The sequence below is a fragment of the Rhizobium cerradonense genome, from assembly GCF_030182455.1.
Taxonomy (GTDB): Bacteria; Pseudomonadota; Alphaproteobacteria; order Rhizobiales; family Rhizobiaceae; genus Rhizobium.
The window spans coordinates 1-57,671 of the sequence record NZ_JAQJCK010000016.1 but is presented as its reverse complement, the minus strand read 5'-3'; the positions used below and the strand labels follow the sequence as shown (position 1 = coordinate 57,671).

General features: G+C 59.0%; 46 protein-coding genes and 3 pseudogenes (1 of these 49 running past the window's edge). 24 read left to right on the top strand and 25 right to left on the bottom strand.

Annotation, left to right across the window (positions count from 1 at the left end; genetic code table 11):
* The 4 genes from PH547_RS26680 to PH547_RS26665 all read left to right on the top strand — a co-directional run.
* Positions 1 to 554 carry the 3' portion of an electron transfer flavoprotein subunit alpha/FixB family protein gene (locus PH547_RS26680; protein ID WP_285169880.1) on the top strand. Its footprint begins 382 nt before the window's first position, so only the last 554 of its 936 coding nucleotides appear in the window; the start codon falls outside the window, past its left edge; its stop codon occupies positions 552 to 554.
* The gene (locus tag PH547_RS26675; protein WP_104827665.1) at positions 551 to 1,405 is read left to right on the top strand and encodes a 3-hydroxybutyryl-CoA dehydrogenase; all 855 of its coding nucleotides are present in this window, start codon (positions 551 to 553) and stop codon (positions 1,403 to 1,405) included. Before PH547_RS26680 ends, PH547_RS26675 begins: the two co-directional genes overlap by 4 nt.
* A 305-nt stretch (positions 1,406 to 1,710) precedes the next feature.
* Positions 1,711 to 2,673 carry a C-terminal binding protein gene (locus tag PH547_RS26670; protein ID WP_285169879.1) on the top strand — a complete coding sequence of 321 codons (963 nt, stop codon included), beginning with the start codon at positions 1,711 to 1,713 and terminating at the stop codon, positions 2,671 to 2,673.
* Positions 2,674 to 2,694: 21 nt separating this feature from the next.
* A complete protein-coding gene (locus PH547_RS26665) occupies positions 2,695 to 3,690 on the top strand; it encodes a phosphotransferase family protein (RefSeq protein ID WP_285169878.1) in 996 nt (331 codons plus the stop codon).
* A gap of 222 nt (positions 3,691 to 3,912) precedes the next feature.
* Here PH547_RS26665 and PH547_RS26660 read toward each other — a convergent pair whose 3' ends face one another.
* From PH547_RS26660 to PH547_RS26620, 9 genes are all read right to left on the bottom strand, one after another.
* A complete protein-coding gene (locus PH547_RS26660; RefSeq protein ID WP_104827668.1) occupies positions 3,913 to 4,467 on the bottom strand; it encodes an NADPH-dependent FMN reductase in 555 nt (184 codons plus the stop codon).
* A 53-nt stretch (positions 4,468 to 4,520) separates the two neighbouring features.
* Entirely contained in the window at positions 4,521 to 5,639 is a 1,119-nt protein-coding gene (locus PH547_RS26655) for an alcohol dehydrogenase catalytic domain-containing protein (RefSeq protein WP_285169936.1), read from the bottom strand.
* Between the two features lie 105 nt (positions 5,640 to 5,744).
* Positions 5,745 to 6,959, bottom strand: coding sequence for an amino acid ABC transporter substrate-binding protein (locus PH547_RS26650; protein WP_199773633.1), 1,215 nt, complete (start codon positions 6,957 to 6,959; stop codon positions 5,745 to 5,747).
* A gap of 82 nt (positions 6,960 to 7,041) precedes the next feature.
* Entirely contained in the window at positions 7,042 to 8,043 is a 1,002-nt protein-coding gene (locus PH547_RS26645; RefSeq protein ID WP_285169877.1) for a VOC family protein, read from the bottom strand.
* A 96-nt stretch (positions 8,044 to 8,139) separates the two neighbouring features.
* The gene (gene eno, locus PH547_RS26640) at positions 8,140 to 9,456 is read right to left on the bottom strand and encodes a phosphopyruvate hydratase (RefSeq protein WP_285169876.1); all 1,317 of its coding nucleotides are present in this window, start codon (positions 9,454 to 9,456) and stop codon (positions 8,140 to 8,142) included.
* A gap of 46 nt (positions 9,457 to 9,502) precedes the next feature.
* Entirely contained in the window at positions 9,503 to 10,096 is a 594-nt protein-coding gene (locus PH547_RS26635) for a cupin domain-containing protein (protein ID WP_285169875.1), read from the bottom strand.
* On the bottom strand, positions 10,086 to 10,793 hold the full coding sequence (locus PH547_RS26630) for an ABC transporter ATP-binding protein (RefSeq protein WP_285169874.1): 708 nt from the start codon (positions 10,791 to 10,793) through the stop codon (positions 10,086 to 10,088). Before PH547_RS26630 ends, PH547_RS26635 begins: the two co-directional genes overlap by 11 nt.
* Complete coding sequence (locus tag PH547_RS26625) at positions 10,783 to 12,525, bottom strand: branched-chain amino acid ABC transporter ATP-binding protein/permease (protein ID WP_285169873.1); 1,743 nt, start codon at positions 12,523 to 12,525, stop codon at positions 10,783 to 10,785. The genes PH547_RS26630 and PH547_RS26625 overlap by 11 nt, the downstream gene beginning before the upstream one ends.
* Positions 12,526 to 12,527: 2 nt before the next feature.
* The gene (locus tag PH547_RS26620; RefSeq protein ID WP_199773634.1) at positions 12,528 to 13,373 is read right to left on the bottom strand and encodes a branched-chain amino acid ABC transporter permease; all 846 of its coding nucleotides are present in this window, start codon (positions 13,371 to 13,373) and stop codon (positions 12,528 to 12,530) included.
* A gap of 379 nt (positions 13,374 to 13,752) precedes the next feature.
* Here PH547_RS26620 and PH547_RS26615 point away from each other — a divergent pair, with 379 nt between their 5' ends.
* The gene (locus PH547_RS26615) at positions 13,753 to 14,763 is read left to right on the top strand and encodes a LacI family DNA-binding transcriptional regulator (protein ID WP_285169872.1); all 1,011 of its coding nucleotides are present in this window, start codon (positions 13,753 to 13,755) and stop codon (positions 14,761 to 14,763) included.
* Between the two features lie 164 nt (positions 14,764 to 14,927).
* Here PH547_RS26615 and PH547_RS26610 read toward each other — a convergent pair whose 3' ends face one another.
* The 3 genes and pseudogenes from PH547_RS26610 to PH547_RS26600 form a co-directional block, all read right to left on the bottom strand.
* Positions 14,928 to 15,380: a carboxymuconolactone decarboxylase family protein gene (locus tag PH547_RS26610; protein WP_285169871.1), complete on the bottom strand. Its 453-nt coding sequence runs from the start codon at positions 15,378 to 15,380 to the stop codon at positions 14,928 to 14,930.
* Between the two features lie 348 nt (positions 15,381 to 15,728).
* Positions 15,729 to 16,517, bottom strand: a complete 789-nt coding sequence (locus PH547_RS26605; RefSeq protein ID WP_285169870.1) for a fumarylacetoacetate hydrolase family protein — start codon at positions 16,515 to 16,517, stop codon at positions 15,729 to 15,731.
* A gap of 66 nt (positions 16,518 to 16,583) precedes the next feature.
* Positions 16,584 to 16,820 (bottom strand): annotated as a pseudogene (locus PH547_RS26600) (transposase); the annotation flags it as partial.
* A 273-nt stretch (positions 16,821 to 17,093) separates the two neighbouring features.
* On the opposite strand from PH547_RS26600, the gene PH547_RS26595 reads away from it, so the two are divergent.
* Complete coding sequence (locus PH547_RS26595) at positions 17,094 to 18,578, top strand: DUF1254 domain-containing protein (protein WP_285169869.1); 1,485 nt, start codon at positions 17,094 to 17,096, stop codon at positions 18,576 to 18,578.
* Positions 18,579 to 18,925: 347 nt separating this feature from the next.
* Here the strand turns inward: PH547_RS26595 and PH547_RS26590 are convergent, their stop codons facing one another.
* Positions 18,926 to 19,717, bottom strand: a complete 792-nt coding sequence (locus tag PH547_RS26590) for a hypothetical protein (protein WP_104827679.1) — start codon at positions 19,715 to 19,717, stop codon at positions 18,926 to 18,928.
* A gap of 658 nt (positions 19,718 to 20,375) precedes the next feature.
* Between PH547_RS26590 and PH547_RS26585 the strand changes: the two are divergent.
* From PH547_RS26585 to PH547_RS26560, 6 genes and pseudogenes are all read left to right on the top strand, one after another.
* Positions 20,376 to 20,512 (top strand): annotated as a pseudogene (locus tag PH547_RS26585) (IS3 family transposase); the annotation flags it as partial.
* A gap of 163 nt (positions 20,513 to 20,675) precedes the next feature.
* Positions 20,676 to 21,686 (top strand): sugar ABC transporter substrate-binding protein, encoded by a 1,011-nt coding sequence (locus PH547_RS26580; RefSeq protein WP_285169868.1) that lies wholly within the window; start codon positions 20,676 to 20,678, stop codon positions 21,684 to 21,686.
* 69 nt (positions 21,687 to 21,755) lie between these two features.
* The gene (locus tag PH547_RS26575) at positions 21,756 to 23,306 is read left to right on the top strand and encodes a sugar ABC transporter ATP-binding protein (RefSeq protein ID WP_285169867.1); all 1,551 of its coding nucleotides are present in this window, start codon (positions 21,756 to 21,758) and stop codon (positions 23,304 to 23,306) included.
* Entirely contained in the window at positions 23,296 to 24,318 is a 1,023-nt protein-coding gene (locus PH547_RS26570) for an ABC transporter permease (RefSeq protein ID WP_285169866.1), read from the top strand. The genes PH547_RS26575 and PH547_RS26570 overlap by 11 nt, the downstream gene beginning before the upstream one ends.
* Before the next feature lie 2 nt (positions 24,319 to 24,320).
* A complete protein-coding gene (locus tag PH547_RS26565; RefSeq protein ID WP_283052659.1) occupies positions 24,321 to 25,322 on the top strand; it encodes an ABC transporter permease in 1,002 nt (333 codons plus the stop codon).
* A gap of 42 nt (positions 25,323 to 25,364) precedes the next feature.
* On the top strand, positions 25,365 to 26,456 hold the full coding sequence (locus PH547_RS26560) for an LLM class flavin-dependent oxidoreductase (RefSeq protein WP_285169865.1): 1,092 nt from the start codon (positions 25,365 to 25,367) through the stop codon (positions 26,454 to 26,456).
* On the opposite strand, the pseudogene PH547_RS26555 reads toward PH547_RS26560, so the two are convergent.
* Positions 26,424 to 26,528, bottom strand: a pseudogene (locus tag PH547_RS26555) (gamma-glutamylcyclotransferase); the annotation flags it as partial. The gene PH547_RS26560 and the pseudogene PH547_RS26555 overlap by 33 nt on opposite strands.
* Before the next feature lie 204 nt (positions 26,529 to 26,732).
* Here PH547_RS26555 and PH547_RS26550 point away from each other — a divergent pair.
* Positions 26,733 to 29,081, top strand: coding sequence for a PBP1A family penicillin-binding protein (locus PH547_RS26550; protein WP_285169864.1), 2,349 nt, complete (start codon positions 26,733 to 26,735; stop codon positions 29,079 to 29,081).
* A 450-nt stretch (positions 29,082 to 29,531) separates the two neighbouring features.
* On the opposite strand, the gene PH547_RS26545 is transcribed toward PH547_RS26550, so the two are convergent.
* From PH547_RS26545 to PH547_RS26520, 6 genes are all read right to left on the bottom strand, one after another.
* Positions 29,532 to 29,825 carry a type II toxin-antitoxin system RelE/ParE family toxin gene (locus PH547_RS26545; RefSeq protein ID WP_285169863.1) on the bottom strand — a complete coding sequence of 98 codons (294 nt, stop codon included), beginning with the start codon at positions 29,823 to 29,825 and terminating at the stop codon, positions 29,532 to 29,534.
* Positions 29,825 to 30,079, bottom strand: coding sequence for a type II toxin-antitoxin system ParD family antitoxin (locus tag PH547_RS26540; protein WP_285169862.1), 255 nt, complete (start codon positions 30,077 to 30,079; stop codon positions 29,825 to 29,827). Before PH547_RS26540 ends, PH547_RS26545 begins: the two co-directional genes overlap by 1 nt.
* Before the next feature lie 380 nt (positions 30,080 to 30,459).
* Positions 30,460 to 30,996 (bottom strand): invasion associated locus B family protein, encoded by a 537-nt coding sequence (locus PH547_RS26535; RefSeq protein ID WP_260304518.1) that lies wholly within the window; start codon positions 30,994 to 30,996, stop codon positions 30,460 to 30,462.
* A gap of 95 nt (positions 30,997 to 31,091) precedes the next feature.
* Entirely contained in the window at positions 31,092 to 38,456 is a 7,365-nt protein-coding gene (locus tag PH547_RS26530; protein WP_285169861.1) for an MBG domain-containing protein, read from the bottom strand.
* Between the two features lie 10 nt (positions 38,457 to 38,466).
* Complete coding sequence (locus PH547_RS26525) at positions 38,467 to 40,278, bottom strand: ShlB/FhaC/HecB family hemolysin secretion/activation protein (RefSeq protein ID WP_285169860.1); 1,812 nt, start codon at positions 40,276 to 40,278, stop codon at positions 38,467 to 38,469.
* A 303-nt stretch (positions 40,279 to 40,581) separates the two neighbouring features.
* The gene (locus PH547_RS26520) at positions 40,582 to 42,207 is read right to left on the bottom strand and encodes a winged helix-turn-helix domain-containing protein (RefSeq protein WP_285169859.1); all 1,626 of its coding nucleotides are present in this window, start codon (positions 42,205 to 42,207) and stop codon (positions 40,582 to 40,584) included.
* Between the two features lie 363 nt (positions 42,208 to 42,570).
* Between PH547_RS26520 and PH547_RS26515 the strand changes: the two genes are divergently transcribed.
* Complete coding sequence (locus PH547_RS26515) at positions 42,571 to 43,434, top strand: hypothetical protein (protein WP_285169858.1); 864 nt, start codon at positions 42,571 to 42,573, stop codon at positions 43,432 to 43,434.
* A gap of 128 nt (positions 43,435 to 43,562) precedes the next feature.
* On the opposite strand, the gene PH547_RS26510 is transcribed toward PH547_RS26515, so the two are convergent.
* Positions 43,563 to 43,706 carry a hypothetical protein gene (locus PH547_RS26510; RefSeq protein WP_285169857.1) on the bottom strand — a complete coding sequence of 48 codons (144 nt, stop codon included), beginning with the start codon at positions 43,704 to 43,706 and terminating at the stop codon, positions 43,563 to 43,565.
* Between the two features lie 375 nt (positions 43,707 to 44,081).
* Between PH547_RS26510 and PH547_RS26505 the strand changes: the two genes are divergently transcribed.
* Both PH547_RS26505 and PH547_RS26500 read left to right on the top strand, forming a co-directional pair.
* The gene (locus tag PH547_RS26505; RefSeq protein WP_285169856.1) at positions 44,082 to 44,567 is read left to right on the top strand and encodes a hypothetical protein; all 486 of its coding nucleotides are present in this window, start codon (positions 44,082 to 44,084) and stop codon (positions 44,565 to 44,567) included.
* Between the two features lie 228 nt (positions 44,568 to 44,795).
* Positions 44,796 to 45,920, top strand: coding sequence for an alcohol dehydrogenase catalytic domain-containing protein (locus tag PH547_RS26500; RefSeq protein WP_285169855.1), 1,125 nt, complete (start codon positions 44,796 to 44,798; stop codon positions 45,918 to 45,920).
* Between the two features lie 200 nt (positions 45,921 to 46,120).
* Here the strand turns inward: PH547_RS26500 and PH547_RS26495 are convergent, their stop codons facing one another.
* The gene (locus tag PH547_RS26495) at positions 46,121 to 46,927 is read right to left on the bottom strand and encodes a polysaccharide deacetylase family protein (RefSeq protein ID WP_285169854.1); all 807 of its coding nucleotides are present in this window, start codon (positions 46,925 to 46,927) and stop codon (positions 46,121 to 46,123) included.
* 425 nt (positions 46,928 to 47,352) lie between these two features.
* Here PH547_RS26495 and PH547_RS26490 point away from each other — a divergent pair, with 425 nt between their 5' ends.
* From PH547_RS26490 to PH547_RS26470, 5 genes are all read left to right on the top strand, one after another.
* On the top strand, positions 47,353 to 47,508 hold the full coding sequence (locus PH547_RS26490) for a hypothetical protein (protein ID WP_285169853.1): 156 nt from the start codon (positions 47,353 to 47,355) through the stop codon (positions 47,506 to 47,508).
* Positions 47,505 to 48,500: a VOC family protein gene (locus PH547_RS26485; RefSeq protein WP_285169852.1), complete on the top strand. Its 996-nt coding sequence runs from the start codon at positions 47,505 to 47,507 to the stop codon at positions 48,498 to 48,500. The genes PH547_RS26490 and PH547_RS26485 overlap by 4 nt, the downstream gene beginning before the upstream one ends.
* Positions 48,501 to 48,719: 219 nt before the next feature.
* Positions 48,720 to 49,265: a hypothetical protein gene (locus PH547_RS26480; RefSeq protein ID WP_285169851.1), complete on the top strand. Its 546-nt coding sequence runs from the start codon at positions 48,720 to 48,722 to the stop codon at positions 49,263 to 49,265.
* Positions 49,266 to 49,643: 378 nt separating this feature from the next.
* Positions 49,644 to 51,416: an adenylate/guanylate cyclase domain-containing protein gene (locus PH547_RS26475; protein ID WP_285169850.1), complete on the top strand. Its 1,773-nt coding sequence runs from the start codon at positions 49,644 to 49,646 to the stop codon at positions 51,414 to 51,416.
* Between the two features lie 701 nt (positions 51,417 to 52,117).
* The gene (locus tag PH547_RS26470) at positions 52,118 to 52,738 is read left to right on the top strand and encodes a diguanylate cyclase domain-containing protein (protein ID WP_245464130.1); all 621 of its coding nucleotides are present in this window, start codon (positions 52,118 to 52,120) and stop codon (positions 52,736 to 52,738) included.
* Between the two features lie 328 nt (positions 52,739 to 53,066).
* Here the strand turns inward: PH547_RS26470 and PH547_RS26465 are convergent, their stop codons facing one another.
* Complete coding sequence (locus PH547_RS26465; RefSeq protein ID WP_285169849.1) at positions 53,067 to 53,315, bottom strand: thiamine pyrophosphate-binding protein; 249 nt, start codon at positions 53,313 to 53,315, stop codon at positions 53,067 to 53,069.
* 632 nt (positions 53,316 to 53,947) lie between these two features.
* On the opposite strand from PH547_RS26465, the gene PH547_RS26460 reads away from it, so the two are divergent.
* The 3 genes from PH547_RS26460 (at position 53,948) to PH547_RS26450 (ending at position 55,437) form a co-directional block, all read left to right on the top strand.
* Positions 53,948 to 54,385, top strand: a complete 438-nt coding sequence (locus PH547_RS26460) for a curlin (protein WP_283052916.1) — start codon at positions 53,948 to 53,950, stop codon at positions 54,383 to 54,385.
* Positions 54,386 to 54,450: 65 nt separating this feature from the next.
* Positions 54,451 to 54,849 carry a curli-like amyloid fiber formation chaperone CsgH gene (csgH, locus tag PH547_RS26455; RefSeq protein WP_285169848.1) on the top strand — a complete coding sequence of 133 codons (399 nt, stop codon included), beginning with the start codon at positions 54,451 to 54,453 and terminating at the stop codon, positions 54,847 to 54,849.
* Positions 54,850 to 55,023: 174 nt separating this feature from the next.
* On the top strand, positions 55,024 to 55,437 hold the full coding sequence (locus tag PH547_RS26450) for a curlin (protein ID WP_283052920.1): 414 nt from the start codon (positions 55,024 to 55,026) through the stop codon (positions 55,435 to 55,437).
* A 496-nt stretch (positions 55,438 to 55,933) separates the two neighbouring features.
* Here the strand turns inward: PH547_RS26450 and PH547_RS26445 are convergent, their stop codons facing one another.
* Positions 55,934 to 57,280 (bottom strand): NAD(P)/FAD-dependent oxidoreductase, encoded by a 1,347-nt coding sequence (locus PH547_RS26445; protein ID WP_285169847.1) that lies wholly within the window; start codon positions 57,278 to 57,280, stop codon positions 55,934 to 55,936.
* Positions 57,277 to 57,671: aldehyde dehydrogenase family protein (locus PH547_RS26440; RefSeq protein ID WP_285168724.1), on the bottom strand; the 395-nt coding region annotated here is incomplete at its 5' end. The genes PH547_RS26445 and PH547_RS26440, both read right to left, overlap by 4 nt.

Here is a 57,671-nt window from a genome sequence, read left to right as displayed (position 1 = left end):
ATGCCGGCAACGCCATCCAGACGGTGCAGTCGACTGATGCCAAGAGGGTGATCACCATTCGTACCTCTTCTTTCGCCGCCTCAGGCGAAGAGGGATCGGCCGTTATTGTGAAAAGCGACTCGGTTACGGCCGGTCCCAATCTTTCCAGCTTCGTTGCCGATGCGCTGTCGACCTCGGATCGTCCGGAACTGACGTCTGCAAAGATCATCATCTCCGGTGGCCGGGCGCTCGGTTCGGCAGAAAAGTTCAAGGAAGTCATCCTTCCCGTTGCCGACAAGCTCGGGGCGGCCGTCGGCGCCAGTCGCGCGGCCGTCGATGCCGGCTATGCCCCGAACGACTGGCAGGTCGGCCAGACCGGCAAGGTGGTGGCACCACAGCTCTATATCGCCTGCGGCATTTCCGGGGCCATCCAGCATCTCGCCGGCATGAAGGACTCGAAAGTCATCGTCGCCATCAACAAGGACGAAGAGGCCCCGATCTTCCAGATCGCCGACTACGGCCTCGTCGCCGATCTCTTCGAAATCCTACCACAGTTTGAGCAAGCAATATCATGAACGATCAAGGTCCAATTCCAATCCGGTCGGTCGGCATCATCGGCGCCGGACAGATGGGGCTCGGCATTGCCCAAGTCTCCCTCCAAGCTGGGCTTAGCGTACGGCTTTACGATGTCTCGAACGAGCGCGTCTGCGAGGGTATAGAGAAAGTTCGCCATTCGCTGAGTCGAAAGGTTGGTGAAGATCGGCGTCTGGAGGGAACGTTCAGCGGTTCGGACTCCATCGGTGACTTGGGCAACTGTGATCTCGTGGTAGAGGCAGCGACAGAAAACGAGAATATTAAGAAAAATATTTTTGAAGGGCTATGTCCGATCCTGAAGCCCGAGGCGATCCTCGCCACCAATACCTCATCTCTTTCGATCACTCGTCTTGCAAAATCGACGGACCGGCCAGACCGTTTCATGGGCATTCACTTTATGAACCCGGTTCCGGTGATGAAGCTCGTTGAGCTGGTAAGAGGAATGGCCACGTCGCAACAAACATACGAGGCGGCCAAAAGCTTCGCCGCTCAGCTCGGCAAACAGGTAACGACCTCAGAAGATTCCCCCGCGTTTATTGTGAATCGAATAATCTTGCCGATGATCAACGAGGCCATTTTTGCGCTTTACGAAGGTGTCGGAAGCATTGAAGCCATTGATACAGGGGTAAGACTTGGCGCTAACCACCCCATGGGACCGTTGCAATTGGCCGATTTCATAGGTCTCGATACGTGCCTTGCGATCATGCGAGTGCTGCACGAAGGTTTGGCAGACCCGAAGTACCGGCCTTGTCCTCTCCTCGTGAGATATGTTGAAGCCGGCTGGCTTGGACGTAAGGCAGGTCGGGGATTTTATGACTATCGTGGTAAATAGATTGTTCGGACAGATCAGGTCGATCCTGTCAATTGACCCTTAAAGTTTGCATAACACATAAAGGATCGTGCGTTCCGCAATTTATGCTAACGTTAGCATAAATTTAATGATCGCAGCGTCGAGCTACCGATGCGGCGACGCTGGGCGCATCAGGCCATCGCGTCGGAGTGCAGGCAGAAGCGCCGCATCACCGCAAATACTGCCGCGCCCCGAAACAGTGGGTTTCAGGCCCCGATTGATCACCAATTTTCCTTGACTCAGATAAAAGGTTTGCGCTAACGTTCGCACAAACAGGAGGATCTTTCATGACGCGCACCGTGTTGCTGACCGACTACGCATGGCCGGATGACAATGTGGAACGGGAGGTCATTGAGCGAGCCGGATTTACCCTGGTGAGCGGACCCGCAAAACCATCCTCGGCCGCCGAAATTGATGCGTTGGCGGTCCAGCATCTGCCGGATGCCATTTTGACCTGCTGGGCCCAGGTCAGCGAAACCGCGATCGCGGCATCTCCAAATCTCAAGATTGTTGCTCGTCTGGGCGTTGGACTGGATAACATCGCTGTCGACGCAGCCTCGGAGCGCGGCGTCTGGGTGACGAACGTTCCGGACTATTGTGTTGCGGAGGTTTCGGATCATGCGGTCGGCTTTGCCATCGCTTGGGCCCGTGGCCTGATCCATTTCGATCGTGAGGTTCGTAGCGGTCATTGGGACCCCGCCTCCGCCAACCTCCGTCGACTGTCAGAACTAACCTGCGGCATCGTCGGATTTGGCCGGATTGGCCGAGCAACCGCAGCGAAGATGCAGGCTCTAGGCTGCAAAGTATTGGCGCACGATCCCTTTGCATCCAATCTCCCCGAAAATATCGAGCTGGTCGATTTTGAAGCCCTTCTTGGCAACAGCGACATCGTCGTGGTTCATGCGCCGCTTTCTTCATCGACCCACCACCTGATCGATCGGGACGCAGTTTCGAAAATGCGTCGAGGCAGCTTGTTGATCAACGTCAGCCGAGGCGGGGTTGTCGACACTGCGGCCGTGATCCATGGTCTGGAATCCGGCATCCTGAGCGGCGTCGGCCTTGACGTTTTGGAAGATGAGCCGCGCGTTCCGCAAGAATTGATCAATCACCCTGGGGCGATGATCACCCCGCACGTGGCTTTTTCTTCCGACGCATCGCTCATCGAGTTACGCCGCCGCGCCGCGGAAGAAGTCGTCAGGGTTCTCTCTGGAGAAATGCCTGAACAGCCCCGTAACACGCTCCGCCGCTAAATCGCACAGGACACTCAATTCATGTCTGTATCTGAGATGACCATTTTCGATGTGTTTTTGCAGAAGAGCGGGCTAAAAGAACCTTCAGAAGAAGCAATATACAAGCCACTGACGGGCGGTGTCTCTTCTGATATCTATCGAGTTGAGCTGCCCGGGCGGGCCCTCTGCGTAAAACGGGCCCTTCCCAAGCTAAAAGTCGCTACCGACTGGCAAGCCCCGGTATCGAGAAATGAGTACGAATGGAATTGGATCTCCTTCGTCGCCCAACATTTCCCATCCGCTGTTCCCAAGCCGCTCGCCCACGACCCATCGTCGGGCGTGTTTGCGATGGAATTTCTTCCTGGCGACGAATATCCGCTATGGAAAGCAGAGCTTCTTCGGGGGCGCGTTGATCTGAAGGCCGCGGAAATTATCGGTCGACGGATCGGGCAGATTCATTCGGTGAGTGCGCGTATGCCCGGGCTACCCGAACAGTTCGATTCGACTCGCAACTTTTACGCTCTGCGGCTTGAGCCTTATCTGGTCGCTACCGCGGCCAAACACCCATTCATCTCCGATCGTCTATCAGAATTGGTCGACCGTACCGCTAATACAAGGCACGCACTCGTTCATGGGGATGTAAGCCCCAAAAACATTCTCTTGAGCAAGATCGGCCCCGTCTTCCTGGATGCAGAATGCGCGTGGTTCGGCGATCCGGCCTTCGATTTGGCTTTCTGCCTGAATCACTTACTGTTGAAGAAGCTCATTGTAGAGAATGCAGCACCTGAGCTTGCGGCGTCCTTCGAGGCGCTGACTTCTGCGTACCTCAATGAGGTAGATTGGGAAGATCGGGAAGCTGTCGAAGCCCGGACATCGAGCCTTTTACCTGCCCTCTTTCTCGCTCGTGTCGATGGCAAATCGCCGGTCGAATACGTGACAGAGGAAAGCCAACGAATGCTCGTGCGCAAAGTCGCCGTCCCGTTGATCGCTTCGCCGCGCAGAAAACTGGCTGAAATCGCGCAAGCTTGGTTTTCCTAACGCCAGATAATGCACTATCTGGCTGGCGCAGCTTGCGTCAACGCGACGAACGCCTGCCATCGTGACAGCGAAATTTTCTTCCAAGATTTGTTGGATTTCGGACCTGCATCGCGGCGGAAGCGGTCAGTTCTGTAACTGGCTGTTAAAGAAAAGCCATCGCCCCTTTTTGGGAGCGATGGCAGGCGGGGAACGAATATTTGCTTGATGTGCGGGCGCCTCTGCTTACATGAACCGAGCGACCCATACCTCGAACGCATCGAGAAAACTTTCGATGAACTTCTGAGTTCCTTCGTTTAAGAATTCGCCGCTATCCCCCACCAGCTTGTCTGCGGTGCTAAGATAAACTTCCGGCTGCGGCAGCGTAGGAACGTTGATGTTGGTGAGAATCACGCGGAGTTGAAGCGCCGCTGCCGCGCCTCCTATGAGACCTGGGGAGGCCCCGGTCACCGCACCGGGCTTGTGATCCCACACGCTCTTCCCGAACGGCCGAGAACCGACTTCGATCGCATTCTTCAATACCGCTGGTACGGATCGATTGTACTCGGGCGTTACGAAGATTGCGCCATCGCAAGCCTTGATGCGTTCGCGGAAGGACGTCCACTCCGCCGGCGGCGTCTCCGTCTCCAAGTCTTGATTGTAGAGCGGAAGATCGCCGATCGGTACGATTTCCAGGTTCAGCCCGCCGGGCGCCACTTTCTGCATTGCACGGGCGAACTTCAGGTTGATCGAAGCCTGACGAAGGCTTCCGACCAAGACCGCGATATCTTTCTTGGACATGTTCTCTCTTTTCGCGTGAGGGAGGCGTCGGCGATAGCCGGCGCCGGTGATTGTTATTGATAAGCGGCAGGGACCGGAGGAACGACCACGTAGTTGCTGAAGCCGCCATCGCGTTCGCCGATGCCGGAGATGGCTTCGTTCACCCGCTCGAGCGGATAGATCTTGTGCTCGAGATACGAGAGGTCGAGCGCACCGGTGCGGACCATGTCGGCCATTTCCTGCCCCTGGGCAGCGCTGAACCAGTTGGAGCCGATGAGCTGAACCTGCTCGTCCATCAGCCACTTCACGTCGACGGGAACATCTTCCGCGACGCCGCCAACGACAACCACACGACCGCCCCGGCGAACCCCGCGCATGGAGTCGACCACGGTCGCGGCGGGGGCTCTCGCACCCAGCGCACTGATAACGAAGTCCACTCCCTCGCCGCCAGTTTGAGCCTTTGCCCATTCTCCAGTCGAGCCTTCGCCGAGCATGATTGTGTCGATGCGGTCGGGAGCGATGGCCTTTATGCGGTCCATCAATTCTCTGTTTCTGCCGGTGCCCAGAATTTTGGAGAGGCCCATTGCAAGGCCGAGCTTGGTGGCCGCGACGCCGAGTGTACCGGTAATCCCATCGATGAGGCAAACCTGGCCGGGTCCGGCCTGTGCGTTCTTCAGGGCGCCGTATGATGTACCGAGGTAGCCAAAGCGACCGGCCTGTTCGAAGCTGAGATTATCCGGCAGGCATACGAGGGAATATTCCGGGGCAGTCATGTACTGGCTGAAGCCGCCGTACGGATAAAGATCAAAGATTCTTTGGCCATCGCGGCTGGTGCTGAAGTACCCATTCAAGGTGTAATAGCGGCATTGGCTGCGATTGCCTGACCGGCACGCCTTGCAAGAACCACAGGATCTGAGGGGGCTGACATAGACACGATCGCCAATTTTGACATTGGTGACCGCCTCGCCGACTTCGGCGACGACCCCGGCTGGGTCCAAGCCAAACACCGCCGGAAACTTCGGTAGTGGCTGGTGGGGAAACCAGGTTGGCCAATTATTGATGACGTTGGCCATGTTGGGCACGATGCCGCAAGCCCTGACCTGCACCAGGACGTCGTTGGGCCGGGGCGTGGGAACCGGAATCTCATCCAGCGACATCGGCTGATGCAGAGCATGCAGCCGAGCGGCGATCATAGTTTTAACCATTAACTCCTCCATAGGGACATCGGTCGGACCGTGCCCGACCGAATGCATTTTTTCAGTTTCAGACAGGTGGGCGGGAGTGCCGGGCGGCATTCGTCAGGGGGTCAGGAACTCCTTCCCAGCCGGTCGGAAGTCCGCAGGCCAGACAGTCACCCAATCCTTTCCTTGAATTTGCTTGAGCTTCGTCGATGGCTTTCCGGCATTGAACTTGCCGTCGAAAGTCCTGGGCCCGACGACCGTCTTGACGGTATTCGAGCGCAACCACGCAGCCATCGCGGCGTCGTCCAACTTCCCTGCACCTTCTGCTGCCGCTGCAAGGATTTGCCACGCAGCATATTCCACGGCGGCCTGATACTCGGTGCGCGGATACGGGAAACCCGCCGCCTTCGCCTTGCTGTCATATGCGCTTACGAAATCCTGAGCGCCGTCATACTTGAGGAACGGCTCGTGCTCTTCAAACCAGGTCAGCGAGGTCAAGCCATTCGCTTTAGGGTGAGCTGCGGTCGGGCCGGGTGCCGGGAACAGGTAGAACTGGTTCTTTGGCTGGTAATCGATCCGGCTCATTGCATCGAGAAGCTGCACGGCCTCCATTCCGATCGCACCGGACCACAGCAGGTCCGGATCAGCCGCCTTGATGCGGTTGGCGATTGCGCCGAAGTCCTTCGTGCCGAACTCGTATTCAAGATCCAGCACGTTCTTGATGCCACGCTTCTCAGCGACTTGCTGGCCGCCCTTGGCAATCGTCAGAGCCGACGGAAATTTGCTGGTGACAAACGCGATCGTCTTGGGAGGGGTCGGCAGGCTCGCATAGGCATCGAGAACGACCTCGGTGTCCGTCAGTTGCGGTTCGGCCCCGATCGGAAGAGACGGGAACTGCAGCGGATACGGTGCGAGACTCGGGTCGCCAAGGCTGCTCTGAACAAGCATCTTCTTGAATCGAGCGGCAACGCCCATTGCTGCGATAATCGAGGACGTGCCATAGGGGCCCATCAGGAGGTCGACCTTGTCGGCCGTCACAAGGCGCTCATAGAGCGTTCGAGCATTGGCGGGAACCGATTGGTCGTCGAGAAGGACAAACTCCACCTTTCGTCCCAGAATACCGCCTTTGGCGTTGGTCTGTTCAACGAAAACCTCTGCCGCGAGTTTATGGATTGCGCCTACGCCCGCAAGCGGACCCGTCAACGGCAGCGTTCCGCCAACGCGGATCGGCCCCTCTTGGGCAAAAGCCCTCGGCATCGCGCTGAAGGCAGCCACGGCGGCGGCAGACCCGAGAAATGCTCGTCTGTTCAGTATAGTGGAATTCGCACTCATCTTTTCCTCCCAAGTGCCTCCAGCATGTCATCGCGCTCATGACTCTCGCAGCGCGTCAGTCTCCCGCCGCTGGCGGCAGGTCTCACCTCTTCGCCAGCTCTCCTGCGTAGCGTTCCAGCGTCATGGGGTTCGGCATTTTCTCGGGGTGCTCTAACGGTACTCCCGTAAATTCGCTGGCCTCGAAGAACCACTTCGAGACGGCCGGCATTCCCCAATGCACATTGGTGCTAAGGGACGCCGCGTCCCAACGAATGGGCTCCAATTCCGCGTCTATCGTGGTGTAGTGATTGTTGAAGAACTCCACCCGATGTCCATCGGGATCGCGCAGATAGACGAACAGGACTCCCGAAGGACCATGGCGCCCGGGCCCGCGCTCAACGCTGTCTCCATATCCATAACGGCTGGCAAAGTCGCACACGGCGAAGATGTCGCTGCTTTCCGGAACCGTATAAGCAAAATGATGCAGTTGCGGGCCGATGCCAGGCACCAACGCCAGGTCGAGGCAGACACCTTTGCGATACAGGAAGTTCGCAATGAGAGTGTCGCCTGCCGCAATATATTCCGAAGTCCGGAAACCGAGTTCGCCGTAGAATGCACTTAGACCCAGCGGATCGGCAACCATGACCTGGCAATGGTCGAGGCCCTGGGCTCGCGCGCCACGATGCTCATGCACCTCGAGAAACTTGCGGGGATGGACGCTCATGCTGGAGCAAAGCTCGATGCGGGCGCCCGACGGATCGCTGACAAGCAGGGTCCGTCCTTGATTTCGAACTTCGACCCATTCCGTCGGAAGCCCCTTCTCTTCAAAAAAGACCTTGGCCTTGTCGAGATCCTCCTCCAGGAACACCCGGTAACCGATCCGCCTGCACGCCGGCTTCCTGCCGGTAGGTGCCAGAACAAGACTGTGATGGCAGGCCTCGGACAATCCGCGAAGGTAGGAAACACCGTCCGCGAATTCTGTTTCGACCAGGCCGCCGACATTGACATAGAAATCTCGGCTGCGCTCCACATCATTGACCTCAAGCACGACATGGCTGAAGCGCGTGATGTTGAAGGGAGGTTTCAAATTAACAGCCGGAAGCATCTCATCCTCATTCATTTGCTAACGTTAGCATAAAAGGGCCGGATCTTTTGTCAACGCCTGTTTTTGAGCGAGACCCGCAGCCGGCCCATCGAAATTCTAACCTACAGCGGCAACCGCGGCTGGCTTTTCAGCCAAGTCCAGCGCCGACCATCCGGCGAACGAAGCCTCTTTTCCAAGGGCCTCCTCGATCCGGAGAACCTCGTTCCACTTGGCCATCCGTTCGGAACGGGAGAACGATCCGACCTTGAGCTGCTTGGCATCCCACCCGACCGACAGATGGGCGATCGTTACATCTTCCGTCTCACCGGATCTGGCCGAAACGATCGTCCGAAAACCCGCCTTCTTGGCGACGGAGAGCGCATCGAACGTCTCTGTGATCGTGCCCGCCTGGTTCGGCTTGATCAGAACCGCATTGGCGCTTTTATCCTTGATCGCTTCGGTTACCCGCGCCGCGTTCGTCACGAAAAAGTCGTCGCCGATGATCTGGCATCTGGAGCCGTAGCGGGCGGTAAATTCCTTGAACCCATCCGGATCGTCCTCGGCGAGCGGATCCTCGATGGAGACGATTGGATAGGCCTTCAACCAGTCGCCAAGCATGTCGATCATCTCGGCCGTATCGAGCTGCCGATCTTCCAGTGCCAGCGAATACTTGCCGCCGCGACCGAATTCGGAGGCCGCAATGTCCAGAGATATCGCAACTTGGCCGCCTGGCTTCAGACCGGCAGCCTCGATCGAACGCACCAAGGCATCAAGAGCCTCTTCATTGCTGGTAAAGGCAGGCCAGTAGCCTCCCTCGTCCGCCACGCCCTGGAGCTTGCCGGTGCGTTTCATGATGTCGCCTGCCGCGCGGTAAACTTCAGCAGTCCACTCCAAAGCCTCCGAGAAAGTCGAGGCAGCAGGGCACATGATCATGAAATCCTGGACGTCTACCCGGCGCGCTGCGTGCGCTCCGCCGCCGAAAATCTGGATTTCCGGGAGCGGCATGGTAATTCCCGTGTCGGAGCCCGCGAGATACCGCCAGATCGGTTGATCGGCCGCGGCCGCTGCCGCGTGAAGCAGCGCCATCGACGTTGCTACCGACGCATTTCCACCCAATCTGCTCCGGTTTGGGGTGCCATCCAGCTCGATGATTGCACGATCCAGCTCGACTTGATCTTTGGCATCTCGGCCAACCAGCAACTTGGCGATTTCACCGTTGACGGCGCCCAAGGCCTTATTGATGCCCAAGCCAGCAAGGGCGCTGCCGCCGTCACGAAGGTCTAGAGCTTCGCCGGTGCCGGTCGATGCGCCGGCAGGTGCGATGGCCCTGCCGATCGCGCCAGACGCCAGCTCGATCTCTACCTCAACGGTGGGCCTGCCACGGGAATCCCAGACGCGACGGCCCTGCACTTTTCTGATTTCGGTGTTGGTCATGTTCAGTTGTCCACAAAGTCAGATTGAGATTTTGGATCATTGAGGCTCACAGGCCGTCATCGTAATCCGTTGTTTCGGGGGTTCTTGCGCCAACCAGCACCACGGCGATGCTTGCCGGTTTGTCGCTTTTATTTCGCCAGGCGTGACGCGTTCCGTTCTGCACGAAGGCGTCGAACTGACCCAAGCGGGTCTCATTGCCATCGTCGAGTTCCATCCAGATTTCTCCGTCGAGAACGATGCCATAATCGACGGTGGGAGTTTGATGTTTGCCATCCGGCTGGAAGCGTTCGGCCAAACCTGGGCTGACCGCCAGATTCTCCGCCCTGGCCGCCGGGCCATCGAAATCCGGCGACATAAAAACAGCATCTGGCGGGAACGTTAGCACTAAAAAACGCGTTTCGCCGGGCTCAGGAACGAAGCTTGTCACCAGCCGAGTTGGATCGTGTCCGTTAAATGGGACGGCCGTGGAAGTCGATGTCGACCAGACCATCCGCGACACCAATCCAGGGATCGTTCTGAATATGTCCGTACGCGGAACGGCGCCGTCTTGGGCGAACCTGGCAACGCCCTGACTGCAATGCTCCGTCACGACGCGTCGAACATGCACGGGAACTCCCCCGCTCGAATTTTCAGATACCAAGATACGCCTCCCTGATGCTTGAATCATTGATGAGAATCTCAGGCGCTCCGGATGCCGTCACGCGGCCCTGCTCGATCACGTAGGCCTGATGGGCAATTTCAAGCGCCTTGTTCACGTTCTGCTCGACAAGCAGCACGGCTACGCCTCGCTCATTGATCATCTGGATGATTTTGAACATTTCCCCGACGATCAAAGGCGACAGCCCGAGCGACGGCTCGTCCATGAGCAGCACGCGCGGCTTGGCCATCAGGCCACGGCCGATCGCAACCATTTGCTGCTGCCCACCCGACAAGGAGCCCGCCAATGAATCCTGGCGCTCTTTCAGAACAGGGAAAAGCTGAAACACCTCAGCGAGCGTAGCATCGCGATCCGCCCGAGCGATCGAGCGGTACGCACCGAGCAACAGGTTGTCGAGGACCGTCATCGCCGTGAAGAGACGGCGCCCTTCCGGGACGACTGCTATGCCGTAGTCGCAGACCCGATGGCTGGGCACTTTGGAAACGTCGTTACCCTCGATAACGATCTTTCCCTTGTGCGGCCGAAGAATTCCGGCGATGGCATTTACCAGCGTGCTCTTCCCTGCTCCGTTCGGGCCGACGACGGAAACGATCTCGCCTGGCCTTACACTGATAGACAGGTCCCACAGAGCGATCGCATCTCCGTAGCCAACCTCGATCTTATCGACCTCAAGCAGCATAACTGCCTCCCAGATATGCGCTGACCACTGCTGGATCTCTCATCGTTTCGCTTGGATGCCCAAGCGCCAGAACTTTGCCTTGATCCAGCACCGCGACACGGTCCGCCAGCGCGACAACCGCACGCATGAGGTGTTCAACGAAGATGATCGTCGTACCGCCAGCCTTGATGCGCTTGATCATTTCGACGGCGTGGTCGACCTCGGCTGGGTTCAAGCCACAAAGCACCTCATCAAGCAGGAGCAGGCGTGGTTTTGCGGCCAGCGCTCTGGCGAATTCGACAAACTTTCTATCATGCAGGTTCAAGGCCTCGGGAAGCACGTTGGCCTTGTCAGCCAGGCCAGTGAAGGCGAGCGCTTCCCTGGTGACTGCGTCGACCGCAGCCACGCCCATGCGATCCGCGCTGCCAAATTTCGCGCAGAGCCGAATGTTTTCGAGGACGGTCAGATTATCGAACAGGCGCGGGATCTGGTAAGTCCGCGCCACGCCCTGTTGCGCGATCAGATGCGGTGATCGACCGGAAATCTCCTCGCCTTCCAGTGTGATCTTACCGGAGGTCATGGTGTAGTGGCCGCTGATCATGTTGATCAGTGTGGACTTGCCGGAACCATTTGGCCCAACCAGGGCCAGAATTTCACCCCGCTGGACGTCCAGGGTGACGCCGGTCAAGGCACGGATGCCGCCAAAGGATTTCGTGACATCTTCGCACTTCAGAAGCATCGAACCGGAATCTGATGCGGTTGAAGGCGGGAGCTCAATAGCAGCCTGAGCGGCTGCCTCCGGTGCTCCAGTTTCGTTGCGATTGGCGGCGAACTTGCGAATAAGGCTGGGAACAATGCCAGACGGCAGCACCAGGATTACAACTATCAGCGCAAGAGCCACGCCCGCGCGGCCGAATTCCGCATGGGCGCCGCTGACGATAGCGCTCTGCAACACTGTGATGATGACCGCGCCGATCGCAGGTCCAGCCCAATGGCGAGCACCGCCGAGGATGCTCATGAGCACGACATAGAGAGGAACGGTCACCGCAAACGTCTCGCCAACGGTGACGTAGCCTACATATACGGCGTGGATCGCACCCATTCCGCCGGCAAGTGCCGACGAGACGGCAAACGACATCAGCTTATAGCGAAACGTCGGAACGCCTTTCACCTCTGCGACGTCTTCATCGTCGTGGATTGCAAGCAAGCCCTGACCGAATTTGCTGTGAAAGATGATGTAGGACGTCGCCAGCGCAACAAGAGCCGCGATAAGCCCGAACATGTAGAGGGAGCCAGACGCCGTCACGCCGATCATCGGGATTTCGATCCCTGAGAGGAATACGCCCGTGCCCGAGTCCAGCGCGGTGTTCGACACAATGGCCGCGATGACAAACGTTACCGACAGCGTCAGCAGCGCGAAGAACTCGCCGCGCAAAGCTCCGGAGCGAAAGACAACCAAGCCAATCAGCACGGCAATCGCGGCCGCAAGCAGTGCCGCAGCAGGTATCGTCGCGACGAAGGGCCATGACAACTGCGTCGCCAGCGTGGCCGTTGTGTAGACGCCAATCCCGAAAAATGCGGCGTGGCCAAAACTCCAGTAGCCCGTGTAACCGCTCAGGATGCCCCAGCTCGTTGCCAGCACGACCCAGAAGAAGATAATGTACAGGTAGGACAGGTAGTAATCCGCCATTCCCAAGTAAGGCAGCGAGGCCAAAATCGCCACGCCCAGCGCTGTGATTAGAAGCTTTTTCATGGTCAAATCACCGGTTTGCGCAAGAGGATGACGATGAGCACGCTGAATGCGACGAGCGGCGCCCAAGCGGGATTGACGACGGACATGGTAAGGCTCTCGGCCACGCCAATCAGCATACCGGCACCCAGCGCGCCGATAGGGCTGCCCAATCCTCCAATGATGGCGACGGCAAATACGACCCCAATCCAGGCCTCGATTTGAGATGGAGCCAAAGTTCCAATCAGGGCAATGAAGACACCCGCGATGCCGGCCGTAGCTGAGCAAAAGCCGGCTAGAATGTATGACACGCGGGTGGAATTGATTCCAAAAGCCGACGCTACGGGGGCGTCATGGGCAGCGGCACGCAGGGCCTTGCCGAGCATGGTCTTGTTCAACGCGTACCAGGCCATTGTGGCAAGCACCCCTGCACAGACAAACGCTGAAAGATCCAATACGGGCACGAAGATCGGTCCGAGCCGGATGGTGCTCTGGGCATAGGGTGTTTCATAGCGAAGGAAGTCAGCCGACCAGATCCATTGGATCAGCGACTCGATCAGGATCGTGACGCCGAACGTCACCAAGAGAGAGGCGAATTCCTTCACCTTGAAACGCACGAACAAGCTGTGCAACGCAACTCCGAGCGCGAAGAACAGCGGCGCGATCAGAAGAGCGCTCAAATATGCCGGGATGCCATAGACGGTCCCGAGCTGGTAGGTCAGGTAAGCGCCAAGGAACGCCAGCGCGAAATGGCTGAGGTTCACAAGCTTCAACAGCCCCCAGCTCAGGCTGAGGCCCATCGCAAGCAGGCCATAGATCCCACCCAGCAAGACGCCACCAACAGCGGATTGCAAGAAAAGAGCAAGGGTCATCGGGATCCACGTCCTTCTGTGGACACGATGGTCGACTCCAGGAACACCAGAACATCCATACGTTATGCCCCCTCCCGATTGCGCTAACGTTAGCATAGATATTCATCCCACAGCGAAGCCTCCGTGTCAACGGCGTTCAAGAGGCTAATTCGCTGCCTCTTCGCTGCGGGCGCATCGAAGCGGGACGAAAAAATCCCATAAAGTGAGATCAAATCTATGAGAAATCTACTAGTTTAGAATCGCAACTCGATACCGAGTTTAAGTATCCGGGGCGAAAATTAGATTAGTTCAATTGAGCGGAAACGTCTGCGATCTCGGAGTTTGACAACTGCGACGCCAATGCTATCGTTGGCGAAAGTGATCATTCGAGCCAAACACAATGGTAACAATTAAAGACATCGCCGCCATACTGCAAGTTTCACCCTCAACCGTCGGTCGCGCTCTTGCCGACGATCGACGTATCAGCGCCGAGATGAAGCGAAAGGTGAATGAAGCTGCAGCTCAAGCGGGGTACGTTGCCAATCGTGCTGCACGGATGATGCGCGGGGTTCAGAGTAATCTCGTTGGGCTGATCGTTCCAGATATCAGGAACAGCTTTTATTCGACTATTGCACACGCTCTCTCGCGGTGCCTTCTTTCGGCGAATTACCAACTGACTTTGTGTGAAACCGATGACGACAGAATGCATGAGCTTCGTCACATCAAGGAACTTACTAGCGCCAACGTTGCGGGGATCATTCTGGTCCCGAGCGCAAAACCTCATCCCGATTCTGCGCGAATCCTGAAGATGACGCCTCACATCCAATTGCTGCGAAAGGCACCACTGCTCGGTGACCAATGGTTTGGGATTGATGACCGACGGGCACTTTACGAGAGTACTGAACATATCATCAATGAAGGTCACAAACGGATCGCTTACATCGGCGGCACGGAAGAACTGCCCACTGGCGCGGCTCGCGTGCAGGGTTTCCGGGAGGCCGTAAAAAGCTCCGGTCAAGCGATCACCGTTCGTGAGGAGCTTGGCGCGCCCTCCTCGCCCGAATTCGGACGGGAGGCCGTGCGTCGCCTACTTTCCTTAAAGGATCGACCCACGGCGCTCGTGATCGGTGCGGTACAAAACACCTCAGGAGTTATTGATGAACTCCAGGACCAAGCTTTAAGCATCCCCCAAGACATTTCCGTCATCGGATTCGGAGATGAGCTCGGGTACCGGTGGTGGGGTCCAGGATTGACCACCGTACAGCTACCTGTTTCGGAGTTGGCAACGGCTTGCGGACTTTGGTTTTTGCATCACCTTCAGAATAAGTCTGACCTTAGCAAGCCGTACAGCTTCATCTCTCCGCCTCAATTGATTGTTCGTGGCAGTACGGCGATCCCATCGAAGCAATGACGGCGTCATTTCCCCACGTTTCAAGGCCATGGGGAAAAAGGGGCCGTCCGCCATACGACCACACCTCTTTCTCCGGACGGCCCCTCATCCGCCACTGCGATCTTGAGGAGAGGCCGCTTTAAGGACCAGAGCAAAGTAAAGGCCTCGATGGTGATCTCAGGTCCCTACTTCTTGTAGGAGTCCTCAAGATCTACTTTCAACGCGCCCATCAACCGTACGCCGGAATTGTACCACGCGACATTAATTGCCAATTCGACCAATTGCTTCTCGGAAAGGAATTTCGCGATACCGTTCCAAACCTCCTCGGAAACGTCGACATGCAGGGTCGAGTCCTTCGCGAAAGCCATCACCGCCCTTTCCTCTTCCGTGAATAAGTCCGAGGTCTCGAATTCAGGGATAGCTTGGAACTGCTCCTCGGTGAGTCCTGCCTTCAGACCATGCGAATGGTGATGAACGATCTCATATTCCGAGTTGGTGCAGTAACCTACCGTAAGGATCGCCATCTCTCTCAGCTTCGGACTGAGGTCAGAAGCACGAACAGCATTGGCGTAGGTCAGGAAGTCATTCAAAATTGCTGGTGCATTTGCGAGTGCAAGGAAAATGTTCCCTGTCGGCACCTTCCTTTCCTTCAGCAGGCGCTCATTGAGCGCCGCGTGCGTGTCTGCCAGTTCTGAATTCGGAACATATCTAACTCGTGCCATTACTCCACCCTTGGGTTGTCATCGAAGATCACTATTGGTCAAGTGCCACAACGAAGGCCACCGCGAAAATTGACCCGTTATGCGCTAACGTTTGCATTACTAGCATCGAGTCACCCGGGATCAATCGCTTCTTTTCCTAAACAAATCCCGAAAGGTCTCGTTCTAATTTGCTTTCTGGGAGTCCTCACCACGGCTGAAGCGAGCCGACCGCGCGTGAAATGGGCGCGGGTTGCCATGCACACCTTGGACGCTCTCAAGCATGGCTCAATGCGCGGCAAGTACAACTGGATTCTTCAAAATGCCGATGCCGGGGATCTCCACTTCGAGATCATCACCCGGACTGATGGGGCCTACCCCGGCAGGAGTGCCCGTCATGATAGCATCGCCTGGCAAAAGCGTCATGAACCGGCTCAAATAAGCAACGATGTCAGCCACTGAGTAAACTAGATCCCTTGTGTTTCCGGACTGCTTCACCGCACCATTTTGACGAAGAATGACGTCGAGATTTGTGGGATCAAGGTCGGTTACGATCGCCGGCCCCATGGGCGCAAAGGTGTCGTATCCTTTCCCGGCCAAAAGGCAGCCGAACTTGCTTTCCTGACGCTGTATGATGCGATCGCTGATGTCGTTGCCGCATGTATATCCAAGGACGTGGCTCAGTGCCTGGTCCTTGCTGATGTGCCGACCACCCTTGCCAATGATCGCGACTAGCTCAGCCTCGTAATGTACGATTTCACCGTCTCGCGGGAATTCGATCCCATCTCCGTTGCCGCTCGCTGCGGTGCTAGGCTTCATGAACAAAACCGGAAGTGAGGGCTGCTCTTTCCCTGACTCGTTGGTATGCTCTCGATAATTGTATGCCACTCCAAAAATGCGGGGACGGTTGACTGGGCATAGCAAGCGAACCATGGACAGATCGTCCACCTTTCCAGTTCCTTTTATCTCGCTGAATGGCTCTCCAGCGATCCGCACGATACTGCCGCCGCCGCTGTCGACACCATAGTGAATCCCATCGGCCGCCTCGTATCGCAAAATTCTCATTTCGATCTCCATTTTTGCTAACGTTAGCGCAAACCATCGGTCGTCGTCAACGCTGTCTCTAGCTATTAGTGATCTTCCTCAATTTGCGTGGTGCTCGGCATTTTTGATCGGCATCATCCATGCCCTGAGAAGCTCTGGGCCAGCTCTACCGTACATTGCACGTTTGATCGTTTTCAAACGGTTGATATGATCTTCTGCTTGGCCATTGCTCCACGGGAGGTCGATTGCATTGCGAACGGCGTCGATGTCGCGGCGAAGAACGCGAACGAACTGAGCAAGCGAGGTAAGGCCGGAGACGATGGCATCAATCCAAGCACTTCTTAACACCATTCGTTGGATGTCTTTTGCTGGATGCAAATTCGGGTGCTGGGCCCCCCTGCTGACGACCTTCGTCCGGGGTTGCCTTCAGCGATTTCCGTCGTCGGTTGCACCCATATGAGTTATCTGCCTCCGGTATTAGAGTAACTATCCTAAGTTTAGTTTTCTCTTTATAATTCGACTCGTCACGTAGCTGGGGAGCTACATGCACAGGGGATACATCAACAGGTCCGTTCGCATTTCACCTGATCTTAACAACAGGAGGACGCAATGCGTGCATTGGCGAATGACGACAGAAACCTGTTCTGCAAACTGAGACCGGTCGCTTTTCTCACTATTGGCCTTACGGCCTTTTCGATCGGCGCGGCAGATGCGAATACCATCACCGAAGAGGAAGCCCATGCGATAGGCGTGGACGCGTACGTGTATTTCTATCCACTGCTATCAATGGACATCACCCGGAAGCAACTGACCAACGCCGATGCCAAAAAAGGTGCGATCGGCGGCCCGCCCAATCAGTTCAACAACATCCTCGAGTTCCCTCCCGCGGACATGAAGGTGGTGGTCCGGCCGAATTTTGACACTCTATATTCGAGCGCCTGGCTTGATCTGACGAAAGAACCGATCGTGGTTTCGGTCCCCGACACCGGCGGACGTTTCTACCTGCTGCCCATGCTCGACATGTGGACGGACGTGTTTGCGGCACCGGGCTGGCGGACCACTGGAACTGCAGTCGGCCATTTCCTGATTGCCCGTCCCGGCTGGCGGCCCGATCTCCGTGAAGGGTTCAATGAGTTCAAGCTGCCAGCAGGAACCCAACGGATCGATGCACCGACACCCTATGTCTGGGTCATCGGACGGACAAAAACCGACGGACCGCCAGACTATGACGCCGTTCATAAGATCCAAGATGGTTACACTGTCACATTGCTTTCGCAGTGGGGAAAGGATGCAAAACCGGTGGAGGTGAAAATCGACCCATCGGTGGATATGAAGACACCACCCAAGACCCAGGTCGATACCGCCTCGGCAGGAGCTTATTTCGCCTACGCTGCCGAGCTCCTGAAGCTCCACCCGCCGCATGTCACCGATGAGCCCATAATTGCCCGAATGAAGAAGATCGGCATTGAGCCGGGCAAGAGCTTCGATCTTTCCAAAGCAGATACGGTCGTCCAAAAGGCACTCGAGACAGTTCCACAAGACGCTCAGGCGCTGATGGCCTGGAAGGTGAAGACGCTGGCACGCGTCGCCAATGGCTGGTCGATGAATACCGACACGATGGGTGTTTATGGCAATTACTACCTGAAGCGCGCTATCGTTGCGCAGCAGGGCCTCGGCGCCAACCTGCCCGAAGACGCCATCTATCCGCTCAACCTTGCTGACGAAAATGGCCACCCGCTTGACGGCAGAAACAACTATACGATCCACTTTGACAAGGATCAAATTCCGCCAGTCCAAGCCTTCTGGTCTGTGACGTTGTATGACGACAACGGATTTCAGGTCGCCAATTCCCTCAACCGCTTCGCAGTCAGTAGCTGGATGCCGTTCAAGTATAACGCCGACGGTTCGCTCGATCTCTATTTCCAGAACGAGAGCCCGGGCAAGGACAAGGAATGGAACTGGTTGCCAGCGCCCAAAGGGGCGTACAACCTGACAATGCGGCTCTACGCACCCAAGCCCGACGCGCTGACGGGCAAGTGGAACCCGCCGCCGGTCAGTGAAGCAATCGCAGCATCTCCACTTGCTGCGCAATAACCGGTAGTGAGAAAGTGAAACGTATCGCAGTGCGCATGCTGTAACGCCAAGGGGGCCGCATTCGTACCTCCTTGGCGGATATACAGCGTTGCTGGCGTGTGAGTACGGCTTGGATTTTTTGTTGCCGGCGTTCATTTCTAACAAGCCGAAGCCGTTTTGGAGCCTTAAGGGGAATGGCAAGGTTCCACCGTTACGAACCTCGAAGGCTGACCGCAGCATGACGGAGTTCTGCGCAACTCCGTCATTCGAAGCTTGTGTCGATATCGCAACTGTATGCTCGTCTCGAGACCAGACGATCAACTGCAAGCATGGATCTGGGACTGGAGCGGACCGCGAGGATTGATATTTCAGAATCGGATCGCAAGCCCCAAAATAGGTCCTTGCTGAACCACGTCGAATATAAAGCCGTCATTGCGATAATTGACGCCGAGAGCGCGATAACCGGCGACGGCGGAGATGGTGTCGTTGAACTTGTAGCCGAGCCCTGCCATGACATCCCAATCGATATCTGCGCCGCCGCCGCCGACAAGGCCCCAGCCCGTCAGGTAGACTTTCGGTGTAAAGAAATAGCTACCCTTGACGCCGGCCAGAGCGTCCACCCAGGTGGCGCTGTCGTCTTGGGAGATTCCGTCGAGAAATCCGCCGTTGAAAGATATGTTGGTGTCAACGGACCAGAGCCTAGCGCCTCCCACGACGTCGAGATGGCCGTCGGGGCCGTCAAGGACCGAGTAGCCTACGCCGAGCAGCCCCGCAAAAGTCTTGGAGGTAACCTCGACATTGTTCACGATGATGCCCCTCGGCGTGTGGGCGTCATTGGAGAGCTTGGTGTACATGATGTCGCCGAAGATGCTGAAGCGGTCGTAGCGCGCTTCGCCAATGGCCATCATGGCAAAATCAAGGTTCTCGAAGAGATCGCCGAAGCTTGCGTCGACGTGAACCTCAGGAAGGCCGAACTGCGCCACGTCTCCGGACATGCTCGCCCCCCAAAAATAAGGGGCAAACGTAAAAGTCCATCCACTCTGGGTCTCGATCGATGGTGCCTGCGGGTTCAGAAGTGGCGTCAGATCCGCCGCCTCCAGCGGGCCGCAAGCTGTCATTGCGCCCAAAAGAACAGCAACATAGCCGACATGGTATTTCATAGTCTTGTCCCCCCAGATCAGCCGGCTCTTTGCCGGCGATTCAAATCGTGCTTCCACCCCTCATGCATTCGTTCGACCCACATCGCGACGCCAAAAGGCAATCCCAGCCATAGACGGTGTGTCCCCCAAAAATGTCATTTTGGAAAGGCATGCGGATCAGCAATGCTATCGGATTGGACACCTTCTTTGCGTGACCCGCAAAGTTATCCTCGGCCACTGCCAAGAACACCACGGATAGAACCAGAGGAACGCAAATCAGGCACTGAACTGAGATAACTGCCACACGAACCCCCGTCGCAGTTAGTCGCCGAACATTATATTAGAATCCCCTTACCATTCAATGGTATGAACTGAAAACGAGCCTTGGTCAATATCTCATTGCCGATTGGGATGAGCCCCTAGTTTGGGTGATGGCCGTGTTCCAGGGACCGTCGAAGGTGCTGGATTCGGTTTGGGAAAACCGCCCATTTTGCGGAGATAAATTGCCCGCGAAAGGGACAATCTGCTGCGAATTTCCCTCGTGCTCCCCGAAACTGGGCGTCCGACCGTGACGTTTGATCCCAGGATCGCGACTACGTCTGCCAAGGCTGCCAGATCGTAGGAGGACGTCTTTTCCTTCAGCGCGTAATTGGCGTTGATTGGTTCGTTGGTTGGCTTCAAGCGTCAAGGCTTTGATGTGGCTCGCTGCTCGGTTGCTCGGCTCACAAGATCGATGGACCTTCAAGGCATCGTCAGCGAAAACCGATCCGCACGATGTTCTCAGGCGAGGCGGCTCCGAGCCCACTCGACCGCGTGAAGTTCGGGCGCCGAAGAGATTCTGATTTCACGCGTCTCAGCAGCGCGTTCGCCGTGGTGATACAGGTTCTTTTCCTCCGTATCCGCTTCTTTTGGAAATTTGTGTCTCCCCATCCCCATTAATACACATAATCTATAGATATTATTATTTGAGGAATTACCCATGGGCATCGAAAAATCTGAAAGCGGTCTCGGAAGACGGGACTTGTTGAAACTGTCTGCCGCGGCTGGCGCCGCCATTGCCGGCGCTGCTCTTGTGGGGCAAAAGCCGGCCTCTGCGGAGGGTGAACTTTCTCTCAAGGGAAAGCGCATCGCCATCAGCGCAACGGGCACCGATCACTTCTTCGATCTTCAGGCCTATAATGCACAGATTGCCGAGGTAAAGCGCCTCGGCGGCGAGCCGATCGCGGTGGATGCCGGGCGTAACGACGGCAAGCTCGTCTCGCAGCTACAGACGCTGATCGCCCAGAAACCGGATGCAATCGTCCAGATTCTCGGCACATTGAGCGTCATCGATCCCTGGCTGAAAAAGGCGCGCGATGCCGGCATTCCCGTGCTGACAGTCGATGTCGGCTCTACCAATTCGCTCAACAACACCACGTCCGACAATTGGGGCATCGGCAAGGATCTTGCCCTGCAGCTTGTCTCGGACATCGGCGGCGAAGGCAATGTTGTCGTCTTCAATGGCTTTTATGGCGTGACGCCTTGCGCGATCCGCTATGACCAATTGGTGAACGTGGTCAAATATTTCCCGAAGGTAAAGATCCTTCAGCCGGAATTGCGCGACGTCATTCCCAACACCGTTCAGGACGCCTTTGCGCAGATCACCGCAATCCTGAACAAGTATCCGGAAAAGGGATCGATAAAAGCAATCTGGTCGGCCTGGGACATTCCGCAGCTTGGGGCCACCCAGGCATTGGCGGCTGCTGGCAGAACCGAGATCCGCACATATGGCGTCGACGGCAGCCCGGAAGTTCTGCAGCTTATCGCCGACAAAAGCTCTCCGGCCGGCGCCGACGTAGCGCAGCAGCCGGCGGAAATCGGCCGCACGGCGATCCGCAACGTCGCAAGACTGCTTGCTGGAGAAAGCTTGCCGCGCGAGACCTATGTCCCGGCCTTACTGGCCAACAAGGACAATGTTTCGGACGTCGTCAAGAAACTCGGCATCGGCTGACGCCACTCAATCGCGATCCGGGCAATTCCCGGATCGCTTACCATTGGTGCGGTGTCGGGAGAAATTGATATGACGGCCATTTCGGTCACGCAGCCGGTCAAGGCGCGAGATGACATCATCAGCTTCGAGGGGATCTTCAAGCACTTCGGCGGGGCGCAGGCACTCGCGGGGGCGTCACTGATCGTCAAGCGCGGAACCATCCACGGTCTTGTCGGCCAGAATGGCGCGGGCAAGTCGACGCTGATCAAATTGCTCGCCGGTCTCCATCATCCCGACGGGGGCACGATCGAGATCGAGGGCGAATATGTCGACAGGTTGACACCCCATCTTGCCGAAGAACTCGGCATCCACTTCATCCATCAGGACCGCCTGCTGGTGCCGACATTCACGGTCGGGGAGACCCTGTTCCTTGGTCGCGAGCCACGGATTGCTGGAACCCCGTTCCTCGATCGCAGGCTGATGCAGCGCCGTGCATCCGAAATCCTCGACGATTATTTCGGGGTTCGGCTTCCGAATGGCGCCTTGATCAGTGAGCTTTCGACTGCCGAAAAGCAGATCGTGCAAATCACCCGCGCGCTTCTGAACCGGCCGAAAGTGCTTGTTTTCGACGAGCCGACAGCGGCGCTCGTTCGCCGTGAGGCGGACATCCTGTTCCGGTTAATCCGCCGTCTTCGGGATGAAGGCGTCACCATCCTCTACATTTCCCATTACCTGAACGAGATCGAGGATCTCTGCGATCATGTCACCGTGCTGCGCAACGGGCTCGATGTGGCTTCCCTGCCGATCAAAAGCACGTCCGCCGCAGCGATTGCTCGGCTGATGGTGGAACGGGACATCAAGGAGATGTTTCCCAAAAGGCAGGTCGCGTTCGGCGATGAAATCGTCAGGGTCGAGCAGCTCAGCGCGCCGGGCAAATACAGCGATATCACCTTTACACTTCGGCGCGGTGAAGTGCTTGGTATCACCGGCCTGCTGGGTTCCGGCGCAAAAGAACTCGTCCGAACGCTCTTCGGCCTGGAGAACCCGGCGTCCGGCAGCATCGAGGTCAGTGGCACGGCGGCGCGTTTTTCCAATCCCACCCATGCTGCAGACCACAATTTCGCGCTTGTGCCGGAAGATCGGCGTCGTCATGGGGTAGCGCTCGACCTCAGCGTGAAGGAAAACATCAGCCTCTCGAGCCTGGAGCGTTTCACCCGCTTCGGTTTCCTCGATCGAAAAAGCGAACAGGATGAAGTCGATAGCTTGATCAAACGACTTGAGGTCAAGACCGGCAGTCGGGATTCTTTGTTGCGGACGCTGTCGGGCGGCAATCAGCAAAAGGTCGCGATCGCCAAATGGCTGAGCCGTCAATCGGAGGTCTATCTTCTCGACGAGCCGACTGTAGGGGTCGATATCGGCTCGAAGGTCGAAATCTACAGGATAATCGGCGAACTCGCCGCCCGCGGCGCCGGCATTATCGTGCTTTCTTCCGATTTGCCTGAGCTCGTCGGCATCACCGATCGAATTCTGGTTCTCTTCCGCGGCCGCATAGTGCGAGAATTTAAATCATCTGACACCAAGGCGGATGAAGTCCTGGCCGAATCCATTGGTTCCTCGGAGGGATTGCGCCATGTCGGCTGATGTAGAGCTCGCGCCGCCCATAAGTTTCGAACCCGCGGAACCGCATCGACGTCAGGTCGGAAGCGTGGCCGCCGCGGCATTGCGATACGGGTCCCTGATCGCCTTTGCGGCCATCCTTGCTGTCTTCTCGCTGACGGCTCCTTATTTCCTCAGCATCGGCAATATCGGCAACGTGCTTGGACAGTCGGCGATCTCAGGCGTGCTTGCTATCGGGCTGACCATCGTGCTGATTGCAGGCGGCTCCAATGTCGTCAAAGGCGGGATAGACCTTTCCCTTGCGGCCAATATGGGTTTGAGCGCCGCCGTCTATGCCAGCCTGACCCAACTTGGCTACGGTGATGCGGTGGCGGTGGCGGCGTCGCTTCTCACTGGCGCGCTGATTGGCACAATCAACGCGCTTGCGGTCGTCGTCGCCGGCATTGTGCCCTTGCTCGCCACACTCGCCGTGATGAACGTGGTCGCCGGCCTCGAATTGGTGCTGACGCAGAATACCGTTCTTCCTGCCTCGACACCGTTCCTCGCGATGCTTGCCGCGTCGGATCCCCTCGGCATCCCCGTTCTCGCCTATTACCTGCTCGGTTTTACGGTGATTACGGCTGCCGTCGTGCAGTACACGCCGCTTGGCTTGCATCTTTATGCCGTCGGTGAATTTCCGGACGCGGCGCGCGCCGCGGGCCTGCCGCTTCGCAGATTGCTGGCGGGAGCGTTCATCGCAAGCGGCATTTCCGGCGGCATAGCGGGCATCCTCTCCGTTTCCTATCTCAGCGGCAGCACGACCGGCTCCGGCGAGATGCTGCTGCCGGTGGTCGTAACGGCTCTGCTTGGCTCGGTCTTTTCGCGCCGGCTGGTGCCGACTGTCACGGGCACGTTGCTCTCCGCTCTGCTGGTCGGATTTCTGGTCAACGGCTTCCAGCTTCTGAATATTTCGAGCACGCTGGTGAGCGGCGTCCAGGGCGTCCTCATTCTCATCGTCGTCTCCGCCACCACGCTACTGCGCAAACAGGAGAGCTGACCATGTCGTTCCAGACCTCCACTCCCGCTGCCGCCAGCTTGCCCCGCGCTATCGCCGGCAGCCTGGTACGCTACGGGCTGATCCTGGCGCTGGTCGCCGTCTTCACAGCATTCTCCATCGCAACGCCCACTTTCCTGACGCTTGCGAACCTGCAGAGTGTGTTGGTCAATAACTTCACGCTTCTCGCCATCGTTTCCATCGCCATGACCTTTGCCGTCTCATTGGGCGGGATTGATCTCTCGGTCGGAACGGCGGCCGATTTCGCGAGCTTCGCCTTCGTGTCCCTCGTGCTTGCGGGCCAATCGGTAGTATTCGCTGCGGCCGCCGGATTGGGTGCGGGCGCGCTGGTCGGCGCCTTCAACGCGCTTCTGATCTCGGGCATCGGCGTATCGCCTTTCCTCGCGACGCTCGGCACGCTGTTCATTGGCCGCAGCATCCAGCAGCTTCTGACCAATGGCGGCAATCCGGTCTATCTGCCGCCAACGGGTGTGCCGGAATCGTTCCGCTACCTTGGCCATGGCACCATTGGCGGCTTCCCAGTGCCGCTGGCGGTTTCCATCGTAATCATTGCCACAGCGGCGATCGTTTTTGCCCGTACGCGCTTCGGCCGCGTGGTCCTGTCGATCGGCGTTCAGCCGAGTGTGGTCCGATATTCCGGCGTCGCCTCGCGTACCCATGTCGCAGTGACCTTCATTCTGGTCGGACTGATAGCCGCCGTTGCCGGATTGATCTTGACGGCGACGGTCACTGTCTACATCCCTTCCTCGGGCAATGCGTTTCTCCTGAATGCGATCGGTGCCACCTTCATCGGCACGACGCTCAGCCCGCTGGGGCGGCCGAACGTAGCTGGAACTGTTCTCGGCGTATTGCTGCTTAGCATCATCGCCAACGGGCTGCTGCTGACTGATCTTAACTTCTACTGGCAGCAGGTGGGAACAGGCACAGTGATCTTCGCCGTCTTGGCCCTAAGCTTCACGAGCCAAAAATCCAGCACTACCGGCTGAGAACTGGCGTCCAAATCTCATAGAGATCAGCAGGCAGACAGCATGAGCAAACCGTCCGAATTTCTTTGGTATATCCCGAACGACGTCAAAGCCGGCCATCGCGGCGATTCCAGCGTCGAGAACCATAACAGCCTGGAGACACTGACCGCCCACGCAAAGGCGCTGGAGGAGCACGGCTGGAAGGGCGCGCTCATCGGCACCGGCTGGGGCAGACCCGACACCTTTACGGTGGCGACCTCGCTTGCCGCGCGCACCACCACCTTCGAGCCACTTATCGCGATCCGCCCCGGCTATTGGCGGCCGGCAAACTTCGCGACCGCTGCCGCCACACTCGACCATCTGTCCGGCGGGCGCGTGCGCGTCAACATCGTGTCGGGCCAGGACGACCTTGCCGCCTATGGCGACAGCGAAGGCGACCAGGCGCATCGTTATGACCGCACCAAGGAGTTCATGCGGCTGGTTCGCAGATTGTGGGCGGAAGAGAATGTTACCTATGCCGGCGAGCACTTCCGGGTCACCGGATCGACGGCGATGCCGCGCATCGAGGTCCGCGGCGAGCGCCGGCATCCCAAGCTCTATTTCGGCGGCGCCTCCGAGGCGGCCGAGCGAGTGTCCGCCACCGAGGCCGATGTCCAGCTTTTCTGGGGCGAACCCCTCGACGGCGTCCGGGAGCGGATCGAGCGGCTGAGGGCGCTGAGCAATGAACTGGGTCGCGACCTGCCGCCGCTGGAGTTCGGGTTGCGGATCACCACGCTGGTTCGCGACACCACGGAACAGGCCTGGGCCGATGCCGAGGCGAAGGTCTCCGAGATGGTAAAGAACAAGGGCGCCGGCTGGAACGATCACCGGCAGGCCGTGGCGGTTGGCCAGAAGCGGCTGCTCGATCTGCACGCGCGCGGCAATGTCCTTGACGACAACCTCTATACCGCGCCGGGCAAGTTCGGTGGCGGCGGCGCCGGCACCACCTGGCTGGTCGGATCGGCCACGGACGTTGCCCGTTCGCTACGCAAGTATCAGGATCTCGGCATCACGCATTTCGTGCTCTCCGACACGCCGTACCTGTCCGAGATCAAACGCCAGGGCAATCAACTGCTTCCGCTACTGCGCGGCATCGAAATCAGGCTTCCAGATTAGCGAGCCGTAGGCGAATATCCAAAGTGCATCGCCTTGCGATTCCTGATTCAGCCGCCTCGCCAGCGCATCTATCCAATCTGCCGTTCCAGAACATCGCGTCCTGCAGATGGGCCACGTCCCCGTTATCGGCTGCCGTCCAAGCACCCGCATCGCGACCGGGGTGATTTCGGCATGCGAAAAAAATAAATGCACGCGAACCGCTTTACGATGGATCATCGAGCAATCCACGTTATAAACTTGGTACCCTCGGGAAGAAGAGCCTACTAGCGGTAACCAATGCAGAGTCCTCCCAGTTCCTCAGCCGAAAACGCCGGCGACTCAAGCGCAGGTGCTAACCACCCCGCAAACTCGGAGTTCGCCGCCAATAAGGCTGAGGCAGAGACATCCCCCTCGGAGCCATCAGAAGGTTCCAGCTCGTCCATCGAAGCTGAGCGCGCGCGACCGCCTGCCGGATCTTTTGGCCGAAGCAGAGAGGCAACGCGAAATTTATTGCGTGGAGTCGGTCACGATTTGCGGACGAGTTCCATTTCGGCGGGGGCCAAGGCCAAGACAGCCGCCCGCTATTTGAAGACGAAACTCAAGGCATCAATCCGACCCGAAACCACATCAACTACACACAGCTTTGGCAAATGGTCCGCAACAGCTTTCGTCAAAGCAGGAGGCGTTATTCGCAGTCTGCTTGCAAAGACGCTGCACTATCGCCGAAGCGCTTCGTTTACTCCCGGCCGTTGGAAAATCACCATAGGACTAGCCTTGCTTGCCTGCCTCATCCTTGCAGGAAGCGTATTGGTGTGGGCACTCAAAGACGTGCCCTGGGGCGAGATCCGGGACGGGACGTTGAAGCCCGTCGTCGTGCTGGAAACCGCTGACGGCGCGCCATTGGTAAGACAGGGACCTTATCAAGGACCATATGCTCGATACGACCAATTTCCGCCGAGGCTGATCGATGCCGTCCTTTCGATTGAGGATCGGCGGTTCATGGATCATTTCGGCATCGACCTCAAAGGGATCGGAAGGGCGCTCCTGCGGAACATCCAAGCCGGCTCGGTGGTAGAGGGCGGCAGCACGATCACCCAGCAGCTCATCAAGCTGCAATATCTTGAGAGCGATCGAACAATAAAACGAAAGATACAGGAGGTCGTCATCGCCCTGTGGCTGGAGTGGAAACTCGGCAAGCAGGAAATCCTGACACGCTATCTCAACAGCGTCTATCTCGGTGCCGGCGCCACCGGCATGCCTGCCGCTGCGCGGATCTACTTCGACAAGGATATCGGTGCACTCAATCTGCCGGAATCGGCGATGCTGGCGGGATTGCTGCGGGCGCCGAGCCAATGGAATCCGATCGACAATTTCGACGGCGCCCGACAACGCACTTCCGTTGTTCTCGACGCGATGGTGGCCAATGGCAAGATCACCGCGCCGGAGGCTGAAGAAGCCAAAGCAAGCTTCGCCAAGCTGCACCCGACAACGCCGACACCGCGCTCCGGAAGCTGGTTTGCAGACTGGATTTCGCCGCAGGCAAGCGAAATCGCCGGCTCCTCGCCGGGCTCGACGACGGTGCGCACCACTTTGGTGCCACAGCTCCAGCAGACCGCCGAAAGGGTGGTCAAAAGAGCACTCGATGGTGAAGGAAAGGAGGTCGGAGCATCGCAGGCCGCATTGGTAGCGATGACGCCGGACGGCGCGGTCGTTGCCATGGTCGGCGGGCGTGACTACAAGGCAAGCCAGTTCAACCGCGCCGTCACCGCGATGCGGCAGCCGGGCTCCACCTTCAAGCTGTTCGTCTATTACGCAGCCCTGAAGGCGGGGCTTACCTTGTCCGACCGCATTCTCGATGCGCCAATCGACATCAATGGCTGGTCGCCGGAAAATTACGGCGGCAACTATCGCGGCTGGGTAACACTTGCCGAAGCCTTCGCCCGATCGCTGAATGCGGCCAGCGTGGCGCTTGCTCAAGAGGTCGGGATCGACAAAGTGATTGCCGCCGCCCGAGAGCTCGGCATCAAAGCGCCGCTTGCCAATACGCCGTCTCTGGCGCTTGGTACATCCGAAGTCAACTTGCTTGAGCTCACCAGCGCTTACGCGTCCGTCCAACTCGGCAAGGCACCGGTTGAGCCCTGGGGCATCATCAATTTTCAGGCGGCGGGGCAGGCGACTGCGTTTCGAGTTGGCTCGCAAACAAGGCCGAACGTCGATCTTTCGACCTACCAGTCCGATCTCCTCGGGCTTCTGCAGTTGGTGGTCGAGCGCGGCACCGGACGTGGAGCGGATCCCGGCACGTTTGCGGCCGGCAAGACCGGCACCAGCCAGAACAATCGCGATGCCTGGTTCGTCGGCTTCACGGAACCGCTCGTCGCCGGCGTATGGGTGGGCAATGATGACGATACGCCAATGAATGGCGTCACAGGCGGTGCCTTGCCAGCGCATATTTGGCGGGACTTTATGCGGGAGGCGATGGCCGAACCTGCGCCGAATGGAGCTCGGTCGCCAGAAGCAGTGATCGATGGCCAAGGCGCACCGCAGTCCTGCAACGTCACCGCCTGCTCACGCAGCTACCGCTCCTTCCGACCGTCCGACTGCACCTACCAGCCCTATGCCGGCGGGCGTCGACTATGCGAAAAATGATCGCTTCAGCTCATGTCGCTTGGCATTTAAGGGGGTTTCCTCAATTTGTGTGGTGATGAGTATTGTTGAGGCAACATGCATGCTCGGAGGAGCTCCGCGCCTGCTCTGCGAACAGCACTCTGAATCGCGACGGGGCGCCGGCGTTTCGAAACCGCAGTCGCGTCCCCGAATGTCGCTGCAGACGACATTTTCGCGCCGCTTGAAGCCAGCTCGATTTATGATCTGACGGGCGAGCGGAGGGAAAGACAGTTCGCATCGTCAAATACGCTGGTCGCGACAAATCCCGCTCCGACTTCGAGCAGAAGGGCAAGAAGGGATACGCCGCTCTTGATGGGATTCGAGCTGTAGGCCCCGCAACAGAAGTGTAAGGGATATCAGATGATGTGACATGCGCTACAGCCGCGCCTCAATGCCTCTCACACAACCATGCTTGTTTATCCATTGTGAGTCCTAGACAGGATCGCCGGCCCAGTCTTCATGTCCATGGCGTATTCGGATCACGAAAATTACTCCGTTTTCCTCGATCCGGTAGACAATAAGATGGGCCTTGAACGGATGAACTCTAACGGGTGGCGAAATCTCTTCCCGCTCACGTGCCATTCGCGGGTTGGCGGCAATGAGGTCAAGCACAGCGAACAGATCGTCATGATATCGCCTCGCCTGTGTGGGTCCGAACATGCTTACACCTTGTTCGGCGATCGCAATGATGTCCTCTTCCGCCTCAACTGAAAGGCTAAAATGCATTATCTGCTGCCGCGCATAGTGTCCACGCGCGCGACTGCCGTAGCAAAGAGTTCGTCCTTCGACCGGTTACCAACACCGCTCTTGAGGCCGTCATCAACAAAACGTTGCATGGCGGCAATCTTATCACTGCGAACTTGATCCCTGCGAATCAAGTCGCGTACATAGTCACTAGCATTGGAATATCGCCCGGTCTTTGCTTGCGCCTCGACCCAATCTTTCATTGAGTCGGGAAGAGATACGTTCATCGTAGCCATTCGAGCCTCCATAATGCGAGTAGGCTAGCTGAATTTGGCAAAGTTTGTCAAACCGATCCCTCGTAGTTCGGCTAGTTTCATTCCCGATAGACCACCTCCCATCGCCATATGAAGACGCTCTCGGTGGTGTAGAACGCCAATCGCTATATGACTCGCCTTGATGGGCTTCGAACCAAGGACTACACTTTCCGTTGCTTCCAATCAGCACTCAAGTAGCTGAAACACAACGAAAGCTTAATCGATCCCTGCCGGCCCGGCGCCCCCACGCCGAGGTCCGTGGCAATGTCCCAGAGGCTATGGCCGGCACGGGTAACGGACCTCTTGTGCCTCTGGGTTTCCGTACGCTTGGAAAGTCGTTTCCCGCCGGAGAGCGGGAGGTTTTACTTGGTGAGGTCCGCGATGCGATTGAGTGCGCCGGCAAGGCCCTTCAGGGAGACGGCCAGCGCCAGCGGTTGGGCCGGGCTGGCGGCGGAGACGGTGACGTTGAGGGCCTTGCCGGCCCTGAGCTTTGCAATCGTGTCTGCCTCGAAGGTCAGCGGTACGAGGCAGCCTTGCGGCAGGCAGGTCGAGAACGGCAGAATATTGCCGAGCGCGGCATCGTCGATCTTCAACTGAGCGCCCTGGGGCAGCGCCAGCCCGAGCGGCAGCACCAGTGTGCCCCGGAACTTGCCGTCGGGGGCCTTGCCGATCTCGACCGCCAGGACGGTCTGCTTGGTCTGGTTGTTGGTTTGGACCTGTCTGACGAGGCAGGACGGAGCATTGGCCTGCATCTGGCACACGACGCCCCAATCATCGTAGGTCTCGACGAGCGAGCTGGCCCCGCCCGGGAGGGGCGCTGCAATCGCGGTACCGGCGACGAGAACGAGCGCCGCCGTCAGGCACGAACGTTTCAGCAAAAGAAAACGGAATGAAGTCATTCTAACAAGCCCTATGGTTTAGAGGCAAATCGCCTTTGAGCACGGTTTGGGGCCGCCAATGGTCCGGGATCGGCGGCCTGCGAAGGTCGGCAGGGTTAATGTCTTGTCCCCGCCGGAACCGAGATACAGCTACTATTGTCAAGGCAGATGACCGTTCCGTCCAAGCGCGGGTCAGCGAACAGAACGTGGCTGCCATCGGCAGTTTCGGTGTTGTCGGATTGCGCCGGGGGGAGCGGTGCGAAGCGGCCCACATCGAAGGCCATCGTGACGGAACTCGCCGTCGTGCCGGGTTCAGGGTTGGCTGCCTGCTCCACTGTCAACACACCGGGAAGGAAGGTCATACTGTAGTTGGCGGACGCGGCCAACATCCCTTGGGTGATCGCATAGGCGCCCGGCGCACTGAGGCTCGTCGCCAAGGTAGCGAGTCTTCCTGAAAGCCTGTCGCCGTTGACCAGGCTCGCACCCCCGACCGTGTAGGTGAGCGCCGGATTGGCGAGGCCATAGCGGCGGCTGAGAGAATCGGCGGCGACCGTGATGGCGCGTTGGTTGACGGTGAGGTCTGCGCCCGTGTAGCTGATGGCGTAGTTGGCGTTTGCCAGCGACCCTTGCGTGATCGCGTAGGCGCCGACATTGGCATATTGCCCCGCCATGGTCGAAAGCGATCCGGAGAGCGTGTCGTTGTTGACGAGGCCCGTCGCCGTGTAGCTCAGCGTCGGGTTTGCATCGCCGTAGGTCTTCGACTGCGCATCCGCCGTCACCGTCAGCGCCCGTTGGTTGACGCTCAAGTTGGCGCCGGCATAGGTCAGGGCGTAGTTGCTGGAAGCCGCGAGCGTCCCCTGGGCGATCGCATAAGCACCCACATTCGAATACTGCCCCGCTGAAGTCGACAACGATCCCGAGAGCGTGTCGTTGTTGACAAGGCCTGTCGCCGTATAGGTCAGCGCCGGGTTGGCATCGCCGTAGGTCTTCGACACCGCATCTGCCGTCACCGTCAGCGCACGCGCATTCACGGTGAGGTTGGCACCTGTATAGCTGATGGCGTAGTTGGCATTGACCAGCGATCCTTGTGTGATCGCATAGGCGCCGACATTGGAATATTGCCCTGCAGTGGTCGAAAGCGATCCGGAGAGCGCGTCGTTGTTGACAAGGCCCGTCGCCGAATAGGTCAGCGTCGGACTAGTGTCACCATAGGCTTTCGACAGCGCATCGGCCGTCACCGTCAGCGCACGCGGGGTGATCGTCAGATTGGCGGCATTATAGGTAATCGCGTAATTGGCATTGCCGAGGCTACCGATGGTGATCCCGTAGCTGCCCACATTCGAATACTGCCCTGCCGAGGTCGAAAGCGACCCGGCGAGCGTGTCGTTATTGACGAGGCCCGCCCCACCGACGGTATAGGTCAGCGCCGGATTGGCATCGCCATAGGTCCTGGAAATGCCATCCGCCGTGACCGTGATCGCGCGCTGGTTAACGCTGAGGCTACCGTTGACAAAGTTGAAGCCATAGCCGCTCGACGCGAGCGAGCCCTGCGCGGCGATGATATCAAAGGTCCCGACGCTCGCTGACGATGCCACGCCGGCCGAGGTAACGCTGGCCGATCCCGAGACGACATCTGAAAGTGTATCGCCAAGATAGGCCCCGGTTACGCCCGCATCCAGGCCGGTGATCGTGGCATTCGGCAGCGTCGCGACGTCGCCATACGTCTTGCTTGAATCGACAGCTGCCACGGTCAAGGTCGGGTGATAGTCAAAGACGTAGCGATTACCTGTCGCCGACACCGCGTCACCAGCCGCTGTATTCCAAACGGCCGTGTTGCCGCTGTCAAGCCCATCGAACGTGTCGCCAGTCGGGTTGGCGGAATAGATCAGCCAGCGGCCGGATGTGGCTGCGACCGCACTTGATCCGGCATTGTTGATGAAGGCACCACCGGCCACGAGCGTAGGGGAGCTGCCGGAAATCGCGGCGCCAGATGCGATCGTCAGGTCGCCCGCCGTCGCGATCTTGATCTGATCGCCGGTCACACCTGTGACGAGGCAGTTGCAGGCATCACTGACGTTCGCCGCAACCGTCAAAGAGCTGGCGTCGTAGATGTCGATAGCTCCGCCGGATGCGGCGAATTGGCTGAACTGATTGCCGCTGTTCGTGAGCGTGAACGTGTTGCCTGCCCCCTGCAGCATCAACGTATTGGCGGAAATGGCGGCGGTTTGAGTGACATTCCCGGGGCTCGACAGGTTGACCGTGCCGCTGACCGAAAGTGCCGTATCGACGGCGAAATCGTTCACCGCAAAGATGGAGCGATTGGCGAATGCGAGGCCAGATGCCGTCGTGCCGGCAGTCGCGTTGGCATAGGCTGCGTCAAGCGCCGACAGCGTACCGAGGGCGGTCGTGTCACGTCGCCAGCCGCCCGAAACATCGACATTGTTGACGGTACCAAGCGCCGTGCGGAACGTTGCCCCATCGGCCGCACCCGTTATCGCGTTAGCGGTCGTATAGGCCAGCACGTCGGTGCCGTTGGTCGTATCGATCGTGCCATTGGCGACGATTGCATAGTAATAGCCGTTCGCCCCCGTCGTTACTGTCTGCACCGCGCCATTTCCGACGCGCACATTGACGAGGCCCGCACCGCCCGCCCCCGAGGCGAGCGCGGTCGTGCCGCTGTTCTGGTAGGCGATGCCGGAGATAGCCTGGACGCCGTTGGCATAGAACGGGGTGAGATATGCGTAAAGGCCGGGCGAGACGGTGAATGACGAGCCAAGCCCGGTGCTCGAGGAACCATCCTGCAATTGCGCCGTCGTGAGGCCGGTCACATTGCCCGATACCCCAGCGGAATCGTTTGCGATACCCGTGGTCGTCCCGCTCGTTTGTGTGTCCCAATAGGTATTGGCTATCGAGCCGCCATAGGCATATCCGACAAGGCCGCCGGCGGTGCCGCCGCTGACCGCGCCGGTCGAATAGGCATTGCGCAGCGTCCCATATAAGAACCCGATGAGTCCGCCGACGCTATTGCCGCCAATGACGGCGCCCGTGGCGTAGACGTTGGTGATCGTGACTCCATGAGAGGACGAGTCGGTCCCACCGATAAGGCCGCCGGCGCTGTTGCCCGTGTCGACAACAGTGCCCGTCGCGTAAGCTTTATAGACGGCACCGCCGTTCACAAATCCGGCGAGGCCGCCCACATTTGCGGTCCCGCTGACAGCGGCGGAGGAATAGGCGCTGTTGATCGCGCCCCCGTTCAGATAACCGACGAGACCGCCGGCGTTGCTGCCGCCACTCACCCAGCCGGTGACATAGGCGTTGTTGATGGTGTTGCCGGACTGGTATCCGACAAGGCCGCCGACGTAACGTCCAAAGGGATTCGTATTGGCGACCGAGACGTTGACCAATCCGATGTCCTGAATGAGGCCGCTGCTGTAACCGAATAGCCCTGCGCCGTCAGCACTCTTGGAGATCGTCAGATTGTTGATCGTATGGCCAAGGCCCTCGAACGCGCCGGTGAAATAGTTGAGGTTGTTTGGACCAATCAGCGCATCTGTATATGTGGCGCCCGACGCATCGAGACTGTTGGCGAGTGCATATTGCCCGGCCAGACCGACCGAGGTGATGTTGGCCACATCCGCCATCGAGTAGAGAAGCGAATAGACCGCGCCATTGACGGTGAGCGAGCCGCCCTGGTTCGATGTGGCGAGTGTGCCATCGGCGTTCAGATAGGTGAGGTTCCCGGTGAAGCCGGAGCCGGTCAGACCGAACGAGAGATTGCTGGCCGACGAGCTGTCGTAGGCAAGCGCGACGGAGCCCGCGCCCTTGACCGTGATCGGAGCATTGATCGTGAGCGCGCCGCCTGAGAGCAGGCGGAGACTGCTACCTGCCGTCAGCGTGAGCGGGCTGGCGACCGTCAATGGCGATCCGCTCGCTGTCGACACGGTCAGCCCGCCTACCGTCACTGCCTGATCGATCGTGAAACTGGCGCCAAGCGCGTTGATCAGAAGGTTGGACGTACCGTTGATGGCGGCGGTGGCGCCTGCATCATTACCGCTTGCGGCTAAGGCGGCGTCTTTCGTGATGCCAGCGGTTGAATAAAGCGTCGAAACCGTCGAGCCCGACAGCGTGTTGCCGAGGAGATTGAACCCGGTTTGAGCGGGCTGGTTGGATGCGGTGGCGAAGGCCGCAGAGTTGGTCGCGCCGGTTCCGGGGTTGGCAGTCGTATAGGCGATGAGCGCATTGCCGGGCGCAAAGGTACCCGCAGCACCAAAGATGTAATAGTACCCATTGGCGCCTGTTGAGGCCGACCCAAAGCGACTGCCGTTGGCAAGACCGGTCACGGTGACCGCGCCGTTCAGGCCGGAGGCGGCGGGTGTCACCTGGTTGTCGATATAGGCGGTGCCAGAGATCGCCTGAATTCCGTTCTGGAAGATACTGGTGAGATAGGGATACAGGCCATTCGTGCCGCCGGCGAAGGCGGAGCCGAGGTTGAGGCCCGCCGTCTGGAGACCCGACGTAGCAAGCCCGCTTACATTCCCTTGCTGGCCGGCGCCATCATTGCCGATGCCGTTGCCGGCGATGCCACTCGTCGACGTGTCCCAATAGGCGTTGCTGACCGAGATCGTGCCACCGTTCTGCGGATAGGTCCAGCCGATCAACCCGCCCGCATAGGTCTGAAAATATTGGGTCGGTGCCGTGACCGAGCCCGTCGCATAGGCATTGCTGATGCTTGCGGTCCCGCCGTAGGTCTGAAGCATTCCGACAAGGCCGCCGGCCTGGCCGTATGCCACGCTGGACACTGCACCGGTCGCGTAGGCATTGGTGATTGAAGCGTTAGCGGACGTGAACGCGTAATTTTGTCCGACCAGGCCGCCCGCCGCGCTGCCGCCGTAGACCGCACCGGTCGCGAACGCGTTGTCGATCAGTGCGGAGGCGTCGGTCGAAGCGCTGTTCACTCCGACCAGGCCACCGGCTGCTATTAGTCCCGCCGTCGAGCCGACGGTTCCGGTCGCGTAAGACGAGGCAATGGAAGCTGTCATGTTTATGTAGGCGAAGTTCTGACCCACCAGGCCGCCGAGCGTGGCGTTCGCGTCACCGGTGACGGTCCCGGTCGCGTAGGAACCGGTGATCGCAGCGGTATCGGAGTTGGCATAATTATAGCCCGCGAGGCCACCGGCGGAACCGAGGCTTCCCGTCGTCACCCTGCCTGTCGCGTAGGAGCCAGTGATCGTGGCGGAACCCGCTTTGGCATAGTTCTGTCCGACGAGACCGCCGGCGAGGCCCTGCGATCCCACCGCCACCGTGCCCGTCGCGTAGGAATTGGCGATCGTAACCGGAGCGCCATTGCTCGATGTCGCGCCGACAAGGCCGCCGACGTTGGCGCTCGTTCCACCGCTCACATTGGTCGAGGCAAACGAATTGACGACCGAGGCTTGCGTACCATTGCTGACCGTCGTCAGAAGACCGACCAGCGCGCCATCCGTCGCCACGGGATTAGGGTATTGGGGCGCGGTGCCTACACCGCTGACGGTACCGCCTACAAGGCCGATATTGCGGATCGTGCCGCCCGTGACCGTGCCGAACAGGCCGACGGCTGCATTATTGGTCGTGCTGTTGATTGTCAGGTTAGAGATCGTATGGCCGAGGCCATCGAAGCTGCCGCTGAAAGTTGGGATCAGCGCATCGGTATAGGGCATTGCCGCAAGATCAAGATTACTGGCGAGGGCGAAACGGCCCGAGTTTGCCGTGTTGATGTTCAGCAGATCCGCGGCTGAATAAACGAGCGTCTGCTGCGCGCCATCGAGAAAGAGCGCTTGCGAGCCCGGCGTGCCGGTGAAGTCGATGCGACCGGCAAAGCCCGTCGCGGTCAGTCCGAAGTCGACCGTGCCGCCCGAACCCCCTCCGACATTGGTGTTCAACATAAGCGCGCCAGTGCCGCCGACTGTGACGGTCGCATCGATGTTGATTGAGTGAGCGGCATTGAGCTGGAGGAGATTGGCGCTCCAGGCCAGCGGTGCTGCGATGGTGATGTTGCCGACCTGCGAGCCGGCAGAGCCCGCTCCGCCGGTCGATACCGTAACATTCGCCGTCTGAAGCGCATTGGTCAGTGTGTTGACATTGATGACACTGTCATTGCCGCTAGCCGTGAAGCCAGAGGAATTGCTGTCCGTCGCCGTCGAGATCGTCACGTTGTACGGATCGAGCAGCAGGTCGCCGAAGGAACCGTTGGCGGCGGAAAGATCGGTAAAGCCGGTATAGGAGAGTTTGGCTTTGCCCGAGACTTCCGCATCGCCGCCATTGCCGGAGAGCGAACCGCCGCGGGCGGTGATGGTGCCGGCGAAGCTGGTGAGATTATCCGACCACAAGACGACATTGCCGCCATTGCCGGTCGTAATCGCATCGGCATTGATGGTGGTGTTGGCGTCGACGGTCAGCGTGTCGGCGTGCTTCAAAGTGCCGCCGCCCTGGCGCTCGCCGCCGATATAGACGGTGCCGCCGCCGGTCTTGCCGGAAGCATTCACCTTGGCGGAAGCGAACTTGACCGACCGGCCCGTGACGGTGACCTTGCCGCCCGTGCCGGCGGCACTGCTGGCATCGAGCGCACCGGAGACAGCCACCTCGCCGTCGCCGCCGGTGAGCGTGATGTCGCCGCTCGTGCCGGAAACACCCTTGGCTTCGATCGTGCCGGACATATTGACCGCCTGGCGCGCCATATCCCTGGCGGCGGCGGCCGAAAGCTGCACCGTACCGCCATTGGCGGAGATCTTGCCAGTGTTGGAGACGAGCGCTTTCGTCCCCGCGGCCGCTGTCGGGATCGCCACCTGCAGGAAGCCGTCACCGGCCAGATCAAGCGTCGCCTGCTCGCCCGAGCCAAGCGCCGCCTTGCCCATCGGCACAGTGATCACGCCGGAGTTCTCAACCGAGCCGCCGATCAAGGCGAGATAGCCGCCACGATTGATGGTGATCGTGCCCGCATTGGCCACGGAACTGGATGCGCCGTTGCCGGTAAACGTCCGCTTGCCGGCCATGAAGTCGTCGTCGGAGATACCGAGCGTTGAGGCGACGAATGCGCCGGTATTGACGGTCCCCGTTGGCGTGATGGCAATGCCGTTGGGGTTGACCAGATAAACCTGCCCGTTGGCGGTGAGGCTGCCGGCGATGGTCGTCGTGGTCGAGCCGGTGACGCGGTTGAGGATGGCCGAGGAAGCATTCGGCTGGACGAAGGTGACGCCGTTGCCCTGGCCGATATTGAAGTTCTGCCAGTTGACGACGGCATTGGCACTCGTCTGGTTGATCGTCAGCGTGCCGTTTGATGGCGTGCCGATCGTCGCACTGCCCGCCGCGACGCTTCCGCCCGTCGGCAGGGACTGGGTGAAGGCCGGATTGGCCCCGACCAGTGCCGTGGAGGTAAGAAGGGCGATGAGCCTGGTCCTCGTGCGGACGGGACGGACGATGGAGCGGCGGTCTTTGACGTGCAGCATGGCGATGGTCCTAGAACTGGAACGCTGCCGAGAGCGTGAAGCGATTGTCGTTCGAACCATCACCGAAGCGCTCGGTGCGGCCGTATTCGAGGCTGAGGGTCGTGGAATTGAAGCTCGCCTGCTCGGCGGCGCCGACACGCAGGCCCGCCCCATAGGACGCCCCTTGCGTCCAGGCTGTTTCCAGCGCGGTGGGGTCGTGCAGGAGCACACCGCCATAGGCGCCGAACAGATAGGGTGAGACGAGGAAGGCGCCGCTTGACGCCCCGTCGGCCGGCAAGCCTGTGCCCTGCTGTGCCGGGAAAGCGGGAAGCGCGAACGGCAGGCTGAACGGCATCGTGAACGGAAACTGCGCCTCGGCCCGGACGACGAAGCCGTCATCGCCCTGCATCAGGCCGGACGGGAACGTCGAAAGGCCGGTGGTCGAGGCAAGCCCGATCTGCTCGGAATTGAGCAGCGGTTGGCCAAAGGAGGTCTGCGCCGTGGCGCCCAGATCGAAGGTCAGGTGTTCGGCGACCGGCTGGCGATAGCCAAGCGTGAGTTCGAGCTTCTGGAAATCGTCGTCGGCACCCTGCCGCGACAGCGGCGTATCGCTGGCGGCAGCGTCCGCAGCGCTGCGCGCGCCCAGGCCATTGATGCCGAAGGAGCCGGTCAGCCCGGCCGAGAACAGCGAATCACCGAATACATACCAAGAAATGTCCGCCCCGGTCCGCAGGATGCGCAGCCGGTCCTTCGACAGAGCGACGCCGCCAAGATTGATGGCGCTCAGCTCCTCGTCCTGCGCGTCGAATGCGCCGGTCAGGTTGAGCGTCAGGTTGCGCGACCGGATCAGCGGGTAGTTGAGCCTGGCGGAATAGCGGGTGAAGTCCGACTGGAAGGCATTGCTGCCGGCCTCGGCTTCCGGCGCGGTGCGCGAGGCCGTCGCCTCCAGATTGAGGCTCAGTCCGTCATTGCCGAGCGGCAAGGTGACGCCGCCGGCCAGCATGCGGTTGCGCGGCGCTCCTGAGAAGAAGCCGGTGTCGCCATCGAAGCGCGGTGCGCCGGAGGCGCGCAGATAGATGAGTTCCCCGAAACCGAACACCGAATTGAAGTCGATGCCCATGCCCGTATTGTATTTGCCGAGCTGGTCCGACTGCCGGTTGTCCGTGTTGAGGGAAAAGAGCACCGGCTTGTAACGGGCCTCGATCGTCAGCACACTGCCGCCAGCCGTCGTCCCCCTGGAAAGGGTAGAGCGCAGCACGGCGCCCGGCAGGTCGCCGGCCAGCAGCACGCGTCGTTCGATCTCGGCATTGGTGATGCTTCTCTTACCTACCAGGGGCGCCAGCAGCTTTGCGACGCGTTCACGGATGTTGTCCGGCAGATGCGAAGTGTCGATCCTTTCCAGGAAGCCGTCGATGACGGCGATGCGCAAGGTCGCGCCGTTCACCAGGCGTTGCGCCGGCAGGAGCACGCGCACCAACGGATAACCTTTTGCGGCATAGGCTGTCTGCAAACGGGTCGTGGCGGCGAAGAGATCGGCAGCGGTGACCGTCTTGCCGGCAAGTTCCGCCTTTAGCTTCACCGCGTCTTCCGCCAGCGCCGGCAGACCGCCCTCGATGACGACACTCCCGATATGAACGTTGAGCTTTTCCGCACCGGCGGGCGCGGTCTGCCCCGCGCCTTCGGGAATCACGATACCGCGCGCTTGCTTCTGCAATTGTGGTTCGAACGTCTGCGGCGTCACCTGCGAGGCGGTCTGCGCCAGAACCGGTCCCACCGAAAACAGCATGATCGCCGCTCCGGCGAGCAGCGCGGCCCGCCGCGCATCGTCATATCTCGAAATCAAATTTAGCCCCGACCTACCTGTTTCCCCCGCATGCTTTATCCGCCCGTGAAGCGGCTACTTTGCCTGCAATCGCGAGAACTGGCCGTTCGAGGGAACCTCTTCCGCGCAAGAGCTAGAAAAATTCTCCGCGATTGTCTGCGTCCATTTTTGACTGCCCGTGAACAGGCATCCGCGATTCACTACGCGTCAGGGGGTGCTTGAACCGACTGCTGCCGAACAACGTCGGAACCTATGCGATCACGCACGGGTCGCTTGCAGAGCGTTGCCGCCGTAGCGGCTTGAGTGCCAAGTGGTATTTGGCGTCTATCGAGGGTCGCCGGTCGGCAGGCCGATTTCGACGAGCGTTCGCAGAATGGCCTGGGTGGCGTTGAGGTAGGTGTCGCTCGCGTTGTGACTCGACAAGGGGAGAGTGCGGACGGTGAAGTCGGGACGTAGCGCCATGCCTTTCAGCAACGCTTCCCATGCCTCCTTCTTGCGGCCAAGGCGCCGGTAGGCAGTCGCCAGCAGCATGTAGGAGCGGCCGGAGCCAGGAGTGATAGCAATCGAGCGTTCCAGCAATCCGATTGCTTCTGCGTTGCGATCGAGCAGCAGGTTCGCCCAGCCAGCCCCGAGCAGCCAGGTCCAGCGGGAGACCGCCGGCGTATCGAAGCGGTCGGCCTCGGTGAATGTCCGTAGCCCATCCTCGAAGCGGCCGAGTTGGACCTCTGCGAGACCGATCTGATAGAGCGCCGCGCCGTCCCAGGGATTGAGCGTCAGCTCGCGCGCGCAGGCGACAAGACTTTCGGCGAACTGGTTGGTCGCCGTCAGGAAGCGGCAGTATGCGCCCAGCACGGGTATGGATTGCGGTCGCGACCGTAAAGCATCTTCCAGCAAGGCGCGGGCATCGGTTTCGGCGGCGGCGCTTTCGGCGGCGCTATACCAGCCCATTTGCACAGCGCGCAGATGCAGGCCGACAAGCGCCACTCGCAGGTCGACGTTTTCAGGATCGGCGGCGCGATACTTCTCAAGAATCTCCCGTGCCGTTGCGAAACGCTCGCGCGTCGTCTGGTTGATCGACGCGACGGCCTGCTGGATCGCGATATCCGCGCCTGTCCTATGCGTACTGTCCGGTTGAGCAAGATTGTTCATCCGGACGGCCAGCGCATAGCCGACGCCCGCCGCAAGGCGGGACTGGAGACGTTGTGGATCTGTTTCCCCCGCGTTCACCGATATCTCGGCGACTGTTTGGATCTCACCGCTGACGACATTGATAAGGCGCGCCTGAATGGTCCAGGATTGTGCAGTTTTGCTGAGATCAGCTTGCACCCTGTAGGTGGCACGCGTGTTCGATCCCTCGTTTACGACGAGATCGATGCCTTCGATCTTGGAAAGGCCGCCGATCAGCTCGGCGGTTATGTTGCGGGAGAGCGCGACACCCTCGGGACTACCGGCGGCATCTGTAATCGGTAGTACTTCCAGCACAGGCCGGGATGGTTGGAAAAGAAGGGAACGGCTGAAGAGAATGAGGAGCGCTACAACTAGAACGCCGAGGCTGGCGAGCATCGCGGCGCGAAGTCTCCGGCGTGGCCTTGTGCTCGGCTGGTTTCCCGCTTGCCGGAGCTGCGGCGCCGCCTTCTCGTGCCCCTGTCCGTTGGTGACCTCGAGGGCGAAGAGATAGCCTCGGCCGGAGACCAGCTTGATCATCTGCCGCTCGCTATCACCGAGCGCGGTGCGGATTTCGCGGATGCACTGGAAAAGGCTGTCCTCGCCGACATGGATGCCGGGCCAGACGGCCTCCATCAAGTCCTGCTTGCCGAGCACGCGATGGCTGTTGGCAACGAACAGTTTCAGCAGTTCGAAGGCTTTTGGGCGCAGCCGGGTCACGGACCCGTCGGGCGCGCGCAATTCGGCACGGTCCGGATCCAGAACGAAGCCCGAAAATAAGAACAAGTGCCCCCCACGCCCTTTCGCAACACGGCGCACCATAATGAGCACGCGGCGGACCCGTCAACCGGTAGGGTCCGCATGCGGGGACGGGATGACGCGCCGGTGCCAGCGGGCAATTTCAGAAAAGAACCAGAAAATTTCAGAATTCCTCCGGCCTGCCTTCAGGACGTTGCGCCGCCATCCCGGCTATCTGTCGAACGGGTCGCAGGGTGGCGGCTTGTGACCGGGGAATGACCGTGCCTGATAAAAAGAAGAGAGTGCAGATCTGTCTGTCATGGCTCTATATCGCTCGAGTGGCTTGCGATGACGTCCATGCTTGAGCGGCGCTTCCGCCTTCTGCCGGAAGCGAGCGGGATCGACCGTTTGATGGCGGCGGAAGCCTTTGACGATGCGATCGGGTTGCTGGCTCAGAATTTCGTCGCAAGCCACGTGGCCGCGCCGCGTTCATCGGCGCAGTTCGCCTCGCAGCAGCGATGGCTGCTCTCCCAGGCGGCGCTCACACGGCATTTTCGCGCCGCAGAAGTAGGCGGACCGGGCGTGTCGCGGCGGGTTATTGGGCATCTCGCCGTCCAGCACAACATTTCCAGCCGCAACACCGCCTATGCCTTTTTCGACGAAATCCTGAAGTACCGTCTGGTCCTTCCGGCGCTCGAAGGGAGCCGCGCGGGGGAAGTGGTGCCTGCACCCGAAGCACTGCCGGTGCTCGGCGGGTGGTACGAGGTGCATCTTGCCGCTCTCGACTGTATCGACGGGGGGGATAGGAGCATCCGCTTTCGCAGCGCGCCCGAACGGCTGCTTCCTCTCCTCGTGCCGGCTATAGGAGATCGCCTCTTGGCGAGCCCTGAGATACGAATGCCCGGGCCGCTCTACCGGATCTTCGCCTGGAGCGATGCAGGTGGACATTTGATGGACCGGCTTGTCGCGGGCATCGACCGACACGCATCGCAGCCTGGCGGTTACCTCACGGATGTCAGATCGATCACGCATCTCGCCGATTTCCTGGCGCTTTCACGGGCGCATACCAGCCGGAAGTTCGCCGAAGCGGAATCGATCGGCGGCTTAGGCTGGAATGGCCGACGGGGGCGCTCGCGCATCTGGATTTCGGACGGTTTCTATACGGAATACGCAATGGCGCAGGCGCACAAGCTCATCATTTTCCAAGAGGCATTCGCAGAGATCGAAGGGCGAGCCTCAAAAATGAACGACGAGGATTGTGCCGTTTTTTCATAGTTTCGGCAGGGAACGACCAATTTTAGGCCGGGTGCGGACTGGCAGGTTTGCCCCAGTTTCAGTCGTTGCGGCGTAGGCGCTTGAGCGCCGGCTCAACCTTGGCAAATCAGATCGGACACGTCGCACGTTCAGTACTGCATGCCGAAACCGATCGGATACAGCGGATTGGCCGTGTCGTGCGGAACGTCGGATTTCTGCGCCAACACCTCGGCTATGGATGAAGGAAGTTCGAACGGCAGCTTGCCTTGCGCCTTCTGCTTACCCTCGATCACATCGAACCGGGCTTCGTCGCCGGCACCGAAATTGGCAAGGATAGCACCGGACGAAGGGGATCAGATGCTCGGCGAAATTATTGCCGGGAAAAACGGAGCGGTGGCCATGGGGCAGCGGGAGGAACAGAACCTGAAGTGCGCTATCGTTTGCATTAAACGCCGCGAATCTTGGCAGCCCGCCTCGCTCGATTGGGCAAAACTGGCTTCAGACAGGATTGACGCGGGACGTCGATTCCTGTTATCTGTGCTAACGATAGCGTAATCTATGCAGCAGCTTTTACTTCCATCGGTTATCGGGGAAGCGTCGGAACATTCTTGGAGGGAATGGTCCGGAATGGCGGCTGCGAGATGCCGTTAAAGCGGGAGGAGAGAAAAATGGTAAGATGGAGTGCGGCAGCCGCCGCAATCGCAGTATTATGGAGCGCCGTGGCCATGGCTCAGGAGCCGTCAAGGCCCTCGGTCGCATACGGCCAAGTGATGTCGATCATTGGTGGGTGCCATGACTGCCATACGTCAAATTACAGCGAGAAGGGCGGCGTCATCGATCCGGCAACCGCACTTGCCGGCAGTCCTGTGGGCTTTCGCGGGCCTTGGGGAACGACCTATGCGATTAATCTCCGACTCCTCGTTTCGGAGATGAGTGAGGACGATTGGGTTTCGTTCTTGAAGAACTTCACTGCGCTACCACCCATGCCATACTACAACGTCCGACACATGGACGAGGTGCAGATGCGTTCGCTCTACGAGTACATTGCGTCGCTAGGTGCGCTAGGCGAAACCGCTCCGGAAGACGTGCGGCCCGGTCAGGAGCCAAAGACCCCATTCCTCGTATTCGCACCACCGACAGTGCCCGCACCCTGAGTGCCCGCTGCCCCCCGCGAGAATACCGAACCACGGTCGTCGATACTCGCGAGCGCGACCGAGAGGTCGCTCAACCAGTCAGAGCGCGGTGAATTTCTTTCCACTATCGCCCATGCGCATGTTTCTAGCCTCTCATGGAGCTTCGCCGGCGAACGAAGCTTAAAATCATAACGGCGCGACGCTTTGCACGCGCACCCGACGCGAATAACTACCGAAGAGGAACCCAGGATGTCGAAGACAATAACGCCCCTAATGCGCGCTGCCCGGATCCACGGTGTCGGCGAACCTTTTAGCTTTGATGAAGTTCCGACTCCAAAAGTTTCCGGCGACGACATCCTGGTTGAAGTCAAGTCGTGCGGCCTCGTTCCAAATCTGAAGAATGTCATTCATAATTTTCCGACATGGTTTCCGCATCTCCCGTTGCCCCCCTTCCCAGCGATTTTTGGTCTAGACGTCGCCGGCGTCGTCGCTGAGACCGGTCCCGGGGTACGCGGGATTAATGTGGGCCAGCCGGTTTACATCAATCCGCTCCGCTCCTGCGGCACTTGCGCGGCCTGCCGTGCGGGAAAGCCGATGGGTTGCCGTGCGTCGACATTCGCCGGCTACTTTGGCTTTGGTCCAGACTCACCGGATATGTTTCGGCGATATCCTTCGGGCGGATTGGCGCAATACATGGTGGCGCCAGCGTCCAGTGTCGTCGAACTCCCTGCCAAGATGAGTTTCGATCAAGCAACACGCTTCGGATATCTAGGCACCTCCTACTCAGGTCTCCTGAAGGGGGGCGCTGGTCCGACCAGTACGATATTGATTCTTGGCGCGACCGGTACACTCGGGGTCGGCGCGGTGCTTCTGGCGCTTGCCTTAGGTGTCCCGAAAATACTCGCGGTGGCTCGGGACGAATCTTCATTGGCGCGGCTGAAGGCACTCTCGCCCACTCGAATAGAGACATTCTCAACTCATTCCGGCTCGATTGCGGATTGGGCTCGGACGGTGACGGATGGGATGGGCGTTGACATTGTCTTGGAGGCACTTGCGACTGCGGCGCCATCGTCGCTGTCGACCGACGCAGCTAACGCTTGTAGCAATGGTGGGCGAATGGTCTTTGTCGGTGGAACGCGCGAGCAAGTTTGCTTCGACCCGGTCGCTCTCATGGTGAACCAAATGCAATATATCGGGTCCAAGTGGTTCACGACGCAGGAAGGTCAACAAATGGCAGGAATGGTGGCAGCCGGCACTCTCGATCTTAGTTGCCTAGAACATCACGCATTTCGGCTAAGCGAAGCAAACGAAGCGCTTGATCACGTTGTAACGCAGGTCGGCAGCGGCTTCATCAATGTGGTAGTACAGCCCTAATCAGCCCATTGTAGTTTTTAAAGGCTTGAGGTCCTTGTTCTAGAGGACCGAGATCGACCGAACTACTAAGTCCAACGGACAATCCGCCCGTTGACACTAATCGGTTCGTCTTGACGGTCTCGACCCTCGCGCGCAGTTAGGAGTTCACGACGAAGTTGTTGGTAAGCGTGTGAGAGAGGGCGAGGCGCTCTCTACCCTGCCTAACAGCCCTTCTGCGACTCTTTGGCGGCCAGGCTTGCCACCTCATGCGCAGGAAGAATGCGAAAGCCCAGTTCAATCGCCGCGTGCAAGAAGCGCTCCATCGCAGCAAGCCTGTCGGAGGCGACGCCCGAAACATGGGCATGGAAGATGACCGTGAGAACTCCACCTTTTGCGGCGACGTTGCGCAGAATTGCCCCCCAATACTCGGCCAAGGCAAAAGGATCGCGAATTCCATCCGGCGATAGGAGATAATGAATGGCGTCAATCATGAACCACTCCCACGGAATGTTCATCAGACCGGAAGGCAGTCGCCCAACCCCGTTACCTACATAAAGAGATGTGTCGCGCGGGATATCCATCGACATGCCTGTCTCGACGCTGCTGTCGTACTTGAACCCTGACGCGAGAAGGATCTCCTCCGCGTACGAGCCGCGTTTGCCGCCCGGCGCGCGAAAGCCCTTTGGCACAACGCCGCGCGCGGCCAACATCGCGACGCCGTCGGTAATATACTGGGTCGCTCGAAGCTGATTTAGCTCGGCGAAGGGTTCATGGATCCATCCGTGCAACCCAATCTCGTGCCCCTCTGCTACGATAGCCTTTATGGCATCGGGGTAGTGTAGCGCACTCCACCCCTCGACAAAGAAGGTCGCTCGCAGATTGAGGCCCCGAAGCGACCTGAGGACGTTGGGGATGCCGGCAACAATGTCGGGTGCGGCGTGGTCGGGAACCGCCGTCTTGCCATCGAAGACACTTCGCGCCGCGCCGAGATTGTCGAACGTCAGGCATAGAATTGGCGTATGCTGCATAGCTTTCGGAATCCCTTGTGCCATCGTTAGCGCTAGGTAAGTCGACTATCTCCCCGAGTCAAGAAGCAGGCAAGGCTACACAGCGCAACAATCATCTTAACCTCACTGTGGGATAGCTTGACATTTGCGCTAACGTTCGCATAATCCACGCACACGTTTGGGAGGACATGTGGGATGAAACACGTTCGTCACGTCACTGTTGCGGGTTGCACGATACCCATTCTTGCCCGCAGGGGCTTACGACCGTTTCGGACCGCTAGGACCTATCCGTGCGACCGATCTCAATCCGATTGGCGCGCAGATCCGAACCCGCGTCGACAGGTTGTCCGAGCGGCGGAATTCCAGCACCTCCCACATGAAATACTCAACACCTTATATCTTCTCCTGCCTTTCCCAATACATCACGCAGCGCCGGAGACTTGATCATGACCGGAACTCCCGAGGGCGTCGGCCCAATCAAGGTCGACGACTTCGATGAAGTCGGAATCCGCGGGATCGGCGTTCTCAAAAATTCGGCGGCTGCGATATCGACCCTTGGCAAATTTGAATGGATCAGCGTGCGCTATCGGAGGAAAACATGAAGTTTCCTGACACTAACTACAACCCGCCTTTCAATATCACCCGAGCCAGTCACCTGACGCTGACGGTGAAGGATCTCGGCCGAAGCAAGGAGTTCTACACCGAGATTTTTGGGCTCGTCGTCAGCGACGAGGACAGCGAGACGGTCTTCCTCCGGGCAGTGGAAGAAATCGCCCATCACAGCCTCGTCCTGCGCAAGACCGCGGGCGCGCCGCGTTGTCAGAGTATCGGCATGCGCGTGCAGTTCGAAGAGGATCTCGATAGGGCGAAGGCATATTTTGACAGACAAGGCATCCGAAGCGAATGGATCGAGATCCCTTTCCGACAACGCACTCTGCGCTTTCATGATTGCGCAGGAACCCCGATCGAGCTTGTGGCGCAGATGGAAACGCGACAGCGCATGCTGGGACAATCCCGGCTTCACAAGGGCGGAGCAGTGCTGCGTCTGGACCACTACCAGCTGCACACACCAGATCCCCACGAGACTTCGATCTACTATTCCAACCTTGGTTTCCGTTGCTCGGACTACAACGTTGGCGGCACGCCGGAGCGGATCACCGGTGCGTTCATGAGCAGGAAGAATAACCCGCACGACATCGTTTACATTCGCGGGCGAGGACCGGCCTTGCACCACTTCGCCTATGCCATCATGGAGTCGTCGCACATCTTCCGCGCCTGCGATGCAGCAGCTCAGTTAGGCTTCGGTCAGACTGTGGAACGCGGTCCTCAGCGCCACGGCCTCGACCACATGCTCTATGTCTATTTCCGCGATCCGGACGGCCATCGGGCGGAGATTTTCATCATGCCAATCCAACTGATCGATTTGGAAGAGCCCCCGCACGAATGGGGGACTGTCGGAACACTCGAACAGCCTTGGGGTCGCCCAGCGCCGCGATCATGGTTTTTCGAAACCACACCGTTCGAAGGTGTCGAGCTCAGCCCCGGTCTTGAGAGTTGGGAACCTATGACGCTGGAGAAATCATTGGGCATGTAAGGTTTGCTTGTCGTTATTAATCTTCGCCGCCGGCATAGGCTTTGAACTCCCTCTGATGAAAGAAACCTTCAACCAGTCGCTGGCGCTGGCGCGCAGCAACCTCAAGATTTCGCGTCTCGCCCGCTGTGCATCGTGCTTACTGCCAGTAACCTTATTTTCGTCGTTATAGTGCCGTCATTCCGCGAACGCGGATTAGGCAGCGTTTTGGGATCAATAACCATGGCAATCTGCTCGCGTATCGACTTTCCCGAACAGGGCGCAATGTCCGAGGATCAACTCCGCGTTCGCAACGAAATCGCTAGCGGACCTCGCGGAGGTGTTCGCGGGCCACTCCGCCTGCTTCTACATACGCCTCAAATTGCACAGCGCGTGCAGGCGTTGGGCGAGGCTCTTCGTTGGGGCACGCGCCTCAGCAAGGCAATCGTGGAAGTGGCAATCCTGTTGACTGCCCGTAGGATCGGCGCCGACTATGTATGGCATTTCCACGCCGCGCTCGTTGCCAGAGAGGAACTTCTTAGTTCAGCCGCGATCGAGGATCTCTTTGTCGGTCGCATTCCCGACGAACTATCCGAGGATGACAGGGCGATCGCTGCATTCGTGCAGGAGTTACTCGCCAATGACGACGTCGGCGACGTGCGGCTGTCGGATGTTATCAGACGCATAGGCGAACCAGGACTCATCGAGCTTCTATGTCTCGTTGGATATTATCATATCGGTGGATATATCGCCGCAGTGGCGGACTTGCGCTATTCCGACGATGTGTGATGTTCGGGGTAGTTTGGTGGTGCGTCAGAATCGAGAACGCCAGGCAGACAATGGTCCTAACGGACACCCGCTTCGCCTGCATGGAATGACCGACTTGGGCCGGAAGCGGACTGGCAACTTCCGGCTGCGGATCTTCAATGAGCGGACATTCGAGTGGGTGCGGGCATCGTCGTGACCTGACCCTGAGTAGGCTTTCGGAACGACCGCGTCGAACGGCCGGGAGGCTGACAGAGCAGTCATTGCGTGGGCTACAACGTCGGACAGCGTCCACACGAGCCATGGCCAACTCGATCTAAACCAAGATCGCTCTGAGCAGCGGCCAAAAGTTCTTTCTTGCCCTCTGTCTCCCTGCTATCGTGGAAGTGAGGAGACGGCGCCATGAGCGAGAACCGAAAGCTGGCTGCAATCCTGGCCGCTGATGTGGTTGGGTACAGCCGGCTTGCCGGCGCCGACGAGGACCGCACCCTAGCGAGGTTGCGGGCACTGCGTAGCGATCTCATCGATCCGACGATCGCCGTGCACCATGGCCGGGTGGTGAAGCGCACCGGCGATGGTGCGCTGGTCGAGTTCCGCAGCGTGGTGGACGCCGTGCGCTGCGCCATTGAGGTGCAGAACGGCATGGTGGAGCGCAATGACGGCGTGCCGCAGGACCGTCGCATCGAGTTCCGGATCGGTATCCATCTGGGCGACGTCGTCGAGGAAAGCGATGGCGATCTGATGGGCGACGGCGTCAACATCGCCTCGCGATTGGAGGGCGTCGCCGCGGCGGGCGCGATCTGCCTGTCCGAGGATGCCTATCGCCAAGTCAAGGCGAGGCTCGACCTCTCGGTTAGCGATCTCGGGAGCACGCAGCTCAAGAACATCGCCGAGCCGATCCGGGTCTATTCGCTGCAAGTCGGCAGCGCCGGGACCAAGGCAGCCACGACCTCGGAAACCGCGACGAGCCAACCGGCGACGGCAGCATCGCCGAAGCTGTCGATCGCCGTCCTGCCCTTCACCAACATGAGCGGTGACGCCGAACAGGACTACTTCGCCGACGGCATCTCGGAAGACATCATCACGGCGCTATCGAAGCTGTCGCAGCTCTTCGTCATCGCCCGCAATTCGTCGTTCACTTTCAAGGGCAAGAACGTCCATGTGCAGGAGGTGGGCACGAAGCTCGGCGTGCGGCATGTACTTGAGGGCAGCGTACGCAAATCGGGGAACAGGGTACGCATCACCGCGCAGCTCATCGACGCGACCACCGGCGGGCATCTATGGGCGGAGCGGTTCGATCGCGACCTGACCGACATATTCGCGGTTCAGGACGATGTCACGCAGCAGATTGTCGACGCGCTGGCGGTCAACCTCACAGATGGCGATCGGCAAAGACTGGCGCCGGGGAAGACCCGGCACCCCGAGGCGTATGACTGCTTCTTGCGTGGCCGGGAGCTGTGGCACCGGCTGACGAAGCAAACGAACAGCGACGCCCGCGACCTTTTGCAACGTGCCGTCGAACTGGACCCGAATTTCGCATCGGCACACGCCTTCCTCGCCCTTACCCACGGGCTCGACTACCTGAACCGGTGGAGCGCGTCGCCGCAGCGCTCGATCGAGCAAGCCGAAGAGGCTGCGACGCTGGCGGTAGCGCGGGATGACAGCGATCCCGTGGCGCACTGGGCGCTGAGTCTGGTCAAGCTTTACTCGAGACAGCACGATGGAGCTATCAGCGAGGCCAAGCGTGCGTTAGTCCTCAATCCGAACTTTGCCGAAGGGCAGGTCAGCCTCGGCGAGGCACTTCTCTATTCAGGCAGATCCGAGGAGGCACTCGCCTATTTCGATCGGGCGAGGGTCCTGAACCCGTACTTTCCGGATGTCGTTCTCCACTTTCAGGCCTGGGCCTTTTTTCAACTGGGAAGGTACAAAGAGGCCGTCGAACTGTTGCTGCAGCGGGTGAGCCGCAACCCCGTCACCGATGTCTCGCGCGCCCTTCTGGCCGCCTGTTACGGGCATCTCGGCCGTTTCGAAGAAGCTCGCGCGATGTGGCAAGAGGTGCTACACGTCAACCCCAGCTACTCCTTGGAATACCGTCGCAAAGTCTTGCCCTTCAAGAACCCCGCCGATTTCGAGCTCGTCATGGAGGGGCTACGCAAGGCCGGCATCGTACACTGACGGGTGATTAATGTCCGATCTTGAACCTGTTGCCGCCATTTGCACAGAGGATGAGCAATCGCGACTGCCTGCGCAACCACGACCTCCAGAGTGATCGCCAGCAAGGTCTGCTTTCAGGAAGCTGCGAAGCCGCTCTCTACCGCCGACATGGAGGTGCAAAGCCGTCGTTGAACTTTAAAGTCTTGAGCCCCCCGCATTCGACATCTGGCGCAGTTGATGGGATTAGAACCTTCGGCACCGCCTGCGAGTGTAAATAAGCATCAAGTAACGACCCCAGACGCTGCAGCGAAAACAATTGCTTGTGTGCCTACCGGCATCGTGACCCCATGCCGATTCACACGTTGAAGATGAAACGCGCCCAGGACCATGGATCGAGATGAAGCGCTGGGGTTCAGTCGCGAACCAGGCACCAAGCGCAAACAACAGTTCCGGATATTCGTTCGAAGACAGTTAATTCGTGAAAACAACTGTGCAAAGCAACAAATTTTACAGGATTTCTTAAGCCGGTTTTTTCGGGCTCCTGTTTAGCTGATGCAGCATTAGAGAACGGGTATAATTCCGATATGATTCGACAACAGCGACATCCCTCCGCCACCATTTCCAAAGCCCTGTGGAGGGCCACGCTCGGCGCACTATGCGCCGTCATCGGTTCCGTTGGTCTTTTACTTTTATTAAACCTATTGATGCCGGATCGACCATTTTTGGTCGGATTTGTCGGTGCAGCATTGATTTCCGCATTTGTGGCCTTTCCGCTGCTTTTTGCCTTGCAGCTCAACAACGGCGTCATCCGCAAGATGCGGGAAAACGTCACCCAGGCGGCGCGCTACGATAGCGTGACGAAGACGCTGAACGGCACCGCTTTTGCCGCGGCCGTCGAGCACTTTGTCGACCGGCGCAAGCATGCCGGCACCGATGCAGGCGGCATCGTCATCGCTGTCATCATCGATACGCTCGACGACATCGGCCGCCGCTGGGGGCCGCAATGGGCCGACACCGTGATGCAATCGCTTGCCTCGATCATCCAGTCCTCGGTTCGTCGTGGCGATCTCGTGGCGCGGCTTGCGACCAACGAACTCGGCATCTTCCTGCCTGGCGCCACGATCGAGGACGCCCGCGACATCGGCACCCGCATCCGCACGCGCGTCTCCGCGGCCACCTTCAGCGCCGACGACGCGCCGCTTTCCGTCGCCATCCGCCTCGGCGGCATCTCCTTCGACGGCCCAGCCGACTTCAACCAACTCCGCCAGCTCGCCGACCAAATGGCCTTCGAGCGCGGCGACGAGAGCGACGACATCCCGATCAGCGTGCTGCCGGCAGCATGACGCTGGCGACCCCACCGCCGCGGCGGCGGCGGCATGGGCCCAAACGGCGAGACCTGTCTTTGATGCGGCGTCAGAGCCAGCTGGGATCTCGGTTGACCTTCTGGATCCGCCGAGGCTGATCGAGCCTCGAGGGATGAGTGTCGGTGTGTAGTCTCGTTAAGCAGCCGTCATGACGGAAACCTCGATTTCAACGTCCGCCGTCACACATTTCCCCATCGCGACGAGCAGCTTTCCCGGCAAGGCGACGATGGTTGTTGCGTAAGGCGCACCTGGTTGCGCCTTACGCCAATCGAGATTGTCGCGCGTGCGATCTGGCTCTATTTTCGCTTCAATGCTCGAAGGCGGCGTTTTCGTTCCTTACGAGACAATCCATCGGCCTGCCGGATGCACGGAAGTAACCGTCGGCCATATGGACTGCACTCTGCTCGTGCATTACCTGAATGAAGGGGATCTCGGAGCCTTCCTGAAGGAAAGCATCGAATAGAGACCATATGCCGTGCCCTGGAACGCCCGCGACGTATTCGACACCGTATTCCTTCAGTGCCTTCGCAACTACCTGGCCACCCGTCAATTTCATTGGATCAACCCTCTATCTGTTTTTGGCTTTGGCGACTGGAAGCTCCGCGCGCTCCACAGTTGGTGATATTAAGGGAGCAGAGAGCCGTGCCTCACAAGTTCGCAGGCGCGTATTATCCGACGCAAGCTGACGCACTGTTTTGCGAAAGTGCGATGGTTTCCAATTCTGCGGTCTAAAGAAGTTGAATTTGAACCAAGAAGTGGCTCGAGTCAGTCTCAGACGGCGTGTAGCTGTTATAGGAAGTGCACAGCGACGGTGCCTTTCTCCTTACGACGGCTTGTGCATCACTCGCTATTATGAGCGCAGCCAAACCGTCACCACCTTGTGGCAGTATACCAACTTCGTTGCCACGATGCTCCGCATACGAACGGTCGATGTATACCCGCCTTGAAGAGATCAGGACCATAAACCCTTTCAATTCCAACATCCGGCGCTCTCATTGGGATCCGGCACTATCTGATTGTCCCCTTGCGAAGCATCAAACTTCTTCGAGCACTAGCTCCGCAGTTTCAGCGGGCTCCGATCTTTGCGAATGAACCCCGACTGAATGGTGCCTTCAGCTTCCGTTCCAACGCGGGCGTCTAGAAGAAAGACGTTCAACCGCGGTCCTATCCGCCTGAGGAAACACAGTCATGATCCGCACGTCTTTCATTGCAACCGCACTCGTCGCACTCGTTGGCCTCACCGCCGCAGCTCCCGCCATGGCCAACGATGTGCGTATCGAACAATATGGCTGGTCGAACTCTGCCGGTGGCGCGCAGGAAGGGTACGGAAACCGGATCAGAACCTACCAGAACGGTGGCTACAACCGGATTATCGGCCATCAATATGGGCGTCATAACCTTTCGGCTGTCGGTCAGGAAGGCAATGACAACTATGGCGCCACCTATCAGAACGGCGACCGAAACGTGGCCGGCATCGGCCAGTTTGGCTCCAACCACACGACCATCCTTACCCAGGACGGCAATGGCAACATCGCGGCTGGTGTCCAGGTCGGTCGTGGCTGCAGCGCCAATGTCAGTCAGGGTGGCAACGGCAATGTCGCGGCCTTCGTCCAGGCCTGCCCGTAAGCGGCCGCGTGATGACGCAAAATGAGGTCAAGATCGCAATAGTAGGCCATTAGGGGAGACGACCCATGCCAAATAGCGTCAAACATCAACGCCGCCTGATGGCGATTCTCGCGCTGGTCCTGCTTCCCGTCGGCGCCGTTGCGGCCGTGACGACTGCCAACCAATCTGACGAGGAGCAGCTTTGCGAAATCAAAGCAACACCTGGAGCAGGTATGGTGAGACTGGATGCGCTCGTCCACGCCGACAGGCATGTCGGCGGGACTTACACCTTCCATGTCGAGAAATCAGGAGATGACGGAAGCTCTACGATCAATCAGAGCGGCGACTTTGATGCGACGGGGGGACATGCGGCAACCCTCAGCTCCGTCTCGCTCGGCTCCAAGGGAACCGAATACAAGGCGACACTGGATATCGTGATCGGGGATAACAGTTTCAGTTGCACGAAGCAGATCGGCGGCAACTGATCGGCCTCCACACCCTGCAGATCTCTTCAAAAGGGCGCCGGTTTCTGGCGCCCTTTTTGCTTTCGATCAGGCCACAACGACTGAACGACAACTGAACGGGCAATTCCGACTGGGTTCAGCTTAAAGATGCGAAAGTTGATCATCGGCTAAGGCAGCCGGCAAATGGAGATCAAGATGACCCGCAACGTGCTTACGATCCTTACCGTCACTCTTCTTGCCGCGAGCCTTGGGCAAGTAGCTTTGTCTGTACCAGCCTATGCCGGCGGCCGGATCTCGTTCAACCTTGCACCGGACAATGCCGAGGATGCGGGTCTTTTCTCAACCGGGCTGCGCGTCTATTCGCTCTACCGCGGTCTCAAAGACGCCGACATCCGGCAGCTGGGCCGGAGTAACGCCGCTGGCATCGCCCAGGTTGGACGTGGCAACCTCGGCTTCATCCAGCAACGGGGCAATGGTCATTCCGCAACCTTACGGCAGAATGGCAACAACAATGCCTATGGCATTTTCCAGTATGGGCGAAATACTGAAACCGACGTGGTGCAGGATGGGGATAACGGCAGTGGCGCTACCTTCAGCTATGGCTGGTAAGGCAGTTCACAACAGTCCCGAAGGCGATGTCACGTTGTTTCATCAACGGCTGGAAAAGGGGCTTGCTCGCAATTCAGGTAGAAGCTCTCCTCGCAGACAATTCCTGCCTTCAGACGACGGATCGGCAAGATCTTTACCCTGCGAAAAAGCCAACCCCTTGACCAAACCCTGATCAGAAAACCATACTTAGAGGTGGCTCACTTTTCGGTGGAAAAACCGGCTCAGTTCTGCGCGGAAATCAACACCTCCGGCCGTCCCTGTTACCACGCCGTCTTTTTTGTCTGTGGTCGTCATTACCTCCTCCTTGCGCGGATATACCAACTATTCTTCATCGACTTGCAGAACTCCAGAGCCGTAGTAGCGCGCAGAAAAAAGTCATGTGAGCGTTGAGTTTATGGGCTTCCGTAGTGCCGTCCTCACAGGGTCAACCACCGTCTGCCGCGAAGCTCAGAGGTGTCCTATTCTTGCTCACGACACCGACTTCAGACGTCCGGCCTCATCCTTCGCGGCCTGCACGGAATTCCTGGTAGCGGATCACCCCATTGATGCCGAGCCAAGCGAATGGCTCCGGCGGAATCTTCGAGGGCGCTGGATTGTCCATGAACTGGCGAAGTTCGGGCGAAATATTCCTGGTGGCAAGATCGACCACCATGATACCCGCCAGCGTGCTTTTCACCGTACCGAGACCGTTCTCGCAACAGGCGGAATACAGCCCTTCCTCTATCTCTCCGAACGCGGGCGCATGGTTCCGGCTCAGGCATAGACGGCCGGACCAGGTGTGTTCGAAAGGCAATCCCGTAAGACCGGGGAATCTAGCGTCGAAAGCGCGGCGATGGCCTTTGGCCATCTTCATCATGCGGGACTGCGACGCCGTAATGGTGGTCTCATAGGTATATTTGGTGCGGATGACGATGCGCGATTGGCCGTCCATGGTGAATTTTCTGAGGGTCGCCCCCATGGAATCTGCAGGTAGCAGCGCCCACCAGTCTCGGCCCGAAACAACGCAACCTTGCTGGTCCGCCGGAAAGGGGGCGGTCATCGATGCGTAGGCGAAGATATGCATCAATCGCCGGCTGAAATGCCCAAAATCCTCGATATGGCCATTGACGCCGAGGATAACATTTGGTGCCGTCACGGTGCCCCGCGACGAGATCGCCGTCCAAACCCCGTTTTGCCGTTTCAACGACGTCACGGGTGAATTTTCGAAGAGATCGACCTTGGTCGCGAGACCGGCTGCGAGTCCCCGAATGTAATCGGCAGGCTGGATCGTTACCGCACCCGGCGTGAAGAGGCCCCCTTGGTAATACGAGGTTCCCGCAAGTTCGCGCATTTCGACCGCATTGAGGAAGGTATGCGGCTCGCCATTGGCTCTCAGGGAATGCCCGAAGCTCTCATTGAGTTTTAGGCCGCGCTCAGTCGCGGCTGCATTAATCTTGCCCGATCTGTTGAACGTCTCGGCCGACATGCCGAACTCTTCGGCTATGTCAGCCGCAAAACCGATGGCGAACCGGTTCTGCGCCATTTCCACTCTGGAGGCGTCGGCACCACCACTGGCATATTCTCCGGATGAAAGATTATGCGGGACGTCAATCATGAAGCCGGAATTTCGTCCCGCGGTATTCACGGCGACCTCCCGCGCATCGAGCACGACGACCTTGTCGCCAGGCCTGACTTGTGTAAGGCGCCGGGCCGCTGACAGCCCGGCAAATCCTGCACCGATGATCACCCAATCGGCGGTGACATTGCCCTCGAGAACGCGGACGGGGAAGGTGCGCTTGCTGATCGCAGTCCACCCCGACACGCCGTTCTCCGCGGGAAGCCGCTTTACCGTCTTCTCAATCATCGGATGGTCTCGTCGACGGAGCGATCGGAGATGTCGATCCAGATGGTCTTGAGTTCGCAATAGTTGTCGTGTGCGAAGATCGACTTGTCGCGACCGCCGAAGCCGGATTCCTTGTAGCCGCCGAACGGGGTCGTCGCGTCGCCTTCGCCGAAGCAGTTGACCGTGACGAGGCCGGCCCGGATGTCGCGCGACAGGCGGATCGCATGCTTCAGGCTGCCGGTATAGACCGATGCCGTCAGGCCATAATTGGTGTCGTTGGCAAGGGCGACCGCCTCGGCCAGCGTGTTGAAGGTCGTCACCGACAGGATCGGCCCGAAGATTTCTTCCTTGAACAGCCGGCTGGAGGAGGTGACGCCGTCGACCACCGTCGGCTCGACGAAGATGCCGCCAT

What these genes read in the sequence shown, in the direction of transcription:
- PH547_RS26675 (WP_104827665.1), top strand. Translation starts at nt 551, where the DNA reads ATGAACGATCAAGGTCCAATTCCAATCCGGTCGGTCGGCATCATCGGC.
- PH547_RS26670 (WP_285169879.1), top strand. Translation starts at nt 1,711, where the DNA reads ATGACGCGCACCGTGTTGCTGACCGACTACGCATGGCCGGATGACAAT.
- PH547_RS26665 (WP_285169878.1), top strand. Translation starts at nt 2,695, where the DNA reads ATGTCTGTATCTGAGATGACCATTTTCGATGTGTTTTTGCAGAAGAGC.
- PH547_RS26660 (WP_104827668.1), bottom strand. Translation starts at nt 4,467, where the DNA reads ATGTCCAAGAAAGATATCGCGGTCTTGGTCGGAAGCCTTCGTCAGGCT.
- PH547_RS26655 (WP_285169936.1), bottom strand. Translation starts at nt 5,639, where the DNA reads ATGATCGCCGCTCGGCTGCATGCTCTGCATCAGCCGATGTCGCTGGAT.
- PH547_RS26650 (WP_199773633.1), bottom strand. Translation starts at nt 6,959, where the DNA reads ATGAGTGCGAATTCCACTATACTGAACAGACGAGCATTTCTCGGGTCT.
- PH547_RS26645 (WP_285169877.1), bottom strand. Translation starts at nt 8,043, where the DNA reads ATGCTTCCGGCTGTTAATTTGAAACCTCCCTTCAACATCACGCGCTTC.
- eno (WP_285169876.1), bottom strand. Translation starts at nt 9,456, where the DNA reads ATGACCAACACCGAAATCAGAAAAGTGCAGGGCCGTCGCGTCTGGGAT.
- PH547_RS26630 (WP_285169874.1), bottom strand. Translation starts at nt 10,793, where the DNA reads ATGCTGCTTGAGGTCGATAAGATCGAGGTTGGCTACGGAGATGCGATC.
- PH547_RS26625 (WP_285169873.1), bottom strand. Translation starts at nt 12,525, where the DNA reads ATGAAAAAGCTTCTAATCACAGCGCTGGGCGTGGCGATTTTGGCCTCG.
- PH547_RS26620 (WP_199773634.1), bottom strand. Translation starts at nt 13,373, where the DNA reads ATGACCCTTGCTCTTTTCTTGCAATCCGCTGTTGGTGGCGTCTTGCTG.
- PH547_RS26615 (WP_285169872.1), top strand. Translation starts at nt 13,753, where the DNA reads ATGGTAACAATTAAAGACATCGCCGCCATACTGCAAGTTTCACCCTCA.
- PH547_RS26605 (WP_285169870.1), bottom strand. Translation starts at nt 16,517, where the DNA reads ATGGAGATCGAAATGAGAATTTTGCGATACGAGGCGGCCGATGGGATT.
- PH547_RS26595 (WP_285169869.1), top strand. Translation starts at nt 17,094, where the DNA reads ATGCGTGCATTGGCGAATGACGACAGAAACCTGTTCTGCAAACTGAGA.
- PH547_RS26590 (WP_104827679.1), bottom strand. Translation starts at nt 19,717, where the DNA reads ATGAAATACCATGTCGGCTATGTTGCTGTTCTTTTGGGCGCAATGACA.
- PH547_RS26580 (WP_285169868.1), top strand. Translation starts at nt 20,676, where the DNA reads ATGGGCATCGAAAAATCTGAAAGCGGTCTCGGAAGACGGGACTTGTTG.
- PH547_RS26575 (WP_285169867.1), top strand. Translation starts at nt 21,756, where the DNA reads ATGACGGCCATTTCGGTCACGCAGCCGGTCAAGGCGCGAGATGACATC.
- PH547_RS26570 (WP_285169866.1), top strand. Translation starts at nt 23,296, where the DNA reads ATGTCGGCTGATGTAGAGCTCGCGCCGCCCATAAGTTTCGAACCCGCG.
- PH547_RS26565 (WP_283052659.1), top strand. Translation starts at nt 24,321, where the DNA reads ATGTCGTTCCAGACCTCCACTCCCGCTGCCGCCAGCTTGCCCCGCGCT.
- PH547_RS26560 (WP_285169865.1), top strand. Translation starts at nt 25,365, where the DNA reads ATGAGCAAACCGTCCGAATTTCTTTGGTATATCCCGAACGACGTCAAA.
- PH547_RS26550 (WP_285169864.1), top strand. Translation starts at nt 26,733, where the DNA reads ATGCAGAGTCCTCCCAGTTCCTCAGCCGAAAACGCCGGCGACTCAAGC.
- PH547_RS26545 (WP_285169863.1), bottom strand. Translation starts at nt 29,825, where the DNA reads ATGCATTTTAGCCTTTCAGTTGAGGCGGAAGAGGACATCATTGCGATC.
- PH547_RS26540 (WP_285169862.1), bottom strand. Translation starts at nt 30,079, where the DNA reads ATGGCTACGATGAACGTATCTCTTCCCGACTCAATGAAAGATTGGGTC.
- PH547_RS26535 (WP_260304518.1), bottom strand. Translation starts at nt 30,996, where the DNA reads ATGACTTCATTCCGTTTTCTTTTGCTGAAACGTTCGTGCCTGACGGCG.
- PH547_RS26530 (WP_285169861.1), bottom strand. Translation starts at nt 38,456, where the DNA reads ATGCTGCACGTCAAAGACCGCCGCTCCATCGTCCGTCCCGTCCGCACG.
- PH547_RS26515 (WP_285169858.1), top strand. Translation starts at nt 42,571, where the DNA reads ATGGCGGCGGAAGCCTTTGACGATGCGATCGGGTTGCTGGCTCAGAAT.
- PH547_RS26505 (WP_285169856.1), top strand. Translation starts at nt 44,082, where the DNA reads ATGGTAAGATGGAGTGCGGCAGCCGCCGCAATCGCAGTATTATGGAGC.
- PH547_RS26500 (WP_285169855.1), top strand. Translation starts at nt 44,796, where the DNA reads ATGTCGAAGACAATAACGCCCCTAATGCGCGCTGCCCGGATCCACGGT.
- PH547_RS26495 (WP_285169854.1), bottom strand. Translation starts at nt 46,927, where the DNA reads ATGCAGCATACGCCAATTCTATGCCTGACGTTCGACAATCTCGGCGCG.
- PH547_RS26490 (WP_285169853.1), top strand. Translation starts at nt 47,353, where the DNA reads ATGACCGGAACTCCCGAGGGCGTCGGCCCAATCAAGGTCGACGACTTC.
- PH547_RS26485 (WP_285169852.1), top strand. Translation starts at nt 47,505, where the DNA reads ATGAAGTTTCCTGACACTAACTACAACCCGCCTTTCAATATCACCCGA.
- PH547_RS26480 (WP_285169851.1), top strand. Translation starts at nt 48,720, where the DNA reads ATGGCAATCTGCTCGCGTATCGACTTTCCCGAACAGGGCGCAATGTCC.
- PH547_RS26475 (WP_285169850.1), top strand. Translation starts at nt 49,644, where the DNA reads ATGAGCGAGAACCGAAAGCTGGCTGCAATCCTGGCCGCTGATGTGGTT.
- PH547_RS26465 (WP_285169849.1), bottom strand. Translation starts at nt 53,315, where the DNA reads ATGAAATTGACGGGTGGCCAGGTAGTTGCGAAGGCACTGAAGGAATAC.
- PH547_RS26460 (WP_283052916.1), top strand. Translation starts at nt 53,948, where the DNA reads ATGATCCGCACGTCTTTCATTGCAACCGCACTCGTCGCACTCGTTGGC.
- csgH (WP_285169848.1), top strand. Translation starts at nt 54,451, where the DNA reads ATGCCAAATAGCGTCAAACATCAACGCCGCCTGATGGCGATTCTCGCG.
- PH547_RS26450 (WP_283052920.1), top strand. Translation starts at nt 55,024, where the DNA reads ATGACCCGCAACGTGCTTACGATCCTTACCGTCACTCTTCTTGCCGCG.
- PH547_RS26445 (WP_285169847.1), bottom strand. Translation starts at nt 57,280, where the DNA reads ATGATTGAGAAGACGGTAAAGCGGCTTCCCGCGGAGAACGGCGTGTCG.